This is a genomic window from Pseudomonas sp. QL9, assembly GCF_041409665.1.
In the GTDB taxonomy this organism is placed as follows: Bacteria; Pseudomonadota; Gammaproteobacteria; order Pseudomonadales; family Pseudomonadaceae; genus Pseudomonas; species Pseudomonas knackmussii.
On the sequence record NZ_CP166971.1, the window covers coordinates 3,864,683 to 3,919,189 of the forward strand.

The window sequence follows — 54,507 nt, forward strand, 5'->3', positions numbered from 1 at the left end:
GAGGCTCAGGCCCGCTATGGCATCCAGGGCCGCTCGACGGTGCTGGTGTGGTTACGCAAGCATGGCCGGCAGGACTGGAACCAGGGCGCCTCCCTTCGAAAGGCTCGGAGCCCGGATATGAATACCCCGAAATTGCCGTTGACCCCGGAACAACGCATCAAGGAACTCGAGCAGCAGCTTGAGGTGATGAGCCAGAAGGCGCAGTTCTTCGAGGCCGTGGTGAATGTGCTGGAGAATGACTACGGCGTTTCGATCGTAAAAAAGCGTCCCGGCAAGTCCTCACGCAAAGGCAAGTCCAAGCGCTGAGTGTTAGCAGGGCTTGCCAGTTCATGGGCATCAGCCGCCAGGCGTACTACCAGCGCAACCGGGCGGCGGATCAGCGCAGCCAGCAGGATCGACAGATCGCCCAGTTCGTGCGGCAGGTGCGGATGCGTCAGCCGCGCCTGGGAGCACGCAAGCTGCATTATCTGTTGCAGCAGCAAGCGGAAGCCGCGTTGCGAGTTGGGCGCGATCGCCTGTTCCGGGTGCTGGCCGAGCACCGCCTGCTGGTTCGACCCAAGCGGGCGTACCACAAGACCACCCACAGTTTTCACCGGTTCCATCGCCATCCCAATCTGCTCAAGCCAGGGCCGCAACAGGTCTTGCCCGATGCGCCGGAGCGCGTCTGGGTTGCCGACATCACCTATCTGCCCAGCCAGAGCGGCCCGCTGTACCTGAGCCTGGTCACCGACGCCTATTCGCGCAAGATCGTCGGCCATCACGTCCACGACAGCCTGCACGCCGAGTCGGTGGCCCATGCCTACAGCCAGGCCCTGCGGCGCCGCACGACGCAGGAACCCCTGGTGCATCACTCCGACCGAGGAATTCAGTACTGCTCGGGGCTTTACCAACGCCTGCACGCGCAGCACGGAGCAATCTGCTCGATGACCGACGGCTACGACTGTTACCAGAATGCGCTGGCTGAGCGCGTCAACGGCATCCTGAAGAACGAGTTGCTGGAGCATCCTCCCGCCGACCTCGCGCAGGCGCGCCGCATGGTGCGTGAAGCCGTCGACATCTATAACCGCGAGCGCCCTCACCTGGCCCTGAAATACAAAACGCCCGATGCGGTGCATCGGGCGTTTTGAGGTCTGGAGCATGGCCTGAGAGGTGTAAACCTATTTCAGGACTAGACATTTCGCGAAGCTGACCCGATCAGCGCAGGCGGTACTGGTTCAGCACCGGAGTTGCGTACTGCAGGACCAGGTAGGGACGATGCTCTTCCGGGCAGGCGGCCAGGCGCCGTTGCCACTCTGCACGGGCGGCCTGCAGTTCGGCGGCGCCGAACAGGCTTTCGGCGCTTGGCACGGCCAGCGCCGGATCGCGCTGCTCGGACATCTCGTAGGCCAGGTAGTGCACCGGGAACAGCCGGTAGTTGCCGAGGATCTGCCGGTCGAGTTCGGCGGCCAGCAGCTTGGCGTCGGCGAAGTCGCCGGTCACCTCGTCGCCGAAGTTGATGTGCACCCGGCCTTTATAGCCGGTGATGCCCTGCGCGATGCTCGCGTCGTCCTCGCCCGGCGCCTTGCGGTATTCGCCGGTGGTGGCGCGGGTGAACAGCTCACGAGCCTTGGCCGCGTCGCAAGGGTCGTACTCGTAGCTGATCGACACCGGAATGATGTGCAGCTCGCGCACGACCTCGGCGAAGGGTTCGTCCTTGCGGCTCATGTGGAACATCTTGAGGATCGCCGAATCGGTACGGTCGTCACCGTCCTTGGCGCGTCCCTCGGCCTGGGCGATCCACACCGACTCGCCGTCGACGCGGATCGAGTGGTTGATGTACGCCGACAGGTTGTTGTACGCCGCCAGCTTCTCGCGCCGGCCGGTGATCGAGCGGTGCACGATGAAGCTCTTGTTCAGGCGCATCAGGTCGCTGACGAAGGGCCGCTGCAGCAGGTTGTCGCCGATGGCGATGCGCGGCGTCGGCAGCTTGGCGTGGTAGATGGCGTAGTTGCAGAACGCCGGGTCCATCACGATGTCGCGATGGTTGGCGAGGAACAGGTAGGCGCGGCCTGACTTGAGGTTCTCGACACCCGAGTAGGTGACGCCGTCGGTGGCGTGCTCGATGGTGCGATCGACGTAGGGCTCGAACTTGTGCTGCAGGTCGTCCACGCTGCGGATGCCGGTGACTTCGCGCGCCAGGCGGTGGGCGATCAGCGGTCGCAGCAGCCAGCCGAAGGGGCCGGACAGGCGGGGATAGCGATAACGCGCCAGAATGGTGAGGAAGGCGTCGTCGCTCAGCAGGCGTTGCAGCACAGCCGGGACTTCGGCGTCGTTATACGGTCGGATGGCTTCGAACTCGCCCATCATGCTCTCTTGTTCATGGGTGTAACTGGCGTGGCCCGCTCTAGCGCGGGCTCTTCCCCCGGAAAGACCGGCCCACGCATGAGCGGGGCCGGTAAAAAGACCGCGGGAGTATAACGGAAGTCACAGGGGAACCTGCGATGCTCGAAACCCAGGACTATGCGTGCCCTTACTGCGGGGAACCGGCCGAGGCCGTGCTAGACCTCTCCGGCGGCGACCAGCAGTACTACGAGGATTGCCCGGTGTGCTGCCGGCCGATCCTCTTCCAGTTGCAGACCGACGGCGTCCAGTGGTCGCTGGAGGTTCACCGGGAGGACGATTGATGCAGCGCGTCTACGAACCGGCCGACCTGGCCGAAGCCGAGTTGCTCTCCGGCGTGCTCGCCAGCGAGGGCATCACCTGCCACCTGGGCGGGCGCCATCTGCTCGGCGGCATCGGTGAATTGCCGATGCATGGGTTGCTGCACCTGTGGGTGGAAGACGCCGATGCGCAGCGCGCGCGTGGCTTGATCGAAGCGTACAATGCCGCGCAGCCCTTGCCGGGCCCGCCGGATGACGTCGAGCAGTCCGGTTTCCTGCTCTGCTGAGCCTGTGCTGGAGCCCGAATGACCGCCCGCTATGCCCTGTTCCGCTGGAATCGCGAGATCGCCGAATTGCCGGGCTTTCCCGCTGGCTTCACGGCCCGCTGGAACCTCGCCCCCGGCGCGCAGTTGCTGATGCTGCGCATGGAGGACGGCCAGCGTCGCGCCGACCTCGCGCGCTGGGGCCTGACCCCGCCCTGGCTCACCGATCTGTCGAAGACGCCGGCCCACGCCCGCGCCGAAACCCTGGCCGAACAACCGATGTTCCGCGACGCCTTCGCCAAGCGCCGCTGCCTGGTGCCGGCCAACGGCTTCTACGAATGGCGCGGCGTGCGCAAGCGCCCGTATTGGGTGGTCGGTGCCACCGGGCTGAGCTATTTCGCTGGAGTCTGGGAGGCCTATCCGGTGTCCGGCCACACCTATCTCAGCCTGGCGCTGGTGACCCAGGCCGCCGGCGAGATGCGCCGTCCGCTGCTGCTGGAAGAGGAGGGCGATCGCGCCCTCTGGCTGGACGCGGAAGCGCCGGTCAGCAAGCTGCTGAGCATCCTGGCGCGGCCGCAGGTGCGCCTGCGCGACCAGGCGCTGGCGAATATCGTGAACGATCCGAAGTGCGACGGGCCGGAGTGCCTGACCCCGGCTTGACCGCGCGGGTTTCATTTGCAGGAGCGCGCCGTACGCGCGATTCGCGGCCATGGGCCGCTCCTACGGGAACCCTGCGGGCGCAGGGCTCCCATCGGGACTTCAGACCCTGAACTGATTCACCAGCCGGCGCTGCTGCTCGGCCAGCTTGGTCAGCTCGGCGCTGGCCTGGGAAGCCTCGTCCGCGCCGCCGGCCACCTGGTTGGCGACCAGGCCGATGTTGGCGACGTTGCGGTTGATGTCCTCGGCCACCGCGCTCTGTTCTTCGGCGGCGCTGGCGATCTGGGTGTTCATGTCGTTGATCACCGACACCGCCTGGGTGATCGACTCCAGCGCCTGTGCCGCTTCCTGGGAATGGCGCACGCTGTCGTCGGTCTTCTCCTGGCTGTCCTGCATCACCTGCACCACTTCGCGGGTGCCGTTCTGCAGTTGCTGGATCATCGACTGGATTTCCTGGGTCGCCTGCTGGGTCTTCTGCGCCAGGTTGCGCACCTCGTCGGCCACCACGGCGAAGCCGCGACCCTGCTCGCCGGCGCGCGCCGCTTCGATGGCCGCGTTGAGGGCCAGCAGGTTGGTCTGTTCGGCAATGCCGCGGATCGCCACCAGGATCGCGTTGATGTTTTCGCTGTCGCGGGCCAGGGTCTGCACCACGCCGACGGCGCGGCCGATCTCGGTGGCCAGCGCCTGGATGGCGGTAGCGCTGCTCTCGACGATGCGCTTGCCGTGGTGTGCGGCCTCGTCGGCGTGATGCGCCGCTTCCGCCGCGTGGGTGGCGTTGCGCGCCACGTCCTGGGCGGTGGCGGTCATCTCGTGGACGGCGGTGGCCACCAGCTCGATTTCCGCCAGCTGCTTCTGCACGCCCTGGTTGGTGCGGATGGCGATGTCCGCGGTGTGCTCGGAGGAGTCGCTGACGTGCTGCACCGAGGTCACCACCTGGCCGATCATGCCCTGCAGCTTGCCGAGGAAGGTGTTGAAGCCCTTGGCGATGGAGCCGAGTTCGTCGGCGCGGTCGCTGGACAGGCGGCGGGTGAGGTCGCCTTCGCCCTGGGCGATGTCGTCGAGCATGCCGACCAGTTGGCGCAGCGGACGGGCGATGCCGTGCCCGACCAGCCAGATCACCAGCAGGCCGATGGCGGCGATGAGCAGGCCGACCAGGGTCATGCCCAGGGTGTCGGAATCGCTCTGCGCCTTGAGGTCGCCTTGCAGTTGCTTGAGTTCGCCGAGCACGGCCTGGCGCGGGATTTCCAGCATCAGGGTCCAGCGGGTGCCGGTGTCGCCGATGGAGAAGGGCAGGAACAGCACGATGGAGTCGTGGGCGCTGTCCTGCACGTGCAGGGGCTCTTCGCCCTGAACCTTGGCCAGGTTCTCGGCCTGGGTGCTGTCGAGCACCTTGTTGGCGGGTTCGCCGAGTTTCTTGGCGTCCTTGGTGTAGGCGACCAGGCGGCCATTGGCGGAGATCAGCGCCAGCTCGCCGGCGCCGTCATAGAGGCCGGCATCGGCGGTCTTCAGCAGATCCTGGATGAAGTCCAGCGACAGGTCGGCGCCCACCGAGCCGCGGAACTGCCCCTTGACCAGGATGGGCGCGTTGAACGAGGACATCATCACCATCTTGCCGCCCATCTCATAGGGCGCCGGGTCGATCACGCAGGGCTTCAGGCGCTCTTTCGGGCACAGGTAGTACTCGCCCTCGCGAATGCCGGTGGGCAGCATCTTCTGGCTTTCCAGGGTGTCGCCCATGGCCTCGACGGTGAGGCTGCCGTCCGCCTTGCGGTACCACCAGGGCATGAAGCGCCCGCTGGCGTCGTAGCCGGCGCCGGCCTGGCCGGCGTAAAGGCTGTCCTGGCCGGCGAAGGCATTGGGTTCCCAGCCGGCGAAGGCGTCGAGCAGCTTGGGGTTCTGCTGCACGGTCTGGCGCAGCAGGGTGGACATCTCGCCACGGCTGATGCCCAGCACCGGTTTGCCCTCGGCGTCCTTCTCGTCCATCAGCATGTTGGTCTGGGCCAGGCCCTTGACCACGGTCAGCGGGTACTCGAGCTCACGCTGGATCTGGCTGGCCTGGGCGCGAGCCAGGGCGACCAGGCGCTCGTTGATGACCTGCTCCAGCAGGGCCTGGGTCCGCTCCTGGACCAGGCTCTGGGTACGGCCACCGGCGAACAGCGCGTAAAGCACCAGCGCCGCCACCACTGCAAGGACGCTGGCTCCGGCCAGCGCCACCACGGAAAACTGGATCGACTTGAACTTCATGACGAATTACTCGCGTGCCAGGGACAGCCTGTCCTTCTATATCGACCGGGCTAGGGGATTTCCTTAGGCAGGCGTTGTAATGGGTTGTAACGCGGATGTGTCGAGGCGCTTGCGGAGCTGTTGCCCGCGTTCGGGGGGACGCCTACCATTGCGCGCTGTCCAAGGGACGAATGTGCTTCGTCAGGAGAACCACTATGTCCACCCGTTTCCGTTTCGCCGCCCTGGTCCCGGTCCTGCTGCTGACCGCTTGCCAGCCGGTGAACACCACCAGCGGCGGTGCCGTTGGCGTACAGCGTCAGCAGTACATGTTCAGCATGCTGTCCAGCCAGCAGGTCGACCAGATGTACTCGCAGTCCTATCAGAAGACCGTCGGCGAGGCGAAGACCGCCGGCAAGCTCGACAACGACAGTGCCGACGGCAAGCGCGTCAAGGCCATCGCCGCGCGCCTGATCCCGCAGACCGGCGCCTTCCGCCAGGACGCCCCGGGCTGGGACTGGCAGGTCAACCTGGTGAAGAGCGACGAGCTCAACGCCAACTGCGGCCCCGGCGGCAAGATCATCTTCTACAGCGGCCTGATCGATAAGCTGCACCTCTCCGACGACGAGATCGCCGCGGTGATGGGCCACGAGATCGCCCACGCCCTGCGCGAGCACGGCCGCGAGCAGATGTCCCGCGCCTACGCCGTGCAGATGGGCGAGAGCCTCGGCGGTGCGCTGCTCGGCCTGGGCCAGGGTGGCATGCAGATGGCCGACCAGGTGGTGCAGTACAGCCTGACCCTGCCCAACAGCCGGCAGAACGAGACCGAGGCCGACCTGATCGGCCTGGAGCTGGCCGCCCGCGCCGGCTACAACCCCAACGCCGCGCTGACCCTGTGGCAGAAGATGGGCCAGGCTGGCGGTGGCGAGGCGCCGCCGGAGATCCTCAGTACCCACCCGGCGGACAGCACGCGCATGGCCAATCTGCAGGCCGCCATTCCCAAGGTGATGCCGCTGTACGAACAGGCCAAGGGCCGCAATTGATACACGGGGGGATCGAGCGCCTCGATCCGTTGCTGCCGGCCGCACGCGCGGCCGGCCCGGGCATCAACAGGGAGCGCCTGTGAAAATCGCAGTACTGGGAGCCACCGGGCTTCTCGGCCACCATGCCGCCCGCGCCATCAAGGCTGCCGGGCACGAGTTGGTGCTGATCCATCGACCTTCCTCGCAGATCCAGCGCCTGGCCTATCTGCAGCCGGAGTGCCGCGTCGCCGAGCTGTACGACTACCGTGGTCTGGAGCGCGCCCTGAGCGGGCTCGACGCGGTGATCTTCAGCGCCGGCTACTACCCCAAGCGGCCGCGTCGCTGGCAGGAAGAAGTGGCCAGCGCGCTGGACCAGACCAACCATTTCTACGCCGCCTGCCAGCACAACAAGGTGCCGCGCATTCTTTATGTCGGCTCGGCCTTCGCCCTGCCCATGCACCCGCAGGGGCTGCCCGGGCACGAAGGGCTGTTCTACGAAGGGCTGCCCACCGGCAAGAGCGCCTACGTGATGTGCAAGTGGGCGCTCGACGAGCAGGCCCGTGAGCAGGCTCGCGGCGGTCTGCCGGTGGTCATCGGCATTCCCGGCATGGTGCTGGGCGAGTTGGACATCGGCCCGACCACGGGGCGCCTGATCACGGCCATCGGCCGTGGCGAGATGTCCCATTACGTGCCTGGGCGGCGCAACGTCATCGATGCCGGCGAGGCGGGGCGCGGGCTGCTGCAGACGCTGGAGCGCGGACGCATCGGCGAGCGCTACCTGCTGACTGGGCATAACGTCGAGATGGGCGAACTGACCGCGACCATCGCCCAGTTGCTGGGCAAGCCGGCACCGCTGCCGATGCCGCTGCATCGCGCCCGCGCGCTGGCGACCCTGGGCCGCTGGCGCTACCGGCTGACCGGCAAGCTGCCGTTGCTCGACGACACCGCCATCGAGGTCATGGCCGGCGGGCAGTTCCTCGACGGGCGCAAGGCCCGCGACGAGCTGGGCTTCCAGAGCAGCGTGCCGCTGGAAGATACGCTGCGCCGGGCGATCGCCTGGTTCCGCTCCAACGGCTACCTGTGAGGCTGGCTGGGTCCCCGCGTTCGCGGGGATGACCTGTGTAGGAGCGGCCCATGGCCGCGAATCGCGCGCATGGCGCGCTCCTACAGGGTTGGCTAGGGCAGCGTCTGCTCCGCCAACGGCCGGGGTTGCAGGCCCATCTGGCTGCGGAAGCTTTCCATGTCGATCAGCGTGCAGAGTTCCTGCAGCTGGCCCTGGCTGTTGAACAACCAGAAGGCCATGCCGGGGATGCTCACCACGCGGTCGCTGGCCGGATAGCCGAAGGCCGGGCGGCTGATGCTGCCGACCAGGGTGCTCCAGGTGAACACCTTGTTGCCTTCCTGGAGGCACTCCTCGATGACCACGTCCAGCTCGTCCATGGACGCGCGGATGCCTTCGATCAGGCGGCAGTAGCCGGCGCTGCCCAGGGGCTGGGCGGCGAAGCTGCTCTTGTAGAGGAAGTCGGGGCTGTGCATCTGGCTGGCCAGGGCCAGGCGGCCCTTGTTCCAGCTCAGGTCGATGTGATGGCGCGCCAGGCGCTTGAGGTCCTTGTCGGTCATGGCTGTTTCCTTCAGCAGGGGGCGACGGCCGACAGTCTAGGAGCTGGTGCGGCGGCCGGGCATTGGCCCGACCGCCGGTGGTTAGCGTCAGAAACCTCAGAACAACCCGGAGAGCTTCGCCGCGTGCCAGGCTGCAGCCAGGCCGAGCACGGCGAAGGCGCTGGCCGCCAGGCGGCGGATGAGCGCCAGCGGCAGGCGTTCGGCGGCGAAGTTGCCGGCCAGGACGACTGGCACGTTGGCCAGCAACATGCCGATGGTGGTGCCGGCCACGACCAGCCAGAAATGCGGGTACTGTGCGGCGAGCATCACGGTGGCGACCTGGGTCTTGTCGCCCATCTCGGCGAGGAAGAAGGCGATCAGGGTGGTGAGGAACGGGCCGAACTTCTTCAGGCCGCCGCCTTCGTCGTCGTCCAGCTTGTCCGGAATCAGCGTCCAGGCCGCTACGGCAAGGAAGGAGGCGGCCAGCAGCCAGCTCAGCGTGGCTTCGGAAAAGAAGGTCGAGACCCATTTGCCGACGGCGCCAGCGACGAAGTGGTTGGCCAGGGTGGCGGCGATGATGCCGGCGATGATCGGCCAGGGCTTGCGGAAGCGCGCGGCGAGGACGAGGGCGAGCAGTTGCGTCTTGTCGCCGATTTCGGCGAGGGCGACCACGAGGATCGGGACGAAGAGGGATTCCATCAGGCTTTTTCCTTGGGGGCGGGTCGACAGAGCACCATGACACGTGCCATCCGCCCGCCCCGGGCCGGATCGCTCGTGTCATAGGTCTTGTCAAACCCTCGGCCCGGGAGACGGGCCTGAGGTCGCACGCGCCATGGCCTGTGGGCCAAGTATGTTGACGCGCGCCGGGCGAGGGCCGCAGGCCGCTCGCGGGAGACTACTCCCCTAGGACGGCGCGCATTCTGCCCAACTCGGGCAGGGAGGGCAAGGCGCGCCGGTCAGTCGTCGTCGCCAGCGCGGACGTCCATTTCCTCGTAGCGCACGAAGCGGCTGCCGTGCTTGAGCCGGTAGCCCCACCAGATCGCCAGGAACAGCGGCAGGCTGATGTAGGTGGCGGCCAGGCCCGCCCAGTCGATGCGCTCGCCGATGAAGGCCTGGTAGTTCTGCCCGAGGGTGATCGCCAGGCACAGGCTGAAGGCGAACAGCGGGCCGAAGGGGAACCACTTGGCGCGGTAGGGCAGGTCCTCCAGGCGCCCGCCCTGTGCCAGGAAGCCCTTGCGGAAGCGGTAGTGCGAGGCGGCGATGCCCAGCCAGACGATGAAGCCGCACATGCCCGAGGTGTTCAGCAGCCAGGTGTAGACGGTCTTGTCGCCGATGAAGCTGGTGAGGAAGCACAGCGCGCCGACCAGGGTGGTGGCCAGCAGCGCCTGGCGCGGCACACCGCTCTTCGACAGTTGGGCAAACACGCGCGGGGCCTGGCCGTGCACGGCCATCATGTAGAGCATGCGGGTCGAGGCGTACATCCCGGAGTTGCCGGCGGAGAGGATCGCCGAAAGGATCACCGCGTTCATCACCCCGGCTGCGGCCGCGAGGCCGGCGCGCTGGAACAGCAGGGTGAACGGCGAGGTGCTGATGTCGCTGCTGTCGGTCTTCAGCAGGTTGGGATCGGTGTAGGGAATCAGCATGCCGATGACGAAGATCGCCAGGATGTAGAACATCAGGATTCGCCAGAACACCTGGCGGATCGCCTTGGGGATCGACTTGTGCGGGTGCTCCGACTCGCCGGCGGCGACCCCGATCAGTTCGGTGCCCTGGAACGAGAAGCCGGCGATCATCGCCACCCCGATCATCGCCTGCAGGCCACCAACGAAGGGCGCGTCGCCAGTGGTGAAGTTGCTGAATCCGGGCGCGTCGATGCCGTGCATGATGCCGACGATGCTGGCCAGGCCGATGCCGATGAAGATCACCACGGCGACCACCTTGATCAGCGCGAACCAGAACTCGGCCTCGCCGAAGCCCTTCACCGAGAAGACGTTGAGCAGGAACATGATGGCGAGGAAGCCGGCGCTCCAGTAGATGCCTGGAACGTCGGGGAACCAGAAGTTCATCACCAGCTGCGCCGCGACCAGTTCCGCGGCGATGGTCACCGCCCAGTTGTACCAGTAGTTCCAACCCATGGCGAAGCCGAAGCCGTCGTCGACGAAGCGGCTGCCGTAGGTCGAGAAGGACCCCGAATCGGGAATGTAGGCGGCCATCTCGCCGAGGCTGGTCATCAGGAAGAACACCATGACGCCGATCAGCGCATAGGCCAGCAGGGCGCCGCCCGGGCCGGCGGTGGCCACCGTGCTGCCGGAGGCGACAAACAGGCCGGTGCCGATGGAGCCGCCGATGGCGATCATGTTCAGGTGGCGCGGCTTGAGCGCGCGCTTGAGGTGGGGAGCGCTTTGCTGCGCCGACGCCGGAGCGTCATTCAGATTGCTGTTCACGGGAGTTCTCGGCTGGCGGGCGCTGGTGGCGCCCGGAATGAATCGGTGGCTCAGGCGCGCCGCGCGCTGTAGATGCGGAAGCCGTCGGCTTCGGCGAGGCTGCGGCAGGCTCCGAGGTGTTCCTCGATCAGCGGCGGATAGCGCAGGAAACTGTTGGCCACCAGGCGTAGTTCGCCGGTTGGGCGCAAGTGCTTCGCGGCTTCGCGCAGCAGGCGCTCGGTGGCCTCGTAGCTGGTGTGCACACCCTGGTGGAAGGGTGGGTTGCTGACGATTGCGGCCAGTTCGGTGGGCGCCGCATCGATGCCGTCGCCGGCGATCACGTCGCCCTCCAGGCCATTGGCGGCCAGGGTCAGGCGGCTGCTCTCGATGGCGAAGGCGTCGACATCGAGCAGGGTCAGGCGGCTCTGTGGATAACGTCGTTTTAGCGTCGCACCCAGCACGCCGGCACCGCAGCCGAAGTCCAGCACGTGGCCTGTCGGCAGGCCGTCGAGGTGCTCGAGCAGCAGGGCGCTGCCGCGGTCCAGGCGGCCATGGCTGAAGACGCCGGGCAGGGTCAGCACCTGCAGCTCGCCATCGGCCAGCGGCAGGCTGTAGCGCTGGGCCAGGGCGTGCAGGTCGGGGGCGGGCGGCGCTTCGCCGATGCGGGCGTGCCAGAGCTGGCAGTGGCGCGCGCTGTCGAGCTTGGCGGCTTTCGCCAGGGCGCCGAGTTGCTTGGCTGCGCGTTCGACGCCTGCGCGTTTCTCGCCGACCAGATAGAGGTGGCCGTTGGGCACCTGGCTGGCCAGCGCGGCCAGGAGATAGTCGGTCAGTTCGCGGGACTTGGGCAGGAACAGCACCGCGGCTTCGAACGGGCCGGGCGGCGGCGTCACGCCGAAATGGCAGCGGCCGGGGAAGCGTGCCTCGAGCAGACGTTGCTCGCCGGCGTGCCAGCTCCAGCCTTGCGCCTGGGGCAGCTCGCCGAGCAGGTCGTCGGCAGGCAGGCCGGCCAGCAGGACGTGGCCGCCGAGGCGTTCGATCTGGCGCAGCAGCACCTCGCTGGTGGGGGCGTTGGACATGCGGCCTCCTCGAAAAAAGGGCGCAAGCTTAGCAGGCCTGCGCCTTCACAGCCTAGGCGAGGCGCGCCTCCAGGTCGTCCCAGGGGCCGGTGCCACGGGTCTCGAGGCGGCCTTCGACGGCCAGTTGTCGCAGGCGCCAGAGGCTCAACAGGTCGGTGACGAAGAGGCCATCCACGCCAGCCATGACCGGTGCGATCAGGCGTCGCGCCGGGCGCCATTCGGCGGAGCATTCAGCCAGCAGGGCATTGTCGATGAGCGCGTAATCGGCGCCTTGCAGGCGGCCGTCCAGCCAGAGTCGCAGGGTGTCGTCGCGCTCGCGCCAGTGCTGCCATTGCGCGCCCAGTCGGTCACGCGAAGCCGAGTCGAGGTGCTCTGCCGGCAGTGCGGCCAATTTCGTGGGCGCTAGCATGGCGATGGCCCGGCGCGTGCCGCTGCGGCATTCGCCCGAACCGCCGGCAACGGCGTGCAATTCGACCCTGGCGGGCAACAAGGCGCAGACCCGGCGTAGTAGCAACTGCTCGCTGGCGCTGTCGCCGTGCCAGAGACACAGGCGCTCGACGTCGGGGGAGCGCAGCCACTGGGCGTCGGCGCTCAGTTCGGTGGCGATTGCTCGATCGGCCAGGACCTCGGCGCCAAGCTGGTGCCAGAAGCGTGCGCGTTCCAGGCAGGGTGGGGCATCGACGCCGTGAAGCGGCCCAACCGCCAGGTCGTCCGGCATCACGCGGACCGGTGCCGGCGGCAGGGCGCCGCTGGCCATGGCGGCGCGCAGGACCTCGGCCGCGTAGTCGCCGCAAACCAGGTGCAGCATCAGGCGTTGACCTGGCGCAGCGGCTGGCCGGCGAAGAAGGCTGCGGCGTTCTCCGCGACCTGGCCGACGATGCGCTGGCGGGCTTCGCGGCTGCCCCAGGCATTGTGCGGGGTGACGATCAGGCGCGGGATGTCGCCAGCCAGCAGCGGGTTGCCGTCCTTCGGCGGTTCGACGCTGAGCACGTCGGTGGCGGCGCCGCCGAGGTGGCCGCGGCGCAGGGTGTCGGCCAGGGCCTGCTCGTCGATCAGGCCGCCGCGCGCGGTGTTGATCAGGAAGGCACCGGGCTTCATCAGGTCCAGTTCGCGTTGGCCGAGCATGCCGCGGGTCTGCTCGGTGAGCGGGCAGTGCAGGCTGAGCGCATCGACCTGCGGGAGCAGTTCGTCGAGCGCGAGGCGGTCCGCGCGGGGCGGGCGGCCGGGCAGTTGGCCGAGCAGTACGCGCATGCCGAAGGCTTCGGCCAGGCGGCCTACCGCGCTGCCCAGTTCGCCATGGCCGAGCAGGCCGAGGGTCTTGCCCTCCAGTTCGACGATGGGGAAGTCCAGCAGGCAGAACTGCGTGGCCTGCTGCCAGCGGCCGGCGCGGATCGCGCTCTGGTAGTCGGGCAGGCGAGTGGCCAGGGCGAGCAGCAGCAGGAGGGCGTGCTGCGCCACCGAGGCGGTGCCGTAGCCCTGGCAGTTGCACACCGCGATGCTCCGCGCGCGGGCGGCGGCCAGGTCGATGTTGTTGGTGCCAGTGGCGGTGACCAGGATCAGCTTCAGATCAGGGCATTGGGCGAGTGTGTCCGCATTGATCGGCGCCTTGTTGCTGATTGCCACGCTGGCGCCCTGCAGGCGAGCGGCGACCTGGTCCGGGGTGCTGGCGGCGTGCGTGACCAGTTCACCGAAGGCCTGGCGGAGCGGCTGCAGGTCGAGGTCGCCGAGGTCGAGGGAAGCGGTGTCGAGGAAGACGGCGCGGGCACTGTTCATCTGTAGCTGTACCTTTTGCGGAAAGCGGGGCGGGCGTAAGGTGGCCAGCCTAAACGGTTTTCTTGCCGATGTGCGGAGGCAGCATGTACTGGACGGAATTTCTCACCGTGGCGTTGATCCACCTGCTGGCGGTGGCCAGCCCGGGGCCGGACTTCGCCGTGGTGGTGCGCGAAAGCGTGACCCACGGCCGCCGCGCCGGCACCTGGACGGCGCTGGGCGTGGGCTGCGGCATCTTCATCCATGTCACCTACTCGCTGCTGGGCATCGGCCTGATCGTTTCCCAGTCGATCATGCTGTTCAACGTGCTCAAGTGGGCCGCCGCGGCCTACCTGTTCTATATCGGCATCAAGGCCCTGCGCGCCCGCCCGGCGCCTGTCGGTGCCGAGCAGGCAGCGCTTGAACAGGTGGATCGCAGTTCACGCGGCGCTTTCGTCAGCGGCTTCGTGACCAACGGCCTGAACCCGAAGGCGACGCTGTTCTTCCTCTCGCTGTTCACCGTGGTGATCAACCCGCACACGCCGCTGGCGATCCAGGCCGGCTACGGCGTCTACCTGGCTTGCGCCACTGCGGTCTGGTTCAGCTTCGTCGCCCTGCTGTTCAGCCAGCAGCGCGTGCGCGCCGGCTTCGCCCGCATGGGCCACTGGTTCGATCGGCTGATGGGCGCGGTGCTGGTGGCGCTGGGCGTGAAGCTGGCATTCACTTCGTTGCGCTGAGCAGGCACGCCAATCTCCTGTAGGAGCGGCCCATGGCCGCGAATCGCGCGCATGGCGCGCTCCTACAGGCTGTTCATCTTCCGCAATCCCTGCACGTATTCCCTTGGGTTCTCCCCGACCAGGCGCTTGAACATGGCGCTGAAGGCGCGCGCGCTGCCGTATCCCAGTTCGGCGGCAATGCGCTGCACGCTTGCGCCGGCCAGCAGGCGCGGTAGCGCTTCGGTCAGGCGCAGCTGCTGGCGCCATTCCTGGAAACTCATGCCCAGCTCCTGGCGGAACAGCCGCGCCAGGGTGCGCGAGCTGGCGCCCACTTCCAGTCCCCAGTCCTCCAGCGTGTGCGGATGCTCCGGGCGCTTCAGCAGCGCCAGGCAGATGCCGCGCAGGCGGCGGTCGGCGGGGAAGGGCAGGGCCAGCGGCAGGTGCTGCAGGCTGGCGATCTCCAGCAGCAGTAGGCGCTCCACCAGTTCGGCCGCCTCACCTCGCGGGGCGTCGATGGCACGCAGGATCAGTTCGCGCAGCAGCGGTGTCACCGCCAGGACGCAGCAACCCTCCAGGCCTGCCGGTTCGAACTTGGGCGCGAGATAGAGCGTGCGCATGCGCACCGCGCCGGACATGAAGATCTCGTGCTCGACCTGCGGTGGAATCCACACCGCGCGGGTCGGCGGAATGACCCAGGCGCCCTGGCCGGTGACCAGACGCATCAGGCCGTCGGCGGCGTAGAGCAACTGTGCCTGGCTGTGCCGGTGCGGCTCCACGTGGGCGCCGTCTTGGTAGTCGCGGGCGATGGCGGTGAGCCGCTCGCCGAAGGGGTAGTCGATGAGCATGTCCGGTCCGATGACTTTTCTGTCAGATATGCGGATGGCGGCCAACCTAGCATGGCCGGACAACCGCCAGAAAGCGCGAGCCCATCATGAGCCTTCCCCGCACCATCATCCGCTACGTCAACGCCGCCCACGTGCTCGACCACATGTTCATGCTGATCTTCCCCGCCGCGGTGCTGGGTATGTCGCAGAGCTTCGGCAAGAGCTACGCCGAGCTGATCGGCCTTTCGCTGGGTGGCTTCATCGCCTTTGGCGCCTGTTCGCTGCCGGCCGGTTGGCTGGGCGACAAGTGGGATCGCCGGCACATGCTGCTGCTGTTCTTCCTCGGTATTGGCGCGGCGGCGATCTTCACCGGCCTGAGCCAGTCAACCGCGATGCTGGCGCTGGGGTTGACGCTGGTCGGCGTCTTCGCCGCCATCTACCACCCGGTGGGCACCGCGATGCTGGTGGCGCACGCGCAGAATCGCGGCCACGAAATCGGTATCAACGGCATGTGGGGTAACCTCGGCGTGGCCTTCGCTGCGCTGCTGACCGGCTTCCTCACCGCGCATTTCGGCTGGCGAGCGGCATTCATCCTGCCCGGCGCCTTGGCCATTCTGGTCGGGCTGGGTTTCGCCTGGCAGGTTCGCCAGGAGGCGCCAGTGCAGGTGAAGCACAGCGCGCCGCGCGGCAAGGGCGGGCAGGCGGTTTCGATGCGCCTGGTGTTCGGCGTGCTTGCGCTGGTGACGTTGACCGGCGGGGTAGTGTTCAACGCCAGCACCGTGACTTATCCACGGCTGTTCCAGGTGCGCCTGCACGATCTGCTCGCCTCGCCGGAAAGCCTTGGCCTGGTGGTCGCCCTGGCTTATGCCTTCGGCGCCATTGCGCAGCTGATCATGGGCCGCCTGCTCGACCGCTTCAGCCTCAAGGGGCCGTTCATGCTGATGACCCTGTGTCAGGCCCCGCTGCTGGTGGCGCTGGCCTACGCCCAGGGCTGGTCGGTGGCGCTGTGTGGCGCGCTGTTCATGTTCGTGGTGTTCGGCCAGGTAACGGTGAATGACGCGATGGTCGCCAACTTCGTTGCGCCGCAGTGGCAGGCGCGAGTGTTCGCCCTGCGCTACTTCGTGTCCTTCGGTGCCAGTGCGGCGGCCATTCCGCTGATTGCCTACGTCGAGCCGCGCCAAGGGCTGGGTGGGCTCTATTTGCTGCTGGCCGTGCTCGGCGTTGTTACCTTCCTCGCCGCCCTGGTGTTTCCGCGTACCGCGCCGCACGCGGCCAGTGCCACCCGCTGAAACGAAAAGGGCGCGGCCAGTTGGCCGCGCCCTTCGCGTTACCGGTAACAGCCTTACAGCAGTTCGATGGCTACCGCGGTGGCTTCGCCGCCGCCGATGCACAGCGAGGCCACGCCGCGCTTGCCGCCTTTCTTCTGCAGGGCGTTGATCAGGGTGATGATGATCCGCGAGCCGGTGGAGCCGACCGGGTGGCCCTGGGCGCAGGCGCCGCCGTAGACGTTGACCTTGGCGTGGTCCAGGCCGTGTTCGCGCATGGCCAGCATGGTGACCATGGCGAAGGCTTCGTTGATCTCGAACAGGTCGACGTCGTCCTTGTTCCAGCCGGTCTTCTTGAACAGGTTGGTCATCGCGCCGATCGGGGCCAGGGTGAACTCGCTCGGGTCCTGGCTCTGGGTGGCGTGGCCGACGATCTTGGCCAGCGGCTTGAGGCCACGGCGAGCGGCTTCCTCGGCGGTCATCAGGACCAGCGCGGAGGCGCCGTCGGAGATCGAGCTGGCGTTGGCGGCGGTGATGGTGCCGTCCTTCTTGAAGGCCGGCTTCAGGCCCGGGATCTTGTCCAGGTTGGCGGTCAGCGGCTGTTCGTCGTCCTTCACCACGACCTCGCCCTTGCGGGTGGTCACGGTCACCGGAACGATTTCGCTGGCCAGCGAGCCGTCCTTGATGGCGGCCTGGGCGCGCTTGAGCGACTCGATGGCGTAGGCGTCCATCTCTTCACGGGTCACGCCGTACTGGTCGGCGGTTTCCTGGGCGAAGGAGCCCATCAGGCGGCCGGTGCGAGCGTCTTCCAGGCCGTCGAGGAACATGTGGTCCTTGATCTCGCCGTGGCCCATGCGCAGGCCGGTGCGGGCTTTCTCCAGGACGTAGGGGGCGTTGGACATGCTCTCCATGCCGCCGGCGATCATCACCTGGTTGGTCCCGGCCTTGAGCAGGTCGTGGGCCAGCATCACGGCCTTCATGCCCGAGCCGCACAGCTTGTTGATGGTGGTGCAGCCGGCGGCGCTCGGCAGGCCGGCGTTCAGCGCGGCCTGGCGGGCCGGGCCCTGCTTGAGGCCGGCGGGCAGTACGCAGCCCATGATCACTTCCTCGACATCGCTGGCCTGGATGCCGGCGCGGGCGACCGCTTCGCGAATGGCGATGGCGCCCAGGTCGACGGCGGACACCGCGGCCAGGCTGCCCTGGAAACCGCCCATGGGAGTACGGGCGCCGCTGACGATGACGATTTCGGACATGGCAAAACTACCTCTTGGCTTTTGTTCTGGGGACGGTCGTGAACGACCGGGCGGGGGCGATTCTACCGCGTGACCGGATCGCGCCAAAGAGTCACCCGCAAATCACTCTTTGGATGGATGAACGGTCATGGTCTGGGCCCTAGAGTCGGCAGCATTCTTTCTCCCGTACAAGATCCGACAGGTAAGCCGACGATGCTCAAGACCCGACTCCTCCCCGCCGCGGGCAATGCCTACCAGTACCCCCTGCTGATCAAGAGCCTGCTGCTCTCCGGGGCGCGCTACGAGCGCAGCCGCGAGATCGTCTACCGGGATCTGGTGCGCTACGACTACGCCACCTTCAACGAGCGGGTCGCGCGCCTGGCCAACGTGCTCAGCGAAGCCGGCGTGAAGGCCGGCGATACCGTCGCCGTGATGGATTGGGACAGCCACCGCTACCTGGAGTGCATGTTCGCCATTCCGATGATCGGCGCGGTACTGCATACCATCAACATCCGCCTCTCGCCGGACCAGATCCTCTACACCATGAACCACGCCGAGGACCGCTTCGTGCTGGTCAACGCCGAGTTCGTGCCGCTCTACCAGGGCATCGCCAGCCAGCTGGCCACGGTGCAGAAGACCCTTCTGCTGACCGACGGCGCGGACAAGAGCAGCCCGCTGCCCGACTGCGTCGGCGAATACGAGGCGCTGCTCGCCGCGGCCAGCCCGCGCTACGCCTTCCCCGACTTCGACGAGAACTCGGTGGCGACCACCTTCTACACCACCGGCACCACCGGCAATCCCAAGGGCGTGTACTTCACCCATCGCCAGCTGGTGCTGCACACCCTGGCCATGGCCTCGACCATCGGCAGCCTGGACAGCATCCGCCTGATGGGTAACGCCGACGTCTACATGCCGATCACCCCGATGTTCCACGTGCATGCCTGGGGCGTGCCGTACGTGGCGACCATGCTCGGCGTGAAGCAGGTGTACCCGGGCCGTTACGAGCCGGACATGCTCTGCCGGCTGATCCGCGAGGAGCAGGTGACCTTCTCCCACTGCGTGCCGACCATCCTGCAGATGATGCTCAACGCGCCGAGCGCCAAGGGCCACGACTTCGGCGGGCTCAAGGTGATCATCGGTGGCAGCGCACTGAACCGTGCGCTTTACGAGGCGGCCAAGGCCCGTGGTGTGCAGCTGACCGCCGCCTACGGCATGTCGGAAACCTGCCCGCTGATTTCCTGCGCCTACCTCAACGACGAGCTGATGGCCGGCAGCGAGGACGAGCGCACCACCTACCGCATCAAGGCCGGCGTGCCGGTGCCGATGGTGGACGCCGCCATCATGGACGAGCACGGCGAGCTCAAGCCGCACGACGGCGAGACCCAGGGCGAGCTGGTACTGCGTGCGCCCTGGCTGACCCAGGGCTACTTCAACGAGCCGGAGAAGAGCGAAGAGCTGTGGGCCGGCGGCTGGATGCACACCGGCGACGTCGCGACGCTCGACGGCATGGGTTACATCGACATCCGCGACCGCATCAAGGATGTCATCAAGACCGGCGGCGAGTGGCTCTCCTCGCTGGAGCTGGAAGACCTCATCAGCCGCCATGCGGCGGTACGTGAAGTAGCGGTGGTTGGCGTACCCGACCCGCAATGGGGCGAGCGTCCGTTCGCCCTGCTGGTGCTCGTCGAGGGCCAGCAGCTGGACGCCAAGGGCCTGAAGGAACACCTCAAGCCTTTCGTCGAGCAGGGCCATATCAACAAGTGGGCAATTCCGTCGCAGATCGCCGTTGTTACTGAAGTTCCCAAGACCAGCGTCGGCAAGCTCGACAAGAAGCGCATTCGCGTCGATATCGCCCGTTGGCAGGAGTCCGGCAGCGAGTTCCTCTCTACCGTCTGAGCCCCGCCACAGCCCACGGGCCGCCCAAGCAAGCGCTTGGCGCGGCCCGTTTCATTTCTGTTGCAATCGCCGCCCCCTCTAGTCCGCGCCTCGCTGACCGGTTCGAGTGCGAAATCACACTTTCGAGGGATCAAGGGTATCGGGGGGCTGGCTATAGTCGGCGCCACTCATAACAAAAAACACATGGAGTAGCGTCGATGACAACAATGAGGAAAATCTGGCGCCTGGCGCGTTTGCCGCTGGCCGTCAGCCTGGCTTCTTCGCTCGCCGCCCCGGCTTCCGCGGTGACTTTCAACATTGGGGAAATCGAGGGCTCCTTCGACTCCTCGCTGTCCATCGGGGCCAGCTGGTCGACCCAGAACCCGAACAAGAACCTGATCGGGGTGAACAACGGCGGCAAGGGGCTGTCGCAGACCTCCGACGACGGCCACCTGAACTACAAGTCCGGTGACGCCTTCTCGAAGATCTTCAAGGGCATCCATGACCTCGAGCTGAAATACCAGGACACCGGCGTCTTCCTGCGCGGCAAGTACTGGTACGACATGGCCATCGAGGACGACGACACCAACTTCAAGCCGATCGAGGACAGCGGCCGCAAGACCGCCGCCAAAGGCAAGGGCGCCGAACTGCTGGACGCCTTCATCTACCACAAGTACACCATCGGCGAACTGCCGGGTAACGTGCGCCTGGGCAAGCAGGTGGTGAACTGGGGTGAGAGCACCTTCATCCAGAACGGCATCAGCGTGATCAACCCGGTGGACGTCTCCGCCTTCCGCCGCCCGGGCTCCGAGATCAAGGAAGCCCTGGTGCCGGTGAACATGTTCTATCTGTCGCAGAACCTCACCGACAACCTCTCCGCCGAAGGCTTCTACCAGCTGGAGTGGGACCAGACGGTGGTCGACAACTGCGGCACCTTCTTCTCCCAGCCTGACGTGGTTGCCGACGGTTGCTCCAACAACCTGGCGGTGCTGAGCAACAACCGCGCCTCGATCAACGCCCTGAACGGCCTGCTCGGCCCGAACCTGGCGGTGACCCAGTCGGCCTACGGCGAAGGTGTGATCGTGCCGCGCGGCCCGGATCGCGATGCCCGCGACAGCGGCCAGTACGGCCTGTCGCTGAAGTACTTCGCCGATGCCTTGAACACCGAGTTCGGCGGCTATTACATGAACTACCACAGCCGCCTGCCGATCTTCAGCGGCAGCGGTGCGTCGGTCGCCAAGGTCAACGCCATCAATAGCCGCATCACCAGCCTGGCGGCGATCAGCCCGACGCTGGCCGCGCAAGCTGGTGCAGTGGCCATGGCGGGTAACTCCAGCTACTTCATCGAGTATCCGGAAGATATTCACCTGTATGGCCTGAGCTTCTCCACCACGCTGCCCTCCGGCACCGCGTGGCAGGGCGAGATCAGCTACCGTCCGAACGCTCCGGTGCAGCTGAACACCACCGACATCCTCTATGCAGGTCTGGATCCGGTCTCCATCGGCGGCAACCATATCTACAGCAACGCCTCGGTGCTCAACGGCCAGGCTGGCCAGGACATCCACGGCTACGAGCGCAAGGAAATCACCCAGCTGCAGACCACCTTCACCCAGTTCATCGACCAGGTGATGGGCGCGGAACGTCTGACCCTGGTCGGCGAAGTGGGCTGGACCCACGTCGGCGGCCTGGAGAGCCAGTCCAAGGCTCGCTACGGTCGTGACCCGGTGTTCGGCCCCGGCCCTCTGGCCGGCACCCTCAACGGCGCGCCGACCTGCCAGGCGCTGAACGCCAGCACCCTGGGTACTACCAACGCCAACAACGTCAGCCGCAACTGCGAGAGCGAAGGCTTCACCACCGCTGATTCCTGGGGCTACCGCGCTCGCGCGATCTGGGACTACAACGACGTCTTCGCCGGCGTGAACCTGAAGCCCAACGTGGCCTGGTCGCACGATGTCGACGGCTACTCCCCCGGCCCGGGCGGCAACTTCGAGGAAGGCCGCAAGGCCATCAGCCTGGGTGTGGATGCCGACTACCTGAACACCTACACCGCCAGCCTCTCCTACACCAACTACTTCGACGGCAAGTACTCCACCGTCGAAGATCGCGACTACGTCGCGCTCAGCGTTGGCATGAACTTCTAAGCGAAACGCCCGCCGGCGCGAGCCGGCGGGCCCATAGCAGACCGGAGATCGCGAGCGTGGCGCCACGGAGGCCGCGCGAGCAGTAACGACCCACTCGAGGACGACGCGATAATGAGAACAAAAAGAATTCTGCTGCAGACCGGCGCACTGGCTCTGAGCCTGCTGGCCACCCAGGTATTCGCGGCGGTTTCCGCCGGCGAAGCCGCCAAGCTGGGCAGCACCCTGACCCCGGTGGGCGCCGAGAAGGCCGGCAACGCCGACGGCAGCATCCCGGCCTGGACTGGCGGCCTGTCCAAGACTGCCGGCACCGCCGACAGCAAGGGTTTCCTCTCCGACCCGTTCGCCAGTGAAAAACCGCTGTTCACCATCACTGCGCAGACCGCCGACAAGTACAAGGACAAGCTGACCCCCGGCCAGCTGGCCATGTTCCAGCGCTACCCCGACACCTACAAGATGCCGGTGTACCCGTCGCACCGCACCGCGACCATGCCCGACGCCGTGCTGGAAGCGACCAAGAAGAACGCCACCACTGCCACCCTGGTACAAGGCGGCAACGGCCTGCAGAACTTCCAGACCGCCAACCCCTTCCCGATTCCGCAAAGCGGCCTGGAAGTCATCTGGAACCACATCACCCGTTACCGTGGCGGCCACGTGCGTCGTCTGGTGACCCAGATGACCCCGCAGGTCAACGGCACCTTCTCGCCGGTGTACTTCCAGGACGAATTCGTCTTCCGCACCGACCTGAAAGACTACGACCCGAGCAAGCCGAGCAACGTGCTGTTCTACTTCAAGCAGCAAGTCACCGCGCCGGCACGCCTGGCCGGTAACGTTCTGCTGGTCCACGAGACCCTCGACCAGGTCAAGGAACCGCGCCTGGCCTGGCTCTACAACGCCGGCCAACGCCGCGTGCGTCGTGCCCCGCAGGTTTCCTACGACGGCCCTGGCACCGCCGCCGACGGTCTGCGTACGGCCGACAACCTGGACATGTACAACGGCGCGCCGGATCGCTACGACTGGAAACTGATCGGCAAGCAGGAGCTGTACATCCCGTACAACAACTACAAGCTCGACGATCCGAAGCTGAAGTACGCCGACATCGTCAAACCCGGCCACCTGAACCAGGACCTGACCCGCTACGAGCTGCACCGTGTATGGCACGTGACTGCGACCCTGAAGCCGGGCGAGCGCCACATCTACGCCAAGCGTGACTTCTACATCGACGAAGACACCTGGCAAGCCGTGGAAATCGACCACTACGACGGCCGCGGCACCCTGTGGCGCGTGGCCGAGGCCTTCTCGCAGTACTACTACGACCACCAGGTACCGTGGTACACCGCCGAGACCCTGTACGACCTGCTGTCCGGCCGTTACCTGGTGCTGGGCCTGAAGAACGAGGAGAAGTCGGCCTACGACTTCAACTACACCGCCTCGGAAAGCGACTTCACCCCGGCTGCGCTGCGTCAGGACGGCGTGCGCTAAGGGCGAGGTTCCTTGCTGAAAAAACCGGCCTTCGGGCCGGTTTTTTTTCGCCTGTCATTTGCCAGGATTCTGATTTCCGTAGACGATCCGGACCTACTGATAGGGCGCCATTTCCTTATCGAATGAGGGAATTTCTGCTTGTCATGTCGGCTTGGTTACTTGAAGGTGGCGTGCGTTTGTAGGCAAGTTCTGAAGAGATGAGTGGAAAAGCGCCGCGTCAGGTAACAAATTCGACTTCAAATGGACTGGGCAAGCGACTAGTCTCGGCGACTGATGTTCCATTAGAAGAGCTAGAGCAAGAGCCAGGCGCAATGACCGACTTCTCGACTCTGCCAATCCGCCAGGAGGCATCGGCACCGGCGATCGGCAGCCGTTTCTATCGCCCGCCGCTGCCGGCGGGGTACGTCTATCGCCCGCGCCTGTGCGAACGCATGAGCGCTGGGCTGGATGGACGGTTGCTGCTGGTTTCGGCGCCGGCCGGCTTCGGCAAGAGCTCCCTGGCCATCGAATTCTGCGAATCCCTCGACGACGGCTGGCGCAGCCTGTGGCTCGGCCTGAGCGCGCGCGACTGCGACCCGGGACGCTTCCTCGAGCGCCTGCTGGAAGGGCTGCGCCAGTACTTCCCGAACCTGGGCGACGACGCCCTGGCGGTATTGAAGATGCGTCAGCGTCACCAGCCGTTCGCCTTCGAAGCTTGGCTGGATGGCCTGCTCGACGAACTGGCGGAACAGCTCAGCGCCAAGACGCCACTGCTGCTGGTGCTCGACGACTATCACCTGGCACAGGGCGTGGTCCTCGACCGCTGCCTGCAGTTCCTGCTCAACCACATGCCCGCCGGCCTGGTGCTGCTGATAACCAGTCGCCAGCGGCCGGACTGGCACCTGGCGCGCCTGCGCCTGTCGCGTCAACTGCTCGAATTCAACGAACAGGACCTGCGCCTGACTGCCGAGGAAATGCTCGAACTGGTTACCGCCAGCGGCTCGCGAGTCAGTGGCGAAGTCATCGAGCGCCTGATCGAGCGCAGCGAAGGCTGGATTGCCGGATTGCGCCTCTGGCTGCTGGCGCATCCCGAAGGGGCGGCGCAGGGCTGCGAGGTGCCGCTGACCGGCGCCGAAGAGCTGATCCGCGACTACCTGCTGGAAGAAGTGATCGACAAGCAGTCCGCGGAGGTCCAGGCATTCCTGCTGCAGACCGCGCGCTTCGAGCGCTTCTGCGCCGAGCTGTGCGACGTCCTGCTCGACAGCCATGAAAGCGCGGAGATCCTGCGCCACCTGCAGCGTCACCAGGTCTTCCTCGTGCCGCTGGACGACCAGGGCGTCTGGTTCCGCTATCACCACCTGTTTTCCGACCTGCTGCTGACCCGCGATCTGCCGGCGGCCGGTCCTTCCGCGGCGGCGCTGCACCTGCGCGCGTGCCGCTGGTTCAGTTCCCGCGGGCTGCTCGACGAAGCGGTCGACCAGGCCCTGCGTGCCGGCCATCCGGAAGTTGCGGCCAGCCTGGTGCAGAGCCTTTCCGAAGAGCAGTTGCTCGCCGAACAGAACGTCGCCACCCTGCTGCGCTGGAAGATGGACCTCCCCGACAGCCTGCTGGCCAGCGCCCCGCGACTGGTGGTGCTGTACGGCTGGGCGCTGGCGCTGGCCTGCCAACTCGACGCTGCCGAAGAATTGGCCGCGCAGCTGGCGCGCTTCCTGCCGGCTCCCGACGCCGCCACACAGCGCGATTTGCTGGCCCAGTGGCAAGCGCTGGCGGGGATCATCGCCCGAGGACGGGGCGACATCGAGCTCGCCGAAAGGCACTGCGCAGAGGCTATCGAACATCTGCCTGCGGAGCGTTCCGGACCGCGCCTGATGTGCCTCTCCAGCCTGGCCAACCTGGCCATCGTCCGTGGCGATTCGTGGCGCGCGCGCGGCCTGAACCGCGAGGCGCTGGAGCTGGCGCAGCGCGTCGGCAATCCGTTGCTCGAGGCGCTGGTGCATTACGACCGCGCCCGCGTGCTGCAGGCGCGTGGCGAGGTGAGGCGGGCCGAGTCCGAACTCGAGCAGGGGCTGGCACGACTGAACGGTCTGCCCGCGCATCGGCGCTATGCGGTGCGCGGACGGTTGCTGGTCTACCAGGGCTATCTGCGTTGCCTGAGCCTGCAGGGCGAAGACGCGCGCAAGTGGCTGCGCGCTGGCATCGAAGAAGGGCGCGGCTGCCGCGACGTCAACCTGGTCATCGGTTACGCGGTGCTGGCCAGCCTCGAAGGGCGCCAGGGCAATTTCACCCAGGCCTTCGCCCAATTGGCGGAAGTCGAGCGGCTGATGCACGTCTGGGACGTGCCGCCGGTCTACTACCTCTCGGTCATCACCCTGGTGAAGTGCGAGCTGTGGCTCGCCCAGGGCCAGCTGGAACTGGCCGGCGCCTGGCTCGAGCGCCTGGGGGAAACCTATTCGGGCGAACAGCCCGCCACCCCGCCGGAATGCAATCCGCAGTTGCCTTACTGCATCGAGTTGCTGCGGGCACTGCTGGCCGGTCTGGAAGGGCGCACGGAAGAAGCCGAGCGCCGCCTGCGCACCCTGACGGCTTCTGCACAGCAGGCCGGCACCACGCTGCCAGCGAGTTATGCACAGGCGTTGCTGGTGCTCTTGCTGTTGCAGGGCGGACGCGAAAGCGAAGCGCGCGAGGCCTTGGGCAACTGCCTGCAAGCCGCGGTTGGCGGCGCTTTGCTGCCTTTGCACGTGCTGCTGACCCAGGAACCTGAGTGGCTACGCGAACAACTCGCCGGCCGCGCGAGTTGCCCGCTGCAACGCGCGCTGCAGGAGCGTCTGCCGGAGCAGAGCGAACGCGGAGTGGCCCAGGCCGACTGCCTGAGTGGCCGCGAACTGGCGGTGCTCGAACTGATCGCCCAGGGCTGCTCGAACCAGGAGATCAGCGAGCGCCTGTTCATCTCGCTGCACACCGTGAAGAGCCACGCCCGCCACATCAACGACAAGCTGGGCGTGGAGCGTCGCACCCAGGCGGTGGCGCGAGCCAAGAGCCTGGGCCTGCTGCGCTAGATCCCGCGCTTATTCCTTGGGTGCGCTCAGGTCCAGGGGCGGCGGTGCCGCCGCACCCTTGACCGGGGCCGCCAGCTGGCGCTGCACATCGGCCTGGATGTTCTGCAGCACCGGCAGCAGGTCATGCATGTTGCCGCGCACTTCGGGGTAGGGATGCTGTTCGGCGAACTGCTGCACGCGAGCCAGCATCTGGCCGCGCACCTCGCCGGGCAGGTGGACGAAGAGTTCGGGCATCTGCTTGGACAACTCGGCGCTGTAGAGCACCAGGTCCTGGCGCTCGAACTGCGCGGTCAGCCCCAGGTAGTCGAGGGCGCTGCTGGTCAGCATCGAAGCCGCCGCCTTGGCTTCCTGCATGCCCTTCAGGCGCACCGGGTTGCGCTGCTCGCTCTGCGCCAGGGTCATCCAGAATTCGACGGTCAGATTGAACAGGATCGCCTGTTCGCGCAGCGAGTAGCTCATCAGGCCGAGCGCCTCGGCGCCATAGGGCTGCTTCGCGGCGCGGAAATCGAAGTACAGGCGCATCAGCTCCTTGAGCTTGAACAGCACTTCGCGCGCCTCGTTCTGCCGCAGCTCCAGCGGCGCGTAGATGTTCATCTGCGAGCGGAAGTTGTCCTCGCTGACCATGCGCTGGTAGATCGGCCCGGTGAACTCGCCGCTGCGCCGGGGCAGGGCGTTGGCCTGGGTCTTGTCGAGCGCCTGCAGGGCATCGATCAGCTTCTGGTAGTCCTCGCTGGTCCAGGCGCGCTGGATATCCGGAATGGGTTGCCCGAGGTAGTACAGCTCGCCGCTAGCCAGGGCGCTGCGGCCGACAACCAGCAAAAGGATGGCCAGCGGCCAGAGCAGGCGGCGTGATAGGTTCGGCACGAACGGGCTTTCCTTGCGCGAAGGGCGGAAGGCTAGGTTAGCGACGGGCGCGGTCGCCGTCACCCCGCGCCTTGGTTGGGTGGAGGGGACATGACGCGACAGGAATCCGGAGCGGTGCTGGCGGTGTTCGAGGACTTGGGTGGCTACGGAGCATTGGCCCGCCAGGAAGGTAACGCCGAGGGGCCGCTGGTCAACCATCTGCAACGCGCCAACATCCAGCTGGCGAGCATCCCGGTGTTCGTCGCCAGGGGCCTGGCCGAGACCACGGTGAACGACCTGCTGGCGGCGGCCAAGGTGTCGCGGCGCACCTTCTACAAGTACTTCGACGGCAAGCTCGACGTGCTCGAAGGCATCTACCGCAGGGCGGTGCAGCTGCTGCTCATGCGCTTCCGCGAGATGCGTACCGTCGCCGGCAGCAGCGAGGCCTGGCTGCGCGCGATGATCGAGCGCTTCTTCGACTATCACCTGGCCGTGGGGCCGATCATCCGCCTGATGCACGAGGAAGCGCTGCGCGTAGGCTCGCCCCTGGCTGGCCACCGCCGCGAGGCGTTGCGCGAACTGCAGGCGCTGCTCGAAGAACGCTTCCTTGCCGAAGGCGTGCAGCATGCGCCGCTGACCTACCAGGCGCTGCTCTGGGCGATGGAGGCGGCCTCCCACGAATTGCTCGGCGATGCCGCGGGTCACGATATCGGCGAGGTCAAGCGGGTGCTCGGCGATCTGCTGGTGAACAGCCTCTGCGCATCGGCGCCCCAGCCCTAGGTTGGGCGCGTCGCGCGTCGCGCTGTGGTGTGATCGGGCCTCTAGAACAACAAGCACCGGAGTGCCCCATGTCCGCTACCTACGCCCTGGAACCGCCGCTGGCGGCCGGTTTCGCCCGCTTCGGCTTCGGCGCCTTGCCGCTGGACGCCTTGATCGCCCGCTATGCCTCGCCGGAGGCCGGTTCGCGCTTCATCGAGGTGGACGGCTTCCAGATCCACTACCGCGACGAAGGCAGCCACGACAAGCCCGTGCTGGTGATGGTGCACGGGGTGATGGCCTCGCTGCATACATGGGATGGTTGGGTGGCCGAGCTTGGCCGACACTTCCGCATCGTGCGCCTGGACGTGCCGGGCTTCGGCCTGACCGGTGCCGGCCGCGATCGCGAATACAGCGGTGAGCGCCTGGTCCGGGTGTTCGCCCAGTTCCTCGATCGTCTTGGCCTGGACAGGGTGTCCATCGCCGGCAACTCGCTGGGCGGCTATATCGCCTGGAACTACGCGGCGCAGCATCCGCAGCGGGTCGAGCGGCTGATCCTGGTCGACCCGGCCGGCTACTACATGCAGAAGGTGCCGCTGATGATCGCCAGCGCGGTGCTGCCCGGCGCCGGCTTGCTGATGCCGGCCTGGATGCCGCGCGCACTGGTGGCCCAGGGCATCAAGGAGGTCTACGGTGACGCCAGGCGCATCCAGCCGGGGGTGGTCGATCGCTACTACGACATCAGCCGCCGCCCGGGAAACCGGCGGGCGATGATCGATATCTTCCGTGTGCTCGTGAAGGCCAATCGCGAGGAGCTGCCGACCGCGCCGGAGCGAGTCGCGCTGATCAAGGCGCCGACCCTGCTGATGTGGGGCGAGCGCGACCGCTGGATCTCACCGCGCCACGTACCGCTGTGGCAGCGCGATTTGCCGGGCATCGAGGTGAAGACTTACGCGGGCGTCGGGCATGTGCCGATGGAGGAGATTCCCGAGGAATCCGCAGCGGATGCATTGCGCTTCCTGCATGCCTGACGCATTGAGTCGATGAGAAAAGCCCCGGGTTGCCGGGGCTTTTTCGTCGTAGCGAGGCGCCGATCCCAATGCAGAAACACCAACGCCCCGGCAGTCCGGGGCGTTGGTGGAGGAGGGGAATCAGCCCGCGTGGGCCAGCGGCTGCGGGTCATACTCCTTGCGAACCTGGTACAGCAGATCGAGGTTGTTGTGCTGCCAGGGGTGGAAGTCGTCCCTGAAGAAGTCCAGGTATTCGCGCACCAGCGGGCGGAACACGCCGTGCTTGCCCCAGCTCCATTTCAGACCGTCGCGCCAGACCCGCCAGTTCCACAGCAGGCCGTCCTTCTTCAGCATGTGCACCAGGCCACGGAAGGTATCGAGGACGAAGAAGAAGGTCGCCATGCGCATCGCCCGGCGCAGCAGTTTGCGGCTGCCGCAGACCTGGTTGTAGACGTCGAAGGCCACTGCCTTGTGCTCGGTTTCCTCCAGCGCGTGCCAGCGCCACAGGCGTTGCATCACGGGGTCGGCACCTTCCATGGTGCGCGGGTTGGTCAGTAGCCCGTTGGCCATGATCGCGGTGATGTGCTCCAGCGCGGCGGTCGCGGCCAGCTGGCGCTTGGCGGGGAATTTCTTCTGGGTGAAGCGGATGCGTGCCTGGGCGCGCTTCTCGATGGTGGTGATGTCGTAGCCGAGGTCGCGCAGGCGCTGGCTGTAGGTCAGGTGTTCGCGGCTGTGGTGACCTTCCTGGCCGATGAAGCCGCGGATCTGCTCCTTGAGCACCGGGTCGCTGATCTGTTCGCGGAAGTTGCGCACCGAGTCGATGAAGAAGCGCTCGCCGTCGGGGAAGAGCACCGACATGGCATCGAACAGGTGGGAGCGGAAGGCGTCGCCGCCGTGCCAGTGGCGGGGCAGCGGATCGGGCAGCTCGAAGTCCATGTGCCGGGGCTTGATTTCCAGTCCTGCGGGGGTCGTGCTGGCCATGACGGCTCCATTGTTGTGGTTATCCATGGCAGCTACTTTGGGCTTGCCGGACTAGTGTCACAAGGTTATCTTCTGCCAACATTCCGGTCATATCCGGCCAATGGCGATAACAAGAAAAAGCCATGAAGCAACCGCTCACCTTCACCGCCGAACTCGTTCCGGTGGCCTATGCCCAGGCCCTGCTGGACCTCGCCGCAGAACTCGGTGTGCCGCGCCCACGCCTGCTCGAGCTGGCTCGCGTGCGCCCCGAGGTGCTGCAAAGCCCGGCCGGGCGCCTGTCCTTCATCGACTTCAACCTGCTTGCCGGCGCCGCCCTGACGCACTGCGGCGAGCCCGCCTTCGGCCTGCTGCTGGGGCAGCGACTGAACGTCTCCACCCACGGCATCCTCGGTTACGCGGTGCTCTCCAGCGCCAACCTGGAGCGGGCCATCGACTTCGCCCTGAAGTACTACCGCGTGCTCGGCCTGGCCTTCGACCTGGAACGGGTCGAGGAACATGGCCGCGCGCAGTTGCGCGCCAGCGAGTCGATCCCGCTGGGGCCGATGCAGCGCTTCGCCAGTGAGGGCCTGATGACCAGCCTGCACACCATCGCGCGCTTCCTCGTCGGCGAGCCGTTGCAGGGTGTCGAAGTCGGCTTCGCATACGCCGCGCCGGACTATGCCGAGCGTTATGCGGAGGTGTTCGGCTGCGCGGTGGCCTTCGACCAGCCGTACCACTCCATCAGCCTGCCCAACGAATACCTGGACCGGCCCATGGCCCTGGCCAACCCGGCGACAGTGCAGATGTGCGAGCAGCAGTGCGAAGCCCTGCTCGCCAGCATCGATGTGCAGGAAGGCCTGCTGACCCGCATCCGCCGCCTGCTGCTGGCGCGGCCCGGCGAATTCCCCGATCTGGACAGCGTGGCGCGCGAGCTGCATACCAGCGGGCGCAGCCTGCGCCGGCACCTGTCGAGCCTGGGCACCACCTACCAGCAAGTGCTCGACGACGTGCGCAAGCGCCTGGCCGTGCAATACCTGACGACCACCCACCTGCCGCTCTACGAAATTGCCTTGCTGCTGGGGTTCAACGACCCGTCGAACTTCCGCCGGGCCTTCCGCAAGTGGACCGGCAAGCTGCCCACCGATTACCGCGGCGACTGAGTGCCTGCGCGAGTTGCAGTCGGGGTTTCGTCTTCACGCTTGTTTCCCGGGTGTCGTCCATGGACGACGCCCGTTCGCGCGAAGGAGCGAAACCGAGGCTGGGCTCAAAGGCTGCAAGAACCACTGACGATGCTGGCGGAAACGATGTCGGCGTTTTCGCTCTGGATGGCTGACCAGATGATGGCCCCGCTTTGTCCCGGAGAAACGCTTCCGCTGACTTCGACATTGCGGCTCAACCCCTGTGCGTTGGTCAGCGAAAGGACGTAATCGCACTGATAGTCGGAGTCATCCGACCCATCGGACTCATCGGCGCTACAAACCAGATTCCAAGTATTGCCGTCCTTTACCGGGCCTTGGCATTGGCCATCGGCAAGGGCCGCGGACACCCAGGCGCCCAGGATGAGCGTCGCAATAACGTATGGAATTCGCTTCATGGCTATCGTCTCTATGTGGTGAGTCGACTGTCGCTAGCGCTGGCGACTTGATGGCAAGGCATGATGCTCTGAGGCTAGTACATCCGTATCGGCGTGCAGGCCGCCAGTGACTGCCTGGATAGTTGCCATCGCGGGCTTGTATCTGCAGCGCCTCGGCGAAGTGCGTGGAGTCAGCTTTGTCTTGGCGAGCAAACCCACTGGCGTCTGCTTTCGACTCGATTGTCGTCGTCCAGGCCTTTGCCGCGGATTGGGTATTGAAAGTGCGTGTCCATTGGGGCCACCCTTTGCGGCCGATCTGGCGTGCCACTGGCAAGGGCTTTCTTTACGGATCGTCGCCGTCGTCAATCGTGTTGAGCCCAAATGAGTCATCAATCCAGCAGGAACACCCATGGAAGCCGCTAAACCCACCCTGATCCGCGAAACCTTCCCCGTCGGCCCGTTGCAGTGCAACTGCACCATCATCGGCGATCCGGTGACGAAGAAGGCCATCGTGGTCGACCCGGGCGGTGACCACGAGCTGATCCTGCAGCGCCTGGACGCCCTGGGCCTGAAGGTGGTCAGCATCATCCACACCCACGCGCACCTGGATCACTTCCTGGCCTCCGGGCAGATGAAGGAGAAGACCGGAGCGACCCTGCACCTGCACCAAGGCGACCAGTTCCTCTGGGACAACCTGGAAATGCAGTGCCGGATGTTCGGCGTGCCGTACAAGCCAGTGCCGTCGCCGGACCAGTGGCTGAAGGACGACGAGGAACTGGCATGTGGCTGCGGTGTGGCGCTGCACACGCCGGGGCATACGCCGGGTTCGATGAGTTTCTGGTTCCCCGGCGCCAAGTTGCTGATCGCCGGCGACACCCTGTTCCGCCGAGGTATCGGCCGTACCGACCTGTGGGGCGGCGACTACGCCACCATCGAGCGGTCCATCAAACAGCGCCTCTACAGCCTGGACGAGGGGGCCACCGTGGTCACCGGCCATGGCCCGGATACCCGCCTTGGCGACGAAATGCGGGAAAATCCCTTCATCCGCGCTTAATTTTGCAATGGAATCTTTTGCACGCCCTGTGCTCTAACCTGCCGCCCGAGAACGGGCGTTTCGCAATTCGAGGAGTCTTCCTTCATGTTCACCCCACGTAGTCTCTCGATGGTCGCTGCCGCCACCGTCCTCGCTCTCATGGCCGGTTGCGCCGCGCAGAACCCCTACGACCCGAACACCCAGGTGCCGCAGGAAGGCGGCGTCAGCAAGACCGCCAAATACGGTGGTCTGGGCGCGCTGGCCGGCGCCGTCGCCGGTGCAGCCATCAACCACGACAACCGTGGCAAGGGCGCGATGATCGGCGCCGCTGTCGCCGGTCTGGCCGGTGCCGGTTACGGTTACTACGCCGACAAGCAGGAAGCCCAACTGCGCCAGCAGATGCAGGGCACTGGCGTGCAGGTGCAGCGCCAGGGTGACGACATCAAGCTGATCATGCCGGGCAACATCACCTTCGCCACCGACTCGGCGAACATCGCCCCGTCCTTCTACACCCCGCTGAACAACCTGGCGAACTCCTTCAAGCAGTTCAACCAGAACAGCATCGAGATCGTCGGCTACACCGACAGCACCGGCAGCCGCCAGCACAACATGGACCTGTCGCAGCGCCGTGCGCAGAGCGTGGCCGCCTACCTGACCTCGCAAGGCGTCGACGGCACCCGTGTGAGCACCCGCGGCATGGGCCCGGACCAGCCGATCGCCAGCAACGCCGACGCCAACGGCCGTGCGCAGAACCGTCGCGTCGAAGTGAACCTGAAAGCCCTGCCGGGCGCCCAGGGCACCGCCGCGCCGCAGCAGCAGTACCAGTAACACCGCAGCATGAAAAAGCCCGCCGATTGGCGGGCTTTTTCGTTTGTGCTGTTTGCTGGGTCCCCGCGTTCGCGGGGATGACGATGGGGCGATGATCCCGCCTGCGTCCTTCCCGCGAACGCGGGAATCCAGAAAATCCTCAGGCGCTGGCTGGGTACTCGCGGTGCAACTGCGCCAGCAGTTGCTCCTTGCGCTCCCACAGCTGGTTGACCCACTGCTGGAACTCGTTGCGGTAGCTCTCGTCCTGGTCGTAGCTCTTGCCGATGAACTGGCGCGGGATTTCCAGCTCGTCGAAACGCACCACCACGCGCTTGAGGCGGCCGGAGAGCAGGCACCAGAAGGTCGGGCTGCCGTCGGGGTAGTGGATGGTGACGTTGACCAGCGTGCGCAGCTGCTCGCCCATGGCGTCGAGGACGAAGGCGATGCCGCCGGCCTTGGGCTTGAGCAGGTGCGGGAAGGGCGACTGTTGCGCGTCGTGCTTGGCGCGGGTGAAGCGGGTGCCTTCGAGGAAGTTGAACACCGACACCGGGATGCGCTTGAACTTGGCGCAGGCCTTGCGCGTGGTCGCCAGGTCCTGGCCCTTCTTCTCCGGGTGCTTGGCCAGGTAGGCCTTGCTGTAGCGCTTCATGAAGGGGAAATCGAGCGCCCACCAGCACAGGCCGATCACCGGGACCCAGATCAGCTGCTGCTTGAGGAAGAAGCGCAGCAGCGGGATGCGGCGATTCAGCTGGTACTGCAGAACGAGGATGTCGACCCAGCTCTGGTGGTTGCTGGTGACCAGGTAGGAGTGGTCGTAATGCAGGCCTTCCAGCCCCTGGACTTGCCAGTCGGTGCGTTGCACCAGGTTCATCCAGCCCTTGTTGCAACCGATCCAGCCTTCGGCGATCAGGCTCATCAGCTTGCTGAGGACGGACTGCGCGACAGCGAAGGGCAGCACCAGCTTGAGCAGGGACATGCTGAGCAGCAGCGTCGCCCAGCAGAGGGTGCTGACGAACAGCAGCAGGCTGGCCAGCACGCCGCGCAGGAAGTGGGGAAGGAAGTTAAGCATCGAAAAGTCCTTGTACGTGGGCACCCGCTCCATCACGGGTGCTTGGGCGGGGTCTGGCCCCGGCTGTGGAGTGGGCGGCATCCTGCGCCCGCGTTGGCCTGGGCCGCTCGGCGGAGCGGCCCTCCTGGGTTCATGGGTGTTGCGTGTCGGCCTGGATCGCGGTGAGCGCGATGGTGTAGACGATGTCTTCCACCAGGGCGCCGCGCGACAGATCGTTCACCGGTTTGCGCAAGCCTTGCAGCATCGGGCCGATGCTTATGCAGTTGGCGCTGCGCTGCACCGCCTTGTAGGTGGTGTTCCCGGTATTCAGGTCGGGGAACACATACACGGTCGCGCGGCCGGCCACCGGGCTGTCGGGAGACTTCAGCTGGCCGACGCTGGCGATGGCGGCGGCATCATACTGCAAGGGTCCGTCAATCAACAGATCGGGGCGTTTTTCCTGCGCGATGCGTGTTGCTTCCCGCACTTTGTCGACATCCGCGCCACTTCCCGACTCGCCCGTCGAGTAGCTGATCATCGCCACTCGCGGGGTGATGCCGAAGGCCTGCGCGGACTCGGCACTCTGCACGGCGATTTCCGCCAGGTCACTGGCCGAAGGGTCGGGATTCACCGCGCAATCGCCATACACCAGCACCTGGTCGGGCAGCAGCATGAAGAACACCGAGGACACCAGGTTGTAGCCGGGCGAGGTCTTGATCAGCTGCAGCGCCGGGCGAATGGTGTTGGCGGTGGTGTGGATGGCGCCGGAAACCAGGCCGTCCACTTCGTCGAGGGCGAGCATCATGGTGCCCAGCACGACGTTGTCTTCCAGCTGCTGCTCGGCCATGGGCGCGTTCAGGTTCTTGCCTTTGCGCTGCGCCACCATGGGCTCGACGTAGCGGCTGCGGACCTGGTCCGGATCGATGATCTCCAGGTCCTCCGGCAGGGCGATGCCGAGCATCTGCGCCACCGCGCGTACGTCGTCGGGCTTGGCCAGCAGCACGCAGCGGGCGATGCCGCGGGCATGGCAGATCACCGCCGCCTGCACCGTGCGCGGCTCGCTGCCCTCGGGCAGGACGATGCGCTTGTGGGCCTGGGCTGCGCGCTGGGTCAACTGGTAGCGGAATACCGGCGGCGACAGGCGTGGTTCGTGCGGCGCGCCGCAGCGCTGGCGCAACCAGTCGAAGTCGATGTGCCCGGCGACGTACTCGCTGACGCGCTCGGAGCGCTCGCGGTCGTCCACCGGGATTTCCTTGTTCATCCCGGTCAGGTCGCCGGCGGTGTCGAACGAGCCGGTGTTCACCGAGAGCACCGGCAGCCCGCCCTGCAGGGCGCTGCGGCACAGCTCCATGATGCGTGCGTCCGGTGCCAGGCCGCTGCACAGCAGCAGGCCGGCGAGCGGAACGCCGTTCATGGCGGCGAGGCAGGTGGCGAGGATCACGTCGTCGCGATCGCCGGGCACCACTACCAGCACGCCGGGCTTGAGCAGGTGGACGATGTTCGGCACCGAGGGCGCGCAGAGGATGATCTTCTGCACCCGCCGCTGTTCATATTCGCCGGCATTGATCACGCCGGCATTGAGCAACTCCGCGACGTCGCGGGTGCGCGGGGCGTTCAGGTCGTCCTGCCAGGGGATGCAGCCGAGCAGGCGGAAGTCGCCATTGCGCATCAGCGGCGAATGTTCGCGCAGGCGCTGGGCGTAGCGTTGCGCACCGGCTTCGCCTTCCAGCGGGCGGCCTTCTTCGTCGATATCGCGGACCTTGTTGAGGATCACCCCGAGCAGCTGCGGGTCGTGCGGGCCGCCGAACAGCTGGGCCTGGATATCGAGGCGGTCGGAGAGCTCGTTGAGCGTCTCGTTCTCCGGCGCGGAAACCAGGATCACCTCTGCGTCGATACTCTTCGAGAGGTGGAAGTTGACGCGCGCGGCGTAGCTGACGTGGCGGGTCGGAACCATGCCTTCGACGATCATCACGTCCTGGCCTTCGGCGGTCGCCTGGAACTCGCGGATGATGTTTTCCAGCAGCTCGTCGAGCAGGCCGTCGCCGAGCATGCGTTCGACCTTGCTCAGTGGCATCGGTGTCGGCGGTTTCAGACCGTGGGTGCGGGCGACCAGCTCGCTGGAGCGCTCCGGGCCGTCGTCGCCGGGTTGCGGCTGGGCGATGGGTTTGTAGAAGCCGACCTTCAGGCCGGCGCGCTGCAGGGCGCGGATCAGGCCGAGGCTGATCGAGGTGAGGCCGACGCCGAAGCCGGTCGGGGCGATGAAGAAGGTGTGCATCCGGGCTCCTTAAGCCGTTCGGGTTCGATCTGCCCTTGTGGGGCGAGGGCGCATCTTCAGCCGAGTACGGCCAGGGTGTCGAGGACGATCTGGCGTTCCTCGTTGGTCGGGATCACCAGCACCCGCGGATGCCCGGCGAGGTGGATCGGCCCTTCGACGCCGCGCACGCAGCGGGCGTTGGCTTCGCCGTCGAGCTCCAGGTTCAGCACGTGCAGGTGGCGCACGGTGAGATTGCGCACCAGCGGCGAGTTCTCGCCGATGCCGCCGGTGAAGATGATGCCGTCCAGCCGCGGCAGGGCGCAGGTCATGGCCGCCAGCGACTTGGCCAGGCGGTAGCAGAACACCTCGATGGCCAGGGCGGCGCCGGCGTGGCCCTGGTCGCGGGCGTGCTCCAGGGTGCGCATGTCGTTGGACAGGCCGGACAGCCCGAGCAGGCCGCTGTCGTGGTTGAGCATGTGGTCGATGCGCTCCAGGCTCCAGCCCAGGGTGCGCGCCAGGTGGCTGTGCAGGTTCGGATCGACGTCGCCGCTGCGGGTGCCCATCATCAGGCCCTCCAGCGGGGTCAGGCCCATGCTGGTGTCGCGGCTCTGGCCGTTGGCGATGGCGCAGGTCGAGCTGCCGTTGCCCAGGTGCGCGGACAGCCAGTTGCTGTCGCCCAGGGCCAGGCCGCTGATCTCGGCGGCGCGATGGCAGACGTAGCGGTGGCTGGTGCCGTGGAAGCCATAGCGGCGCACGTGCTGCTCGCTATATAGCGGCTCCGGCACGGCGTAGCGGTAAGCGCGCGGTGGCAGGCTCTGGTGGAAGGCGGTGTCGAACACGGCGATATGCGGCAGCTGTGGATAAAGCGCCATGGCGGCATCGATGCCGAGCAGGTTGGCCGGGTTGTGCAGCGGCGCCAGGGGCGCGGTGTCGCGGATCGCCCGAAGGACCTCGGCGTCGATGCGGCAAGCCTGGGTGAAGCGCTCGCCGCCATGCACGACGCGATGGCCGATGGCGTGCAGCGGGCCGTCCAGCGCTTTCTCCACCAGCGGCAGCAGGTGGGCGAGGGCGGCTTCGTGGCCGGCGCCCTGCAGGTCGATGCTGTCGCGCAAGTCACCCTGCTGCCAGGCGAGCACGGCGCCGGGTTCGCCCAAGCGTTCGGCCAGGCCGTGGAGAATGAAACCCTCACGAGCCTCGCAGGCGAGGGCGAACTTGATCGACGAGCTGCCGCAGTTGATCACCAGGATGTTGCGCGCCGTCATCTTCACCTCATTCCTTTGTCGTCGGGTCGGTTTCGCGTGCGCACCAACCGCAGGGGAAGGGCTGCCCGATCTGGGCGGCACGCTGCGTCGGATCGAGCACCCAGGGCCGCGACTGCCACGGTGGCTCGTGGCGCAGATGCTGGGTATGGCCGCAGGACAACACTGCCACCCAGTGGCCGTCCTCGTCCTGACGGAAGTCAAGCAGCCGCGGGGGCTCGCGGGCGGGCCATCCGTCTGCCCTCGGGTCGCTTTCGTCCCCGGGCCGGCGTAGACTTGCGCGCTCTACTTCTTTTTCGGAAAGGTTCTTCACCATGCAGATCGCAGCCAACAAGGCGGTTTCCATCGACTATACCCTGACCAACGATGCAGGTGAGGTCATCGACAGCTCCGCTGGCGGCGCTCCCCTGGTGTACCTGCAGGGCGCGGGCAACATCATCGTCGGCCTGGAGAAGGCCCTGGAAGGCAAGCAGGTCGGCGACGAACTGGAAGTTTCCATCGAGCCGGGCGACGCCTACGGCGAATACAGCGCCGAGCTGGTCGCGACCCTGAGCCGCGAAATGTTCGAAGGCGTCGACGAACTGGAAGTCGGCATGCAGTTCCACGCCTCCGCTCCGGACGGCGGCATGCAGATCGTCACCATCCGCGACATCGACGGCGACGACGTCACCGTCGACGGCAACCACCCGCTGGCCGGCCAGCGCCTGAACTTCAAGGTGAAGGTAGTGAACGTCCGCGAAGCTTCCGCCGAGGAAGTCGCCCACGGTCACATCCACGGCGAAGGTGGTCACCACCACTGATTGCCGGGACTGTATTTCGTCGGGTCGATTGATGGCCCGATGAAGCCCGGTCGAAGCTGCTAAGCTTCATCCACGAAAGGCGCCTGCGGGCGCCTTTCGCATGCACGGACGCAGGGTCTTTTTTCCCGAACCGACTGGGATGCGTCGCGCGGACCGATTGTCCGGCCGGACGCAGGGCACTTCGCTGTGCCGAATCATCTTCAAGGAGTACTCCATGAGCGCTTTTCACGATCTGACTCTGCATGGCCTCGACGGAAAGGATCTGCCGCTCGCCCCGCTCAAGGGCAAGGTAGTGCTGGTGGTGAACGTCGCCTCCAAGTGTGGTCTGACCCCGCAATACGCCGGGCTGGAAAAGCTCTATCAGCAATATCGCGATCGCGGCTTCGTGGTGCTCGGCCTGCCGTGCAACCAGTTCGCCGGCCAGGAGCCGGGCAGCGAGGCGGAGATCCAGTCGTTCTGCTCGCTTAACTACGGCGTCAGCTTCCCCATGTCGGGCAAGCTCGATGTGAACGGTTCGGAGCGGCATCCGCTGTATCGCCTGCTCGCCGGCGAGGGCGCCGAATTCCCCGGCGACATCACCTGGAACTTCGAGAAGTTCCTCCTCGCGCCGGACGGCCGCGTCCTGCACCGCTTCAGCCCGCGCACCACGCCGGAAGACCCGGCGCTGATCCAGGCCATCGAGAAAGCCCTGGGCTGACTCCCTGCCGGCGGGCGTGGCGCGCATGCCCTTCCCGCCGGAATTCCTCCTTTCCCGCGAATCGCCGCCTGCGTTCAGCCGTTCTCGGCCGGCTTGGCGAAGATGCCCATGCGTCCGCCGCCGAACGACCAATCCTCGCTGCTGCTGGTGGTGACCTGCACCATCACGTCCTCGCCGGCGATGCCGGGGCTCTCGCCGAGCAACTCCACCAGTCGCCGATAGAACGCCTGCTTGGTCGGCGTATCGCGCGGGCGTCCGGCGGTAATCGCGATCAGCACGAAATCGTCCGAGCGCGGCCCGCCCAGGTAGTTGCGGTCGTAGTGGAATTCCCAGGGATCGAGTTGGTGGATCATCACGAAGCGGTCGTTGGCCGGTACGTCGTAGGCTTCGTGCAGGGCGCGGTAGACGTTGTCGGCGAGGGCGCGCAGGTACTCGGGCGACTTGCCTTTGTGCAGGGCGATGCGGGCGAAGGGCATGGTGTCATTCCTCCTGGCTGTCGAGGCGGTTGAGGGCCGAGGCGGCGACGGGCCAGCCGCCGTAGAAGGCCAGGTGGGTGATCAGTTCGACCAGTTCCTCGCGGGACAGGCCGTTGCGTTGCGCCAAGTCGAAGTGGAACGGCAGCTGCTCGCCGCGACCCAGCACCACCAGCGCGGCGACCGTCGCCAGGCTGCGTTCGCGCGGCGAGAGTTCGTTGCGTTGCCAGACGTCGCCGAAAAGCACTTGTTCGGTGAGCTGCGCCAGCTTCGGTGCCTGCTGCTGCAGGCGGGAGGTTGCTTGGGGTGGAAGGGACATCGCTGGGTTCTCCTGCTTGGGTGACTTGACGAAGTCAGGCTAGCGCGTCAGTTTTGTCCCGAAAATCGGGAAATATTTAACTGATAGTTCGATAAAGCAGGATTGTTGAAATGGCCCGGGTGAACTTCGATCTCGACGTGCTCCGCACCTTCGTCACCGGCATAGAGCTGGGCAGCTTCGCCCGCGCAGCGGATCGCCTGGGGCGCTCGACCTCGGCCGTCAGTGCGCAGTTGAAGAAGCTGGAGGAGCAGGCCGGCACGCCGGTGCTGCGCCGCGAAGGGCGGGGCATGGCGCTCACCGAATCGGGCGAGACGCTGCTGGCATATGCCCGCCGCCTGCTGGAACTGAACGACGAGGCGGCCAGCGCGTTGCGTGGCGCAGCACTCGAAGGGCGAGTGCGCCTGGGCATGCAGGAAGACTTCGGCGAGACGCTGTTGCCGGCGTTGCTCGGCCGCTTCGCCCGGGCTCATCCAAAGGTGCGCATCGAGGTGCGCACCGCGCGCAACCAGGAGTTGCTGCGTGGCGTGCGCAACCAGGAGTTGCTGCGTGGCGTGCGCAACGGCGAACTCGATCTGGCCCTGGCCTGGGACACCGGCGAACGGACGGCGCACCTGGAGCACCTGGGTGCCGTGCCGCAGTGCTGGATCGGTGCTGTCGAAGGTCAGGCCTGGGCAGGCGAACGGCCGTTGCCGCTGGTGGTGCTGGAGGCCCCTTGTCTATTGCGCAGTGCAGCTACGGCTGCGCTCGACCGCGCGGGCATCGCCTGGCGCGTGGCCTTCACCAGTGCCGGGCTTTCCGGCATCTGGGCGGCAGTGGCTGCCGGCTTGGGTGTGGGCCTGCGCACGCCGCTCGGCCTGCCTTCCGGGGTCGTCGTGCTGGATGCCGAAAGCCTTGGCCTGCCGACCCTGCAGCCGCTCGGCCTGTGCCTGCACCGCGCCGAGTCCGAACCCGAGCCGGGCGTTGCACGTCTGCGCGATCTGCTCCGCGAGTGCGTGGCGGAATTGCTGCCCGAAGACACCACCGAGCGCTGAGCACGCTGTGGGGCTCAATCACCGATATCAATAGTGCTGGGCGGGGCGAGACGACCGGTCATATTCTTGCGCCCATGAACAGCATCCGACTCGACAAGCGTGACCTGATCCTCGCCAAGGGCTCCCTGGCGATGACCCGCTGCGGCTACCACGGCACCGGCGTGCAGGACATCGTCCAGGCCGCCGGCATCCCCAAGGGCTCCTTCTATCACTACTTCGAGAGCAAGGAAGACTTCGCCCTGCAGGCCCTGGAACACCTCTACGGCCCGCGCCTGCAGCGCTACGCCGAGGCCCTCGGCAATCCGGCACTGGGGCCGCGCGCGCGGATCCTGAGCTACTACGGCGAGCTGATGGCGCACTTCGCGCGCAAGGAAAAGCTCGAGTACCACTGCTTCATCGGCAGCCTCAGCTTCGAGCTGACCGAGCTGTCGCCGGCGCTCGCCGCCAAGGTCGACGACATCCTGCAGCGCGGCACGGACATCCTCCGCGCCTGCCTGCACGAGGCGCAACAGGCGGGCGAACTGCCGGCCGACGAACACTGCGACAACCTCGCCGACTTCGTCAGCAATGCCTGGCAGGGCGTGCTGTCGCGGCTGAAAGTGAGCGCGTCGCTGAAACCCATGGAAGCCTTCATTGCCCGCCTGGAGCGGGTGCTCAAGGCCTGAAATCCTTCACCCACAGTACGAGACGACCGGTCGCCTGGACGTCCTGGAGAACCTTCGTGAGCGCATCCGTAGAGAGCCTGTTCGAGCCCTTCCGCCTGGGCAACCTGGAGCTGCCGACCCGCGTGGTCATGGCCCCCATGACCCGCAACTTCAGCCCCAACGGCGTGCCCCACGCGCAGGTGGTCGAGTACTACCGCCGTCGCGCCGCCGCCGGTGTCGGCCTGATCGTCACCGAGGGCACTACCGTCGGCCACAAGGCCGCCAACGGCTACCCGAACGTGCCGCGCTTCTATGGCGAAGACGCCCTGGCCGGCTGGAAGGAAGTGGTCGACGCCGTGCATGCCGAGGGCGGCAAGATCGTCCCGCAACTCTGGCACGTCGGCTCGGTGCGCCGGCTGGGCGTGGAGCCGGACGCCAGCGTCCCCGGCTACGGCCCGAGCGGCAAGGTCAAGGACGGCCAGGTGCTGGTCCATGAAATGACCAAAGAGGACATCCATGAAGTCATCGCCGCCTTCGCCCAGGCCGCTCGCGACGCCAAGGCCATCGGCATGGACGGCGTGGAGATCCACGGCGCCCACGGCTACCTGATCGACCAGTTCTTCTGGGACGGCAGCAACAAGCGCACCGACGAGTACGGCGGCAGCCTGGCCAACCGTTCGCGCTTCGCCATCGAGCTGATCCGCGCGGTGCGCGAAGCCGTGGGCCCGGACTACCCGATCATCTTCCGCTTCTCGCAGTGGAAGCAGCAGGACTACAGCGCGCGGCTGGTGGAAACCCCCGAGGCGCTCGGCGAGTTCCTCAAGCCGCTGTCCGAAGCCGGCGTCGACATCTTCCACTGCTCGACCCGCCGCTTCTGGATTCCGGAGTTCGAAGGCTCCGACCTCAACCTGGCTGGCTGGACCCGCCAGCTCACCGGCAAGCCGACCATCACCGTCGGCAACGTCGGCCTGGACGGCAGCGAGTTCCTGGCCTTCTTCGGCAAGACCGACGAGGTCGCGCAACCCTCCGGTATCGAGGGTCTGCTGGAGCGTCTGCACAAGCAGGAGTTCGACCTGGTAGCCGTCGGCCGTGCGCTGCTGGTCGATCCGGACTGGGCTCTGAAAGTGCGTGACGGTCGCCTGGAAGACATCAAGCCGTTCAGCCGCGATGCGCTGATGTCGCTGGCCTGATCGACACGGAATGACAAAACCGCCCAGGGGTTTCCCCTGGGCGGTTTCTTTTGTCATAGGGTCGGGAATTTTACTGACGCGTTTACAAAACTTTTCCTACGCACGCCTTCCGATGTGCTGACTTAAAGGTCGGAAACGGGCATTGTTATGACGGCGATCACACAACAATAGGCCGGCCAGCGGCCAAAAGGAGTAAGCCATGCGGATTGGCCTGGTGGTCGATGCGACCTGCGACCTGCCCCCCGAATTCCTCGCTGCCAACAACATCCGCGTCCTGCCCATCGGCATCAAAGTGGGCGAGAAGCGGATCATCGATGACCGCGATCCCGACACCACCCTGCGCTTCTATTCCGAGGACCTGCCCAAGGTCGCGCCGGAAGACGGCAGCGTGCCGCTGACCCCCGCCGAAACCCAGGAGTGGTTCCTCGAACAGTTGGTCACCGACTTCGACTACGTCATCTGCCTGACTGTCAGCAGCGCCCGCAGCCCGATCTTCGATAACGCCACCCAGGCCTCCTTCGGCCTGCTGCAGAACTACCGCGAACGGCGCACCGCCGCCGGCGTCAACGGCCCCTTCGCCCTGCGCGTGGTGGACAGCCAGACAGTGTTCGCCGGCCTGGCCGTGCTGGTCGCGGAAGGCGTGCGCCTGCTCGGCGAAGACAGCCATCCGAACGCCATCCGCACGCGCCTGGAGCAGTTGAGCAACCAGATGAACACCTTCCTGGTCGCCAGCGACCTGGGCCACATCCGCCGCCGCGGCTTCCAGAAGGGCGACCGCAGCAGCATCGGCGATCGCCTGCGCGGCGCCTTCCTCGGCATAGGTTCGATGCTCGACATGAAGCCGGTGCTGAGCCTGGTACAGGGCGAGGACAAGCCGGTTTCGGTTTCGCCGAACTACGAGAAGTCCGCCGAGCGTCTGCTCAGCTTCGCCCGTGCGCGGGTCGAGGCGGGCGAGCTGCTGGCGCCGCACATGTGCCTGAGCTATGCCGGCGATCCGTCGGCACTGCGCGACCTGCCGGGTTTCGATGCGCTGGAGAGCGCTTGCCGTGAGCGCGGTATCGGCGTGCACCTGGCAATGCTCAGCCCCACCGGCGGCATCAACCTGGGCGCCGGAGCGATGAGCCTGTCGTTCGCCGCCGAGCCCAAGCCCTTCGCTTGATTCACTTGCGCGCGACGTCGGCGCCCGGTGCGGCCTGCGGTTCCACCGCAGCGCCCGGGAGCCGATGGCTGGCGTCGAGCAGGTAACCCTCGAAACGTTCGACGATACCCGCCCACTCCAGGCGGCCGGCGTGCTGGCGCGCATTCAGGCGCACCCGGCGCAGGCGTTCGCGGTCTTCCAGCAGCCAATTGGCGGCGTCGATGAACTCCGCTTCGTCACCCGGCGGGGCAAGCACCCCGTTGTGTCCGTGGCGGATGTGCTGGCCGGCGGCGGCCTGATCGTAGGCCACGACCGCGAGACCGGAGGCGAGCCCCTCCAGCACCACATTGCCGAAGGTTTCCGAAAGGCTGGGGAAGAGGAACAGGTCGCCGCTGGCGTAGTGGCGGGCCAGTTCCTCGCCGCGTTGCAACCCACAGAACAGTGCATCCGGCAGTTCCTGGGCGAGTTGCGCACGTTGCGGCCCATCGCCGACCACGATCAGGCGCATGTGCAGATTCGGGTGCGCCGCGCGCAACTGGCGGAAGGCGCGGCCGAGCAGGCCGAGGTTCTTCTCCGCGGCCAGGCGACCGACATGCAGCACGGCGATCTCCTGTTCGCCCAGGCCCCATTGGCGGCGCAACTCATCGTCGCGGCGACCGGGTTGGAACAGTCGGCCATCCACCCCGCGGGCGAGTTGCACGACATGGGCGAAACCACGCCGTTCCAGCTCCAGCGCCTGGCTGGCGCTGGGCACCAGGGTGCGCAGCGTGCGGTTGTGGAACCAGCGCAGGTAAGCGGTCACCAGGCGCGTCAGCGGGCCCAGTCCGTAGTGCGCGCTGTACTGCTGGAAGTTGGTGTGGAAGCCGCTCAGTGCGGGGATCCGCAGGCGCTTGGCGGCCCGCAACGCGGCCAGCCCGAGGGGGCCTTCGGTGGCGATGTAGAGGACGTCCGGGCGCAGCCGCCGCCAGTGCCGCAGCAGCTTGTGCAGGCACGATTGGCCCCACTGCAGGCCCGGGTAGCCGGGCAGCGGCCAGCCACGGGTCAGCAGCAGTTCGTCGTCGCTGTGGCGGCCGTCGTCGACGCTCTGCCGCGGGCGGACGACCTGCACCCGATGGCCGAGTTGCATCAGGCCACTGGCCAGGCGCCCGAGGGTGTTGGCCACGCCATTGATTTCCGGCGGGAAGGTTTCGCTGATCAGCGCGATGCGCAGGGGAGTCGTGCTCATTGAGGCAGTGTCCGTTGCCGTCATGTAGCCGATGTGAACTTCGGGTGACATCCATATGACAATGCTGGCCGGGCTCTTGAAACGCGCGGGTTAGCCGCGTCGTCACAAAGCGCTGCTAGAGTGCCGCCGATCAATGGCCTTGGGGGACTGCGCGATGAGCGACAAGCACGACAACGACAACGCTGCCAACGACAACCCGGACGCCTTGCCCGACGCCAGCCGCCGGCGCTTCCTCGGCGGCGCCGCCGCGCTCGGTGCGGGCGCCGCGCTGGTCGGGTTGGTCGGCGAAAGCCCGGCCCAGGCCGCCGAGGCCGCACGCGAGTTGAGCGGCGCCGAACTGGACAAGGCGCTGCGCGAGCAGGTCAAGACGGTGGTGGTGATCTACGCCGAGAACCGCAGCTTCAACAACCTGTTCGGTGACTTCCCCGGGGTGGAGAAGCCGCTGTCCTCGCTCAAGCCCGAGGACTACCAGCAGCGCGACCGCGACGGGAGCGTCCTGGAAAAACTGCCCAAGGTTTATGGCGGTGTGCTGCAACTCGGCCAGACCCTGGAAGGGGTGAGCTACGCCGAGGGCGTGCAGTACCAGGAGGACCTGCCGAATGCACCCTTCGCACTCAAGGGGCCGCAGGGCGAGGACCTGCCGCTGGGCCTGGTGACCCGCGACCTCTGGCACGTGTTCTACCAGAACCAGATGCAGATCAACGGCGGGCGCAACGACATGTTCGTCGCCTGGGCCGACTCCGGCGCGCTGCCCATGGGCTACTACGCGCAGACGCCCTACAGCCTGCGGCTGTGGGACCTGGCGCGGGAGTACGTGCTCTGCGACAACTTCTTCCAGGGTGCCTTCGGCGGCTCCTTCCTCAACCACCAGTACCTGATCGCGGCGACCCCGCCGGTGTATCCGGATGCGCGCAACTCGCCGGCGCATACGCAGATCGCCGAACTGATGAGCGACGACCCGGCCGACCCGCGGCTCAAGCCGCAGGAGGGCTCGCCAGCCAGCGTTACGGGTGGCGCACCCAAGTTTGGGCCGAGCGCACTGACGCCGGACGGCTTCGCCGTGAATACCATGATGCCGCCGTACTGGCCGACGGTGCAGCGCGATCCGCAGCGCCCGGACTACGCGCTACCGGATCAACCCAACGTGATGGTGCCGCAGAAGCATGAGCACATCGGCGACAAGCTGAGCCGCAAGGGCATCGACTGGGCCTGGTACGCCGGCGCCTGGGCGGCGACGCTGGAGCAGTACAAGAACTCCGGCGGCATCCCGAAGATCCCGAATTTCCAGTACCACCACCAGCCGTTCAACTACTTCGTCCAGCAGGGCCCGGAACATGCCGAGGAGCGTGCGCGGCGCCTGCGCGACGCTGGCCTGGGCGACGATCCGTCGAGCAACCGATTCTTCGCCGACGCCCGTGACGGCAAGCTGCCGGCGGTGACCTTCTACAAGCCGCAGGGCAACCTCAACATGCACGCGGGCTACGCCGACATCGCCAGCGGCGACCGGCACATCGTGCGCGCGGTGAAGCACCTGCAGGAAAGCCCGCAGTGGGCGAACATGGTCATCGTCATCACAGTCGACGAGAACGGCGGCTGGTGGGACCACGTGGCGCCGCCCAAGGGCGACCGCTGGGGCCCCGGTTCGCGGGTGCCGGCGCTGGTGGTATCCCCCTTCGCGCGCAAGGGCACGGTGGACCATACGGTCTACGACACTGCATCGATCCTGCGGCTGATCACCCGGGTGTTCGACCTGGAGAAGCTCGACGGCCTGAAGCTGCGCGACGACGCCATGATTTCCCGCGGCCAGCTGCCCATGGGCGACCTGACCGCCGCCCTGCGCTTCACCGCCTGAGCGGTCGTCGCCAGGCCCGGACTCCTTGGCTACGCTGGGGAGTCCAGGCAGCCAGGAGCGTTCCTGGCCGCAGCGCCTTCATCCAGCCCAGGGAAGCCCGGACCATGAAGAAGTCATTGTTCCTTTCGATGCTCATCGCCTTGTTCTCGCCCATCGCGCTGGGTGCCGACAAGGTCACGACGGTGCCGGTGCACTTCGCCAAGGGCGCCAGCAACGCGCAGCTCAAAGGGACTTTCGGCGGTTACGACAGCATCGAGTACACCCTGTCGGCCAAGGCGGGCCAGCGGATGACGGTGAAGATCAGCGGCAGCAGCAACGCCAACTTCAACGTGTTCGCCCCGGGCAGCAAGCCCGGCAAGGCGGAAGCATTGGGCAGCGGCAGCGTCGGCACGGACTGGAGCGGCGCGCTGCCGGCATCGGGGGAATACCGCGTGCAGGTCTTCCAGATGCGCGCCTCGGCGCGGCGCGGCGAAAAGGTGCCGCACACCATCAGCATCGCCATCGAATAGTCAGGATGTCGTGCGGGCGGCGCCGAAGCGCCGCCCGGAGGCGCGCTCATTTGACGAGCGCTTTATCGCCCTCTTCGCGCACCCAGAACAGCACCGCGCCGGCCACGGCGGCGGGCATGATCACCAGGTTCACCACCGGGATCAGCAGGCCCAGGTAGGTCACGCCGCCGAAACCCATGCAGCTCCAGCGCTTGCTGCGCAGCCAGGCGAGCATCTCGTGCCAGCCGAGCTTGTGGTTGTCTGCCGGGTAGTCGATGTACTGCACGGCCATCATCCACACTCCGAACACCAGCCACAGCGGAGTGGCGATCAGGTTCACGCCGGGGATCAGGCTGAGGATGAACAGGCCGATCGCGCGCGGCAGGAAGTAGCCCAGCTTGCGCATTTCGCGGGCGACGGTGCGCGGCACCATGGCGGCCAGTTCCCTCCAGCTGAATTCGGGGAACTCGTCCTTGCCGCGCACCACCACTTCGACCTTTTCCGCGAGGAAACCGTTGAACGGCGAGGCGATCAGGTTCGCCACCAGGCTGAAGCCGAAGAACAGGATCAGCAGCACCAGCAGGACGAACAGCGGCCAGAGGATGTACTCGAGGAAGTCCAGCCAATGCGGCAGGCTCGGCATGAACCAGTCCACCCAGTGGCGGAACTCGCTCACGGCGAAGCCGATCAGGCCGGCGAACAGCAGTACGTTCACCGTCAGGGGCAGCAGCACGAACAGGCGCAGGCCCGGACGCATCATCAGTTTCAGGCCTTCACCGAGGTATTGCGGGCCGCTCAGGGTCGACATGAAGCATCTCCTTGGAAATCCAGGCTGCGACCTTAGCAGGGAGCCCGCAGCGCCGCGAGCCGGCTGTATTGCCAGTCGTTAGACGCGCCTCAGGATGGTGTGCGCCGGGCGAAGCGATTGCGCTCGCGCTTGGCCTGGTACATGGCGCTGTCGGCGGCCTGGATGAGCGCTTCGGCTTCGCCCGCGTCGCCCGGATAGAGGGCGATGCCGATGCTGGCGGAGAGGAAGTCCAGGCACTGGCCGGCGGCATGGTAGTCGGCGTTGAGGCTTTCGAGCAGGCGCGCGGCCAGGCGCTCCGCGGTCGGCGCGTCGGTGCTCTCGACGAGCACGGCGAACTCGTCGCCGCCCAGGCGGAACGCCAGGTCGGGTTGGCGCAGGCTTTCCCGCAGGCGCTTGCCGACCTCCGCCAGCACGGCGTCCCCGGCCGCGTGCCCGAACTGGTCGTTGACCGGCTTGAAGTGGTCCAGGTCGATATACAGCAGCGCCACGTTGCTCTTTGGGGCGCAACGCTGCAGCGCCTGCGGCAATTGCTCGGAGAAGGCCTTGCGGTTGCCCAGGCCGGTGAGGGTGTCGCGGTAGGCGAGGTCGAGCAGGCGCTGCTGGTAGGCCACCTGCAGGCTGATGTCGCGCAGGATGCCGCGCATGCCGGCGAACTGGCCCTGGGCGTCGAGCACCGGCGAGACGCGGGTTTCGAAGCTGATGCGGCGGCCGTCGCGGTGTTTGATCGGGGTGATGAAGCCGGTCTCGGCTTCGCCTTGCAGGACCTGCTCGCGCAGGTCGCGGGCGCGCTCGATGTCCTGCGGGTCGAGCAGTTGGCGGTAGGAGCGGCCAACCACCTCCTCGACGCTGTAGCCGAGCATGCGGCAGAAGGCGGCGTTGACCTGCATGACGTTCCCTTGGCCGTCGGTCTCGAAATAGCCATCGCGGATGCTTTCGAGGATGAGCCGGTCGCGCGCCTCGCTGCGTTCCAGGCGCGCGAGCATCTGGTTCAGCTCGCCGGCTAACTGACCGATCTCGTCGTGGCCCATGTCGCTCAGGCGGGCCGGGGCTGACTCGCCACCGATGGCCGCCACTTCGCTGTTGACCCGCTGGACGCGGCGGATGATCCACAGTTCCAGGGCGATATAGGCCAGCAGCAGCGCCGCAAGGACGATGAGCAGCGCCATGCCGAGGAATAGCTGGATTGCCTCGCGACCCTGCTCGTAGGCCTGGCGCAGTTGGCTGATCTCGACGCGAAATTGCGGTTCGCCTCGGGAATCGAGGTAGAGCAGGGCGCCGCGCTGCCTGCCGTTGGCCAGCTCGCGCGGGCCGACCAGCGTGGTGCCGTTGGGGCCGATGGTGCCCAGGGCGCGCCAACCTTCCCCGGGCGGCGTGCCGGGCAGCAGTTGCAACTGGGCGTCGAGCTGTTCTTCCAGACGCTGCCGGCGCTCGTCGTCGAACACGACCCCGGCGACCAGGGCCCCGCGCGGCGGCGCCAGGCCGGTGTTGTCGCTGATGGGGACGCTCATCAGCATCAGCGGTACGCCGTCGATTTGCAGCCACTGGCTCAGGCTATGCCCCGGGCCTGCCGTCATTTCCAATGCGCCAAGGGTCATGACCTTGCGCATGATGTCATTCTGCAGCTGGGCCAGGGGCGGCGAAGAGCCGTCGAGCGCGCTGTGATTCTCGAGGCGCTGCTGATTCCATCGTTCGCCGGCGCGCTGGCCCTTGGTGTCGAGGAACACCACGAAGTCGAAGCCCAGGTGGCCGATCAGGTCCAGGTCGAGATTCTCCTCGACGAAGGCTTCGGTCGGTTGCCGCATGTAGCGGTAGCTGGCATCCCACCAGGCGTAGGTCCGCACGATGTCCAGGTAGCGCTTCTTCTCGAAGTCCAGGCGGGCGCTGAGGATGCGCACGTCGTCATACAGGCGCTGGCGGTCGTTGCGGTCGAAGCGGTCGAGCAGGATCCAGCCCGACAGCAGCCAGACCCCCGCCAGGCTGACGGCGAGTAGCGGAAGGAACAGCCAGAGGAGGCGGGCGCGTAGGGTCATTCCGAGAATGCAGGTCGGAGGGGGCCCCTAGAGTCTAGTCGGCCCTGTGTCTGGAATAGCGGAGCTCTATCGTCGGCATTGAATTTCGGCATTTCGCCGATCTGCGCCCAGGCAGTACGCTGCGCCACAGTTTCAGTCGCGACCGAGGCGACCGGCAATCCGGAAAGTCCCTGACATATCTCAAAGGGGTTGTAGGGAGATTCTGTCAGTCTTTGCTCGTGGGTGAGCCCACAGCAGCATCGCTCTCTCCTGTCGATGCGGTCCTCCTCGCGATTGTGCGTTTAGCGGGAGCTGCCACTGCTTCCTACCTTCCCCCAGGTACTCGGCAGCTCCCTTTTCTTTTCGACGAGGAGTCAGTCATGTCCGAAGTTCGCCATGCCCGCGTGATCATCCTGGGATCCGGCCCCGCCGGATATTCCGCTGCCGTCTACGCTGCCCGCGCCAACCTCAAGCCGCTGCTGATCACCGGTATCCAGGCCGGCGGCCAGCTGACCACCACCACCGAAGTCGACAACTGGCCGGGCGATCCCCATGGCCTGACCGGCCCGGCGCTGATGCAGCGCATGCAGGAGCACGCCGAGCGCTTCGAGACCGAGATCGTCTTCGACCACATCAACGCCGTGGACCTGGCCGGCAAGCCCTTCGTGCTGAAAGGCGACAGCGGCACCTACACTGCCGACGCGCTGATCATCGCCACCGGCGCGAGCGCCCGTTACCTGGGGCTGCCTTCGGAAGAGGCGTTCATGGGCAAGGGCGTTTCGGCCTGCGCGACCTGCGACGGCTTCTTCTATCGAAATCGCGAAGTGGCGGTAGTTGGCGGCGGCAACACCGCGGTCGAGGAAGCGCTGTACCTGGCCAACATCGCCAGCAAGGTCACCCTGGTGCACCGTCGCGACAGCTTCCGTGCCGAGAAGATCCTGCAGGACAAGCTGCGGGCGCGGGTGGCCGAGGGCAAGATCGTCCTGCAGGTCAACGCCCAGGTGGAAGAAGTGCTGGGCGACGACATGGGCGTCACCGGCGTGCGCCTGCGCCACAACGACGGCAGCAGCGACGAGCTGAAGGTCGACGGCCTGTTCGTCGCCATCGGCCATACGCCGAACACCTCGCTTTTCGAAGGTCAGTTGGCGCTCAAGGACGGTTACCTGGTGGTCAACGGCGGCCGTGATGGCAACGCCACCGCGACCAACATCGAAGGGGTGTTCGCAGCCGGCGACGTCGCCGACCACGTCTACCGCCAGGCCATCACCTCGGCCGGCGCGGGCTGCATGGCGGCGCTGGACGTGGAGCGCTACCTCGATTCCCTGTAACGGCCCCCAAGTGCCGGCGTGCAGGACGGAGCCCCGCTGGTCGGGGCTTTTTCCTGGGTGGGCGGCGGCGTCCTGTGGGAGCGGATTCATCCGCGAAAATCCCCGCACCGATTCCAACCTGTCGGCGAGCGCCATGCTCGCGATCGCGGCCATGGGCCGCTCCTACAGGGAGCATCGTGCCGTGCGGTTCGCGAGCAAGCTCGCTCCTACAGGGAGGGAGATCCCGGTATCCACCGCCCAAGAAAAAGCCCCGGATGTGCGGGGCTTCTTCATATCAACTCGACCTCAGCCGCGGCGCGACAGCGGCTGGCGCTCGAAGCGCACGCCGGCGAGACCGGTGGACTGCAGCGCGCGGATGTTGGCGTGGTCGGTGCCTTCCGGGGTCTCGCGGACCGCGCGGTAATGCTCGCCGAAGGCCAGCAGGGTTTCCTCCTGGCTCAGGCCTTCGAGGATGGCGAAGCCCAGGGTCTTGCAGGAGCCTTCGTTCTGCCCGGCGGGGTTATCCACCGCGCCGTTGCTGAAGGCGCTCGGGGTGTAGCTGTAGTGCTCGGCGATAAATGCCAGGGTATCGGTGAACAGGTGTTGCTCGCTGCGCAGGCGCGCGCGGAAATCGGTGAGGGTCATCAAGGCGAACTCGTCAATGCTTCTTGGCTGTGTCGAAGGCGGCCTGCTGCTCGGGCGAGGCTTCCTTCTGGTATTTGGCCTTCCATTCGGCGTACGGCATGCCGTAGATCTCTTCGCGGGCCTGTTCGGCGCTCAGTTCCAGGCCGATGTCGTCGGCGGCCGCCTTGTACCACTTGGACAGGCAGTTGCGGCAGAAGCCGGCCAGGTTCATCAGGTCGATGTTCTGCACGTCCTTGCGGTTGCGCAGGTGCTGCACCAGCGTGCGGAAGGCCGCGGCCTCCAGTTCGGTGCGTTGTTCCTGGCTGAGGTCGGTGATCGAATGTTCTGGCTTGCTCATGGCTCGGGCTCTTCTGCTAGCGCGTCGTCGCGGGAGGTCGGAAGGGGCGATTCGGGGCTGGGCAGATTCTAAGAGCCGGAACGGGCGCCAGCAACGCCCGCGCGGCCGATGCCGCCGGCCGGTTCAGCGGCGGGCGGCGAGGGCGATGGAGACCGACTCGGCGAAACGCAGGGCGTGCGGCTTGTCCACCTCGACCTCGGCGTAGTGCACCGCCGGGTGGGCCATGACCAGGTCGAGCAGCTCCTGGGTCAGGCGTTCGAGCAGCGCGAAGCGGTTCTCTTCGACGTGGGCGATGATCGCCTTGGTGATGGTGCGGTAGTTCAGCGCGTGCTCGATGTCGTTGACCTGCACCGCTTCCTGCGAGGGATAGAGGATGGTCAGGTTGATCAGCACGTCCTGCTTGTTGAGGATTTCCTCCTCCTTGATGCCGATGTAGGTGCGCACGCGCAAATCCTTGATGCGGATTCTCGCCATGCCCGGCTCCAGCTGCGTCATTTCAATGGCTCCGCTTGATCAGTTGCAGGAATTCCTGGCGGGTGTTGGCGGACTCGCGGAAGGCACCGAGCATCACCGAGGTGAACATCTGCGAGTTCTGCTTCTCCACGCCGCGCATCATCATGCACATGTGCTGGGCCTCGATCACCACCGCCACGCCGGCGGCGCCGGTGATGCGCTCGATCGCCTCGGCGATCTGCCGGGTGAGGTTCTCCTGGATCTGCAGGCGGCGCGCGAACATGTCGACAATGCGCGCCACCTTCGACAGGCCCAGCACTTTGCCGGTGGGAATGTACGCCACATGGGCCTTGCCGATGAAGGGCAGCAGGTGGTGTTCGCACAGCGAGTAGAGCTCGATGTCGCGGACGATGACCATTTCGTCGTTGTCCGAGGCGAAGAGCGCGCCGTTGACGATCTCCTCCAGGCTCAATTCGTAGCCGTGGCACAGGTAGCGCATGGCCTTGGCCGCGCGCTTGGGCGTGTCGAGCAGGCCTTCGCGGGCGGGGTCTTCGCCCAGGCCCAGGAGTATCTCGCGGTAGTGCGCGGACAGTGAGTCGCTCATGTTCTTCGTTTTCCTCGCGCCGGGAGGGCGCTCATTTGAGGTGGCGCCCGCCGTTGACGGTCAGGGTAGTACCGGTGACGTAAGGGTTGTCCAGCAGGTAGCGGACGCTCTGGTAGATCACTTCGGCGCCGGGCTCGATGCCCAGCGCCGACTTGGCCAGGGTGCGCTGGCGATAGGCGTCGTCGTCGCCTTCGTTGAACAGGATCAGCGCCGGGGAGATGCCGTTGACCTTGATCTTCGGCGCGAAGCGCGCGGCGAAGGACAGGGTGAGGTTGTCCAGGCCGGCCTTGCTGGCGCTGTAGGCGATGCGGTTGGCGCTGCCCTTGCGTGCCACGTCGTCGCTGACGTGGATGATGTCCGCCGGCTGCGAGCGCTCCAGCAAGGGCGCGCAGTGCAGGTTGATCAGGTAGGGCGCGAGCATGTGCACGCTGAACAGCTCGCGGAAGGCGTCGGCCTCGTGGCCGGGCGTCTCGCGGACCCAGTCCGAGGCGTTGTGGATGATCGCGCGCAGGCTGTCGGTGTGGGCCTCCACCTGTTCGATGAAGGCGAGGATGCCGGCTTCGTCGGCGAAATCGGCCTGCAGGCAGGTCGCGCCGTGCTCGCGCAGCTGCGCCACGCCGGGCTTCTCGCTGCGGTAGCTGGCGATCACCGGCTGGCCGGCTTCGAGCAGGCGCAGCGCGCAATGCAGGCCGATGCGCTGGCTGGCGCCGGTGATGAGTATCGGAGGGA

The 54,507-nt window shown here is 66.5% G+C and carries 53 protein-coding genes and 1 riboswitch (2 of these 54 only partly in view); of the genes, 26 read left to right on the plus strand and 27 right to left on the minus strand.

All coding sequences use genetic code 11. The features are described from left to right. Positions 1–1,127, plus strand: a protein-coding gene (locus ACA097_RS18100) for an IS3 family transposase (RefSeq protein WP_371365016.1) whose coding sequence is annotated in 2 segments (ribosomal slippage) — positions 1–256 and positions 256–1,127 — 1,224 coding nt in all; it begins 96 nt to the left of the window's first position. Because the reading frame shifts where the segments join, the coding sequence is not laid out codon by codon here. A gap of 67 nt (positions 1,128–1,194) precedes the next feature. Here the strand turns inward: ACA097_RS18100 and ACA097_RS18105 are convergent. Beyond that, entirely contained in the window at positions 1,195–2,346 is a 1,152-nt protein-coding gene (locus ACA097_RS18105; protein WP_084166704.1) for a 1-acyl-sn-glycerol-3-phosphate acyltransferase, read from the minus strand. A 134-nt stretch (positions 2,347–2,480) separates the two neighbouring features. Here ACA097_RS18105 and ACA097_RS18110 point away from each other — a divergent pair, with 134 nt between their 5' ends. The 3 genes from ACA097_RS18110 to ACA097_RS18120 are packed head-to-tail and all read left to right on the plus strand — an operon-like array spanning position 2,481 to position 3,562. Next, a complete protein-coding gene (locus ACA097_RS18110; protein WP_043254841.1) occupies positions 2,481–2,663 on the plus strand; it encodes a CPXCG motif-containing cysteine-rich protein in 183 nt (60 codons plus the stop codon). Further along, the gene (locus ACA097_RS18115) at positions 2,663–2,926 is read left to right on the plus strand and encodes a DUF2007 domain-containing protein (protein ID WP_043254839.1); all 264 of its coding nucleotides are present in this window, start codon (positions 2,663–2,665) and stop codon (positions 2,924–2,926) included. Before ACA097_RS18110 ends, ACA097_RS18115 begins: the two co-directional genes overlap by 1 nt. Before the next feature lie 18 nt (positions 2,927–2,944). Beyond that, complete coding sequence (locus ACA097_RS18120) at positions 2,945–3,562, plus strand: SOS response-associated peptidase (RefSeq protein ID WP_043254838.1); 618 nt, start codon at positions 2,945–2,947, stop codon at positions 3,560–3,562. A 99-nt stretch (positions 3,563–3,661) separates the two neighbouring features. Here the strand turns inward: ACA097_RS18120 and ACA097_RS18125 are convergent, their stop codons facing one another. Continuing rightward, positions 3,662–5,803: a methyl-accepting chemotaxis protein gene (locus ACA097_RS18125; RefSeq protein ID WP_160288230.1), complete on the minus strand. Its 2,142-nt coding sequence runs from the start codon at positions 5,801–5,803 to the stop codon at positions 3,662–3,664. 194 nt (positions 5,804–5,997) lie between these two features. Here ACA097_RS18125 and ACA097_RS18130 point away from each other — a divergent pair, with 194 nt between their 5' ends. After that, a complete protein-coding gene (locus ACA097_RS18130) occupies positions 5,998–6,822 on the plus strand; it encodes a M48 family metallopeptidase (protein WP_043254835.1) in 825 nt (274 codons plus the stop codon). A 79-nt stretch (positions 6,823–6,901) separates the two neighbouring features. After that, the gene (locus tag ACA097_RS18135; RefSeq protein ID WP_043254833.1) at positions 6,902–7,885 is read left to right on the plus strand and encodes an NAD-dependent epimerase/dehydratase family protein; all 984 of its coding nucleotides are present in this window, start codon (positions 6,902–6,904) and stop codon (positions 7,883–7,885) included. Positions 7,886–7,977: 92 nt separating this feature from the next. On the opposite strand, the gene ACA097_RS18140 is transcribed toward ACA097_RS18135, so the two are convergent. The 6 genes from ACA097_RS18140 to ACA097_RS18165 all read right to left on the minus strand — a co-directional run bounded on the left by ACA097_RS18140 (position 7,978) and on the right by ACA097_RS18165 (position 13,672). Next, on the minus strand, positions 7,978–8,421 hold the full coding sequence (locus tag ACA097_RS18140) for a ketosteroid isomerase-related protein (RefSeq protein ID WP_043254831.1): 444 nt from the start codon (positions 8,419–8,421) through the stop codon (positions 7,978–7,980). A gap of 96 nt (positions 8,422–8,517) precedes the next feature. After that, positions 8,518–9,099 carry a TMEM165/GDT1 family protein gene (locus ACA097_RS18145; RefSeq protein WP_156958068.1) on the minus strand — a complete coding sequence of 194 codons (582 nt, stop codon included), beginning with the start codon at positions 9,097–9,099 and terminating at the stop codon, positions 8,518–8,520. Between the two features lie 68 nt (positions 9,100–9,167). Next, a riboswitch (yybP-ykoY riboswitch) is annotated at positions 9,168–9,316 on the minus strand. A gap of 40 nt (positions 9,317–9,356) precedes the next feature. Beyond that, the gene (locus ACA097_RS18150; RefSeq protein WP_043257677.1) at positions 9,357–10,832 is read right to left on the minus strand and encodes an amino acid permease; all 1,476 of its coding nucleotides are present in this window, start codon (positions 10,830–10,832) and stop codon (positions 9,357–9,359) included. 62 nt (positions 10,833–10,894) lie between these two features. Then, positions 10,895–11,899, minus strand: coding sequence for a methyltransferase (locus ACA097_RS18155; protein WP_371365023.1), 1,005 nt, complete (start codon positions 11,897–11,899; stop codon positions 10,895–10,897). A gap of 52 nt (positions 11,900–11,951) precedes the next feature. Further along, positions 11,952–12,707, minus strand: coding sequence for a DUF3658 domain-containing protein (locus ACA097_RS18160; RefSeq protein WP_371365025.1), 756 nt, complete (start codon positions 12,705–12,707; stop codon positions 11,952–11,954). Then, entirely contained in the window at positions 12,707–13,672 is a 966-nt protein-coding gene (locus tag ACA097_RS18165) for a 2-hydroxyacid dehydrogenase (RefSeq protein WP_371365027.1), read from the minus strand. The genes ACA097_RS18160 and ACA097_RS18165 overlap by 1 nt, the downstream gene beginning before the upstream one ends. Before the next feature lie 83 nt (positions 13,673–13,755). On the opposite strand from ACA097_RS18165, the gene ACA097_RS18170 reads away from it, so the two are divergent. After that, positions 13,756–14,385 carry a LysE family translocator gene (locus ACA097_RS18170; protein ID WP_371365029.1) on the plus strand — a complete coding sequence of 210 codons (630 nt, stop codon included), beginning with the start codon at positions 13,756–13,758 and terminating at the stop codon, positions 14,383–14,385. A gap of 62 nt (positions 14,386–14,447) precedes the next feature. Here the strand turns inward: ACA097_RS18170 and ACA097_RS18175 are convergent, their stop codons facing one another. Then, the gene (locus ACA097_RS18175; protein WP_371365031.1) at positions 14,448–15,209 is read right to left on the minus strand and encodes a helix-turn-helix transcriptional regulator; all 762 of its coding nucleotides are present in this window, start codon (positions 15,207–15,209) and stop codon (positions 14,448–14,450) included. Positions 15,210–15,295: 86 nt separating this feature from the next. On the opposite strand from ACA097_RS18175, the gene ACA097_RS18180 reads away from it, so the two are divergent. Beyond that, positions 15,296–16,477 carry an MFS transporter gene (locus ACA097_RS18180; protein ID WP_371365033.1) on the plus strand — a complete coding sequence of 394 codons (1,182 nt, stop codon included), beginning with the start codon at positions 15,296–15,298 and terminating at the stop codon, positions 16,475–16,477. Between the two features lie 53 nt (positions 16,478–16,530). Here ACA097_RS18180 and ACA097_RS18185 read toward each other — a convergent pair whose 3' ends face one another. Then, a complete protein-coding gene (locus tag ACA097_RS18185; RefSeq protein WP_043254816.1) occupies positions 16,531–17,706 on the minus strand; it encodes an acetyl-CoA C-acyltransferase in 1,176 nt (391 codons plus the stop codon). Positions 17,707–17,898: 192 nt separating this feature from the next. Here ACA097_RS18185 and ACA097_RS18190 point away from each other — a divergent pair, with 192 nt between their 5' ends. The 4 genes from ACA097_RS18190 (at position 17,899) to ACA097_RS18205 (ending at position 26,215) form a co-directional block, all read left to right on the plus strand. Next, positions 17,899–19,581: a fatty acid--CoA ligase gene (locus ACA097_RS18190; protein WP_371365036.1), complete on the plus strand. Its 1,683-nt coding sequence runs from the start codon at positions 17,899–17,901 to the stop codon at positions 19,579–19,581. Between the two features lie 197 nt (positions 19,582–19,778). Next, a complete protein-coding gene (locus ACA097_RS18195; protein ID WP_371365040.1) occupies positions 19,779–21,701 on the plus strand; it encodes a DUF1302 domain-containing protein in 1,923 nt (640 codons plus the stop codon). A 111-nt stretch (positions 21,702–21,812) separates the two neighbouring features. After that, positions 21,813–23,180, plus strand: a complete 1,368-nt coding sequence (locus tag ACA097_RS18200) for a DUF1329 domain-containing protein (protein WP_371365042.1) — start codon at positions 21,813–21,815, stop codon at positions 23,178–23,180. Positions 23,181–23,491: 311 nt separating this feature from the next. Further along, complete coding sequence (locus ACA097_RS18205; RefSeq protein WP_371365045.1) at positions 23,492–26,215, plus strand: LuxR C-terminal-related transcriptional regulator; 2,724 nt, start codon at positions 23,492–23,494, stop codon at positions 26,213–26,215. Between the two features lie 9 nt (positions 26,216–26,224). Here ACA097_RS18205 and ACA097_RS18210 read toward each other — a convergent pair whose 3' ends face one another. After that, a complete protein-coding gene (locus ACA097_RS18210) occupies positions 26,225–27,079 on the minus strand; it encodes a hypothetical protein (protein ID WP_371365047.1) in 855 nt (284 codons plus the stop codon). Between the two features lie 90 nt (positions 27,080–27,169). Here ACA097_RS18210 and ACA097_RS18215 point away from each other — a divergent pair, with 90 nt between their 5' ends. Both ACA097_RS18215 and ACA097_RS18220 read left to right on the plus strand, forming a co-directional pair. After that, complete coding sequence (locus ACA097_RS18215) at positions 27,170–27,838, plus strand: TetR/AcrR family transcriptional regulator (protein WP_371365049.1); 669 nt, start codon at positions 27,170–27,172, stop codon at positions 27,836–27,838. Between the two features lie 68 nt (positions 27,839–27,906). Then, a complete protein-coding gene (locus ACA097_RS18220) occupies positions 27,907–28,845 on the plus strand; it encodes an alpha/beta fold hydrolase (RefSeq protein ID WP_371365052.1) in 939 nt (312 codons plus the stop codon). A gap of 120 nt (positions 28,846–28,965) precedes the next feature. On the opposite strand, the gene ACA097_RS18225 is transcribed toward ACA097_RS18220, so the two are convergent. After that, positions 28,966–29,805, minus strand: coding sequence for a metal-dependent hydrolase (locus tag ACA097_RS18225; RefSeq protein WP_371365054.1), 840 nt, complete (start codon positions 29,803–29,805; stop codon positions 28,966–28,968). Between the two features lie 122 nt (positions 29,806–29,927). On the opposite strand from ACA097_RS18225, the gene ACA097_RS18230 reads away from it, so the two are divergent. Then, positions 29,928–30,944, plus strand: coding sequence for an AraC family transcriptional regulator (locus ACA097_RS18230; protein ID WP_371365056.1), 1,017 nt, complete (start codon positions 29,928–29,930; stop codon positions 30,942–30,944). Between the two features lie 104 nt (positions 30,945–31,048). Here the strand turns inward: ACA097_RS18230 and ACA097_RS18235 are convergent, their stop codons facing one another. Further along, positions 31,049–31,378 (minus strand): hypothetical protein, encoded by a 330-nt coding sequence (locus tag ACA097_RS18235; RefSeq protein WP_371365059.1) that lies wholly within the window; start codon positions 31,376–31,378, stop codon positions 31,049–31,051. A 388-nt stretch (positions 31,379–31,766) separates the two neighbouring features. On the opposite strand from ACA097_RS18235, the gene ACA097_RS18240 reads away from it, so the two are divergent. Together ACA097_RS18240 and ACA097_RS18245 are read left to right on the plus strand one after the other, a co-directional pair. Beyond that, the gene (locus ACA097_RS18240; protein WP_371365062.1) at positions 31,767–32,411 is read left to right on the plus strand and encodes an MBL fold metallo-hydrolase; all 645 of its coding nucleotides are present in this window, start codon (positions 31,767–31,769) and stop codon (positions 32,409–32,411) included. A gap of 84 nt (positions 32,412–32,495) precedes the next feature. Next, positions 32,496–33,218, plus strand: coding sequence for an OmpA family protein (locus ACA097_RS18245; RefSeq protein ID WP_371365064.1), 723 nt, complete (start codon positions 32,496–32,498; stop codon positions 33,216–33,218). A gap of 139 nt (positions 33,219–33,357) precedes the next feature. Here ACA097_RS18245 and ACA097_RS18250 read toward each other — a convergent pair whose 3' ends face one another. The 4 genes from ACA097_RS18250 to ACA097_RS18265 all read right to left on the minus strand — a co-directional run bounded on the left by ACA097_RS18250 (position 33,358) and on the right by ACA097_RS18265 (position 38,104). Further along, positions 33,358–34,266, minus strand: a complete 909-nt coding sequence (locus ACA097_RS18250) for an acyltransferase (protein WP_371365066.1) — start codon at positions 34,264–34,266, stop codon at positions 33,358–33,360. 130 nt (positions 34,267–34,396) lie between these two features. After that, on the minus strand, positions 34,397–36,520 hold the full coding sequence (gene pta / locus ACA097_RS18255; RefSeq protein ID WP_043254788.1) for a phosphate acetyltransferase: 2,124 nt from the start codon (positions 36,518–36,520) through the stop codon (positions 34,397–34,399). 56 nt (positions 36,521–36,576) lie between these two features. Beyond that, a complete protein-coding gene (locus tag ACA097_RS18260) occupies positions 36,577–37,761 on the minus strand; it encodes an acetate kinase (RefSeq protein WP_043257674.1) in 1,185 nt (394 codons plus the stop codon). A gap of 7 nt (positions 37,762–37,768) precedes the next feature. Further along, positions 37,769–38,104: a DUF3565 domain-containing protein gene (locus ACA097_RS18265; RefSeq protein WP_084166829.1), complete on the minus strand. Its 336-nt coding sequence runs from the start codon at positions 38,102–38,104 to the stop codon at positions 37,769–37,771. On the opposite strand from ACA097_RS18265, the gene ACA097_RS18270 reads away from it, so the two are divergent. Both ACA097_RS18270 and ACA097_RS18275 read left to right on the plus strand, forming a co-directional pair. Next, positions 38,073–38,558 (plus strand): peptidylprolyl isomerase, encoded by a 486-nt coding sequence (locus ACA097_RS18270; RefSeq protein ID WP_043254784.1) that lies wholly within the window; start codon positions 38,073–38,075, stop codon positions 38,556–38,558. The genes ACA097_RS18265 and ACA097_RS18270 overlap by 32 nt on opposite strands. A 214-nt stretch (positions 38,559–38,772) precedes the next feature. Next, positions 38,773–39,255 carry a glutathione peroxidase gene (locus ACA097_RS18275; RefSeq protein WP_043254782.1) on the plus strand — a complete coding sequence of 161 codons (483 nt, stop codon included), beginning with the start codon at positions 38,773–38,775 and terminating at the stop codon, positions 39,253–39,255. Positions 39,256–39,329: 74 nt separating this feature from the next. Here ACA097_RS18275 and ACA097_RS18280 read toward each other — a convergent pair whose 3' ends face one another. After that, positions 39,330–39,731: a tautomerase family protein gene (locus tag ACA097_RS18280; RefSeq protein WP_371365071.1), complete on the minus strand. Its 402-nt coding sequence runs from the start codon at positions 39,729–39,731 to the stop codon at positions 39,330–39,332. Between the two features lie 4 nt (positions 39,732–39,735). Continuing rightward, entirely contained in the window at positions 39,736–40,047 is a 312-nt protein-coding gene (locus ACA097_RS18285) for a carboxymuconolactone decarboxylase family protein (RefSeq protein ID WP_371365073.1), read from the minus strand. A gap of 110 nt (positions 40,048–40,157) precedes the next feature. Between ACA097_RS18285 and ACA097_RS18290 the strand changes: the two genes are divergently transcribed. The 4 genes from ACA097_RS18290 to ACA097_RS18305 all read left to right on the plus strand — a co-directional run bounded on the left by ACA097_RS18290 (position 40,158) and on the right by ACA097_RS18305 (position 44,071). Beyond that, positions 40,158–41,078: a LysR substrate-binding domain-containing protein gene (locus tag ACA097_RS18290; RefSeq protein ID WP_371365075.1), complete on the plus strand. Its 921-nt coding sequence runs from the start codon at positions 40,158–40,160 to the stop codon at positions 41,076–41,078. Between the two features lie 74 nt (positions 41,079–41,152). Next, entirely contained in the window at positions 41,153–41,743 is a 591-nt protein-coding gene (locus tag ACA097_RS18295; protein ID WP_043254777.1) for a TetR/AcrR family transcriptional regulator, read from the plus strand. Positions 41,744–41,799: 56 nt separating this feature from the next. Beyond that, positions 41,800–42,912, plus strand: a complete 1,113-nt coding sequence (locus tag ACA097_RS18300) for an NADH:flavin oxidoreductase (protein ID WP_371365077.1) — start codon at positions 41,800–41,802, stop codon at positions 42,910–42,912. 199 nt (positions 42,913–43,111) lie between these two features. After that, positions 43,112–44,071, plus strand: coding sequence for a DegV family protein (locus ACA097_RS18305; protein ID WP_371365079.1), 960 nt, complete (start codon positions 43,112–43,114; stop codon positions 44,069–44,071). Between the two features lies 1 nt (position 44,072). Here the strand turns inward: ACA097_RS18305 and ACA097_RS18310 are convergent, their stop codons facing one another. After that, the gene (locus ACA097_RS18310; RefSeq protein ID WP_371365081.1) at positions 44,073–45,275 is read right to left on the minus strand and encodes a glycosyltransferase family 4 protein; all 1,203 of its coding nucleotides are present in this window, start codon (positions 45,273–45,275) and stop codon (positions 44,073–44,075) included. Between the two features lie 154 nt (positions 45,276–45,429). Between ACA097_RS18310 and acpA the strand changes: the two genes are divergently transcribed. Both acpA and ACA097_RS18320 read left to right on the plus strand, forming a co-directional pair. Then, complete coding sequence (gene acpA / locus ACA097_RS18315) at positions 45,430–47,127, plus strand: acid phosphatase (protein WP_371365083.1); 1,698 nt, start codon at positions 45,430–45,432, stop codon at positions 47,125–47,127. Between the two features lie 104 nt (positions 47,128–47,231). Beyond that, complete coding sequence (locus tag ACA097_RS18320) at positions 47,232–47,636, plus strand: g-type lysozyme inhibitor (protein ID WP_160288204.1); 405 nt, start codon at positions 47,232–47,234, stop codon at positions 47,634–47,636. A 46-nt stretch (positions 47,637–47,682) separates the two neighbouring features. On the opposite strand, the gene cysZ is transcribed toward ACA097_RS18320, so the two are convergent. Further along, the gene (cysZ, locus tag ACA097_RS18325; RefSeq protein WP_043254765.1) at positions 47,683–48,423 is read right to left on the minus strand and encodes a sulfate transporter CysZ; all 741 of its coding nucleotides are present in this window, start codon (positions 48,421–48,423) and stop codon (positions 47,683–47,685) included. A gap of 89 nt (positions 48,424–48,512) precedes the next feature. Then, entirely contained in the window at positions 48,513–50,453 is a 1,941-nt protein-coding gene (locus tag ACA097_RS18330) for a diguanylate cyclase domain-containing protein (protein WP_371365085.1), read from the minus strand. A gap of 359 nt (positions 50,454–50,812) precedes the next feature. Between ACA097_RS18330 and trxB the strand changes: the two genes are divergently transcribed. Further along, complete coding sequence (gene trxB / locus ACA097_RS18335) at positions 50,813–51,760, plus strand: thioredoxin-disulfide reductase (RefSeq protein ID WP_043254762.1); 948 nt, start codon at positions 50,813–50,815, stop codon at positions 51,758–51,760. A gap of 285 nt (positions 51,761–52,045) precedes the next feature. Here the strand turns inward: trxB and ACA097_RS18340 are convergent, their stop codons facing one another. The 5 genes from ACA097_RS18340 to folM all read right to left on the minus strand — a co-directional run. Continuing rightward, positions 52,046–52,384, minus strand: coding sequence for a HopJ type III effector protein (locus tag ACA097_RS18340; protein WP_371365087.1), 339 nt, complete (start codon positions 52,382–52,384; stop codon positions 52,046–52,048). A 13-nt stretch (positions 52,385–52,397) separates the two neighbouring features. Then, positions 52,398–52,721: a DUF1244 domain-containing protein gene (locus ACA097_RS18345; RefSeq protein WP_043254758.1), complete on the minus strand. Its 324-nt coding sequence runs from the start codon at positions 52,719–52,721 to the stop codon at positions 52,398–52,400. A 123-nt stretch (positions 52,722–52,844) separates the two neighbouring features. Next, the gene (gene folX, locus ACA097_RS18350; protein ID WP_043254757.1) at positions 52,845–53,216 is read right to left on the minus strand and encodes a dihydroneopterin triphosphate 2'-epimerase; all 372 of its coding nucleotides are present in this window, start codon (positions 53,214–53,216) and stop codon (positions 52,845–52,847) included. Position 53,217: 1 nt separating this feature from the next. Then, on the minus strand, positions 53,218–53,778 hold the full coding sequence (folE, locus tag ACA097_RS18355) for a GTP cyclohydrolase I FolE (RefSeq protein WP_043254755.1): 561 nt from the start codon (positions 53,776–53,778) through the stop codon (positions 53,218–53,220). A 31-nt stretch (positions 53,779–53,809) separates the two neighbouring features. Then, a protein-coding gene (gene folM / locus ACA097_RS18360) for a dihydromonapterin reductase (protein WP_371365090.1) crosses the window boundary here: on the minus strand, positions 53,810–54,507 show its 3' portion. Its footprint extends 13 nt past the window's final position; 698 of the gene's 711 nt are visible here — the last part of the coding sequence; its start codon lies beyond the right edge, outside the window; it ends in the stop codon at positions 53,810–53,812.

What these genes read in the sequence shown, in the direction of transcription:
- ACA097_RS18105 (WP_084166704.1), bottom strand. Translation starts at nt 2,346, where the DNA reads ATGATGGGCGAGTTCGAAGCCATCCGACCGTATAACGACGCCGAAGTC.
- ACA097_RS18110 (WP_043254841.1), top strand. Translation starts at nt 2,481, where the DNA reads ATGCTCGAAACCCAGGACTATGCGTGCCCTTACTGCGGGGAACCGGCC.
- ACA097_RS18115 (WP_043254839.1), top strand. Translation starts at nt 2,663, where the DNA reads ATGCAGCGCGTCTACGAACCGGCCGACCTGGCCGAAGCCGAGTTGCTC.
- ACA097_RS18120 (WP_043254838.1), top strand. Translation starts at nt 2,945, where the DNA reads ATGACCGCCCGCTATGCCCTGTTCCGCTGGAATCGCGAGATCGCCGAA.
- ACA097_RS18125 (WP_160288230.1), bottom strand. Translation starts at nt 5,803, where the DNA reads ATGAAGTTCAAGTCGATCCAGTTTTCCGTGGTGGCGCTGGCCGGAGCC.
- ACA097_RS18130 (WP_043254835.1), top strand. Translation starts at nt 5,998, where the DNA reads ATGTCCACCCGTTTCCGTTTCGCCGCCCTGGTCCCGGTCCTGCTGCTG.
- ACA097_RS18140 (WP_043254831.1), bottom strand. Translation starts at nt 8,421, where the DNA reads ATGACCGACAAGGACCTCAAGCGCCTGGCGCGCCATCACATCGACCTG.
- ACA097_RS18145 (WP_156958068.1), bottom strand. Translation starts at nt 9,099, where the DNA reads ATGGAATCCCTCTTCGTCCCGATCCTCGTGGTCGCCCTCGCCGAAATC.
- ACA097_RS18155 (WP_371365023.1), bottom strand. Translation starts at nt 11,899, where the DNA reads ATGTCCAACGCCCCCACCAGCGAGGTGCTGCTGCGCCAGATCGAACGC.
- ACA097_RS18160 (WP_371365025.1), bottom strand. Translation starts at nt 12,707, where the DNA reads ATGCTGCACCTGGTTTGCGGCGACTACGCGGCCGAGGTCCTGCGCGCC.
- ACA097_RS18165 (WP_371365027.1), bottom strand. Translation starts at nt 13,672, where the DNA reads ATGAACAGTGCCCGCGCCGTCTTCCTCGACACCGCTTCCCTCGACCTC.
- ACA097_RS18170 (WP_371365029.1), top strand. Translation starts at nt 13,756, where the DNA reads ATGTACTGGACGGAATTTCTCACCGTGGCGTTGATCCACCTGCTGGCG.
- ACA097_RS18175 (WP_371365031.1), bottom strand. Translation starts at nt 15,209, where the DNA reads ATGCTCATCGACTACCCCTTCGGCGAGCGGCTCACCGCCATCGCCCGC.
- ACA097_RS18180 (WP_371365033.1), top strand. Translation starts at nt 15,296, where the DNA reads ATGAGCCTTCCCCGCACCATCATCCGCTACGTCAACGCCGCCCACGTG.
- ACA097_RS18185 (WP_043254816.1), bottom strand. Translation starts at nt 17,706, where the DNA reads ATGTCCGAAATCGTCATCGTCAGCGGCGCCCGTACTCCCATGGGCGGT.
- ACA097_RS18190 (WP_371365036.1), top strand. Translation starts at nt 17,899, where the DNA reads ATGCTCAAGACCCGACTCCTCCCCGCCGCGGGCAATGCCTACCAGTAC.
- ACA097_RS18195 (WP_371365040.1), top strand. Translation starts at nt 19,779, where the DNA reads ATGACAACAATGAGGAAAATCTGGCGCCTGGCGCGTTTGCCGCTGGCC.
- ACA097_RS18200 (WP_371365042.1), top strand. Translation starts at nt 21,813, where the DNA reads ATGAGAACAAAAAGAATTCTGCTGCAGACCGGCGCACTGGCTCTGAGC.
- ACA097_RS18205 (WP_371365045.1), top strand. Translation starts at nt 23,492, where the DNA reads ATGACCGACTTCTCGACTCTGCCAATCCGCCAGGAGGCATCGGCACCG.
- ACA097_RS18215 (WP_371365049.1), top strand. Translation starts at nt 27,170, where the DNA reads ATGACGCGACAGGAATCCGGAGCGGTGCTGGCGGTGTTCGAGGACTTG.
- ACA097_RS18220 (WP_371365052.1), top strand. Translation starts at nt 27,907, where the DNA reads ATGTCCGCTACCTACGCCCTGGAACCGCCGCTGGCGGCCGGTTTCGCC.
- ACA097_RS18225 (WP_371365054.1), bottom strand. Translation starts at nt 29,805, where the DNA reads ATGGCCAGCACGACCCCCGCAGGACTGGAAATCAAGCCCCGGCACATG.
- ACA097_RS18230 (WP_371365056.1), top strand. Translation starts at nt 29,928, where the DNA reads ATGAAGCAACCGCTCACCTTCACCGCCGAACTCGTTCCGGTGGCCTAT.
- ACA097_RS18235 (WP_371365059.1), bottom strand. Translation starts at nt 31,378, where the DNA reads ATGAAGCGAATTCCATACGTTATTGCGACGCTCATCCTGGGCGCCTGG.
- ACA097_RS18240 (WP_371365062.1), top strand. Translation starts at nt 31,767, where the DNA reads ATGGAAGCCGCTAAACCCACCCTGATCCGCGAAACCTTCCCCGTCGGC.
- ACA097_RS18245 (WP_371365064.1), top strand. Translation starts at nt 32,496, where the DNA reads ATGTTCACCCCACGTAGTCTCTCGATGGTCGCTGCCGCCACCGTCCTC.
- ACA097_RS18250 (WP_371365066.1), bottom strand. Translation starts at nt 34,266, where the DNA reads ATGCTTAACTTCCTTCCCCACTTCCTGCGCGGCGTGCTGGCCAGCCTG.
- pta (WP_043254788.1), bottom strand. Translation starts at nt 36,520, where the DNA reads ATGCACACCTTCTTCATCGCCCCGACCGGCTTCGGCGTCGGCCTCACC.
- ACA097_RS18260 (WP_043257674.1), bottom strand. Translation starts at nt 37,761, where the DNA reads ATGACGGCGCGCAACATCCTGGTGATCAACTGCGGCAGCTCGTCGATC.
- ACA097_RS18270 (WP_043254784.1), top strand. Translation starts at nt 38,073, where the DNA reads ATGCAGATCGCAGCCAACAAGGCGGTTTCCATCGACTATACCCTGACC.
- ACA097_RS18265 (WP_084166829.1), bottom strand. Translation starts at nt 38,104, where the DNA reads ATGGAAACCGCCTTGTTGGCTGCGATCTGCATGGTGAAGAACCTTTCC.
- ACA097_RS18275 (WP_043254782.1), top strand. Translation starts at nt 38,773, where the DNA reads ATGAGCGCTTTTCACGATCTGACTCTGCATGGCCTCGACGGAAAGGAT.
- ACA097_RS18280 (WP_371365071.1), bottom strand. Translation starts at nt 39,731, where the DNA reads ATGCCCTTCGCCCGCATCGCCCTGCACAAAGGCAAGTCGCCCGAGTAC.
- ACA097_RS18285 (WP_371365073.1), bottom strand. Translation starts at nt 40,047, where the DNA reads ATGTCCCTTCCACCCCAAGCAACCTCCCGCCTGCAGCAGCAGGCACCG.
- ACA097_RS18290 (WP_371365075.1), top strand. Translation starts at nt 40,158, where the DNA reads ATGGCCCGGGTGAACTTCGATCTCGACGTGCTCCGCACCTTCGTCACC.
- ACA097_RS18295 (WP_043254777.1), top strand. Translation starts at nt 41,153, where the DNA reads ATGAACAGCATCCGACTCGACAAGCGTGACCTGATCCTCGCCAAGGGC.
- ACA097_RS18305 (WP_371365079.1), top strand. Translation starts at nt 43,112, where the DNA reads ATGCGGATTGGCCTGGTGGTCGATGCGACCTGCGACCTGCCCCCCGAA.
- ACA097_RS18310 (WP_371365081.1), bottom strand. Translation starts at nt 45,275, where the DNA reads ATGAGCACGACTCCCCTGCGCATCGCGCTGATCAGCGAAACCTTCCCG.
- acpA (WP_371365083.1), top strand. Translation starts at nt 45,430, where the DNA reads ATGAGCGACAAGCACGACAACGACAACGCTGCCAACGACAACCCGGAC.
- ACA097_RS18320 (WP_160288204.1), top strand. Translation starts at nt 47,232, where the DNA reads ATGAAGAAGTCATTGTTCCTTTCGATGCTCATCGCCTTGTTCTCGCCC.
- cysZ (WP_043254765.1), bottom strand. Translation starts at nt 48,423, where the DNA reads ATGTCGACCCTGAGCGGCCCGCAATACCTCGGTGAAGGCCTGAAACTG.
- ACA097_RS18330 (WP_371365085.1), bottom strand. Translation starts at nt 50,453, where the DNA reads ATGACCCTACGCGCCCGCCTCCTCTGGCTGTTCCTTCCGCTACTCGCC.
- trxB (WP_043254762.1), top strand. Translation starts at nt 50,813, where the DNA reads ATGTCCGAAGTTCGCCATGCCCGCGTGATCATCCTGGGATCCGGCCCC.
- ACA097_RS18340 (WP_371365087.1), bottom strand. Translation starts at nt 52,384, where the DNA reads ATGACCCTCACCGATTTCCGCGCGCGCCTGCGCAGCGAGCAACACCTG.
- ACA097_RS18345 (WP_043254758.1), bottom strand. Translation starts at nt 52,721, where the DNA reads ATGAGCAAGCCAGAACATTCGATCACCGACCTCAGCCAGGAACAACGC.
- folX (WP_043254757.1), bottom strand. Translation starts at nt 53,216, where the DNA reads ATGACGCAGCTGGAGCCGGGCATGGCGAGAATCCGCATCAAGGATTTG.
- folE (WP_043254755.1), bottom strand. Translation starts at nt 53,778, where the DNA reads ATGAGCGACTCACTGTCCGCGCACTACCGCGAGATACTCCTGGGCCTG.